Genomic DNA, 55,505 nt, shown 5'->3' with positions numbered 1-55,505 from the left:
GCGGCGACCTTTGGCGCTTGCTTCGAAATGACGCGCTGCAGCTCACCATTCTGGTCGGCCAAGTCGGCAGCAAGCCGGAGGGCATCGGGAAGGGTTTGCGGAATTGTGACGACGTGTCGCGACACGTTTTCGAGTTCAGCCAAACGTGTCACGACACGGTGGCGAAGTGGGATGCTGTACCCAGTGAGCAGGGTTTCGGTCAGGACACGATCAAGGCAGAATTCGGCTGTGTAGCAACGGCCATCCTTCTCTTCGTGGAGATGGCGCAAATCTGCGCCATCAGCTACCAGGGCTTTGCGCATCACGCGGATATCGCGAATGACATCCTTGTGCTGCTTCCCGGTCAGTTCAGCAATCTCGCGGCTCGACATGGTGACCTTATTGCTTGGAGCGACGATCGTGTTCATAATGGCCCCACAGTGTTTTAAAAGTTGTTGAAAGAGCCGGGCTGCAACCCGGCTTTTTTGTGCCTGTTAGAAATTGGCGGTAAAGGTGTCGGGCACCCCGTGGTAGCTTTTTGTTTCCAAACAAAAAGATCACGGAGACCAGTGATGTCAGAAGATCTGTTGGTAAGCCCAGTAACCGGATGGGAAGTGCGAACCGTCGAGGTCATGCAAGCGCTCCTGCTTCAGTTCCGTTTTGTATCGACGCCTTTCCAAGGTCCCGGTGAAACACAGACAACTCCCCTGCTTGTAGTGACTTCCGAACAGGCGCGAGAGCTGATTGAACTGTTGAAATCAGTGCTTGATAAGGTTGAGAGCTTCGCCATCTCGTCTTCATCAGGTCTGAAGCACTAAGGATCAAAAGGGTGCTGAATGCGGGTGCCCTTCCCTCTGCTAAAACGGACTTCGCGTCTTTCATCTCAAGCCACCTTCACCGACTGTTCCATCACATCCAGCTCGTGACGCACGTGATCGATTTCTTTGCGGATCGCTTGTTTCTCGATCTGGGTGACGCACCCGTCATCGAGTGCGCCGTGTATAGCCAAGGTCAGATCGGCGATTTCCTTCCCGACGTGCATCATTGACGCGGTCAGCGCCTGCGGTGCCGGTGCGACTTTCTTCACCAGTTCGAAACCGAACTGCTCAGCCAGGGCCGCGAGCGGCCGCATATCTCCGGTGTGAAGCAGGATCCCGAACAGGTGCTCGATGGTCAGGTGATGGGCATCGTTGTCAGGGTTGGCGCGCTGCAGCAGGCTCACGTGGGGAACGCCCATCTGGCCGGCCAGCACCTTCGCTTCGTTGTCGAGGACCGCGCTCTGGCAAGCCCGCAGGAATTCGTCCATTCGTAAAACCTCTGTTTTGTTTCAGTGGTTGCACGTCACGACGCCCAGCAAAATGAGTCATCGCCGGGCAGTCAGGCGGCAAGCGTTGGAGATGCCTTGAACTTGCCCTTTGAAAGGACTTCGATCTGGTATTGCCTGGACACCGGGATGGTGTCGCCCCACATGGTCACGGCGCTCGGCTTGATACCCAGGGCTTCCGCCAATTTCTTTTTGTTGCCGAAGAACTCGGCGACTTGTCGGGTTTTCATTTCGCTTCCTCGTTGGAGCATGCGTGAATTTCAGCATGCTTAAGTTAGGAAGGTCAAGAAATCCTTCAGCAAACTGCATACTTAAATTCAGCTAGCTTAATATTGGGTCCATGGAAAGACACGAACGTATCGCCAAAGCCATCGCGGCCAGCGGCAAAAAGAAGGGCGAAATTGCCACTGCTTGCGGGGTCGCGAATTCGGCCGTGACGCAATGGATCTCGGGCGAAAGCAAAAGCTTGAGGCCTGAAAATCTGTACGCCCTAGCGAAAGCCACCGGGTTTCGAGCGGAATGGTTGGCGATTGGCGAGGGTCCGGAAAAGGAATCCAGCGAAGAATCGAACGTTATCCGAATTGCTCAGCCCGCCATGTACCGATACCCAGTCATCAGTTGGGTTTCCGCCGGATCTTGGGAAGAGGCTGTGCAGCCATACCCTGACGGATTCTCAGATCGGTATGAGATGTCCGACTATGACTCCAAGGGGCCAGCGTTTTGGCTTGAGGTCAAAGGAGACTCGATGACTGCGCCGACTGGCACCAGCGTCCCCGAGGGGATGATGATCCTGGTAGACACAGAGGCGGATGTGAAGCCTGGCAAACTGGTCATCGCCAAGCTACCAGCGAGCAATGAAGCAACATTCAAGAAGCTCGTCGAGGATGGGGGTATCCGCTACCTGAAGCCCCTGAACCCAGCTTATAAGATGGTCGAATTGGATAAAGACTGCCGCATAATCGGCGTGGCGGTTCGGATGACCGGAAAGCTGTAGCCCCCCTCCCCGCTACTGAGCCCGCCACGCGCGGGCTTTTTCATGTCCGCACGGCAGAGGAGTACAAATGTACTCCATCGATATTGCCGTCTTCCTACGAATGAAATACTGTTTATCCATACAGTTAATCCAAGGAGGCTGACATGAACCAGAGCTCAACCATTATTGCTTTCACCCCCAAGTCCTATGAGCAGGTAGGCCGCCGCATCCAGACCAAAGTTTCAGATCCCCAGGTCCAGAAACATCAGGCGGTAACGATCACCAGGCGCGACGATGAATCCCCCGAAGCCTGGGAGCGAGTCCTCCAAGAGCTTGAGGAAACTCACGGCATAACCATTGAGCGTCTGGACCTGAATTGTGTCCGCATTGGCTGGAAGCGCTACATCGATTGTTGAAGGAAGCCCGCGGGATGCGGGTTTTTTTACGCTTGTGAATTTCAGCATTCTTAATTTGTTTTTTCAGAATGCTTGACTCGTTAATTTCAGCTTGCTTAAATAAATCCCAAGCCAAGCAACAACGGCCAGCAGCGAAAGCCGCGCCGCTCTTTAACAACCAGAAGACAGACCCTGATTGCGATCAGGGAACAACAACGCAACACAGCCTGCCTCCGTGTCCGGTAACTCGGCACGCAAGGTTTGCTGAGAAGTACGGAAAAGCATCACTTCTGCACCTTGGCGACAGGGTGCAGCGGGATGTAACCCAACCCAGAGGAATCAACATGTTCGGCAAACTGTTTGGAAAGAAATCGGGCGAAGCGCGCCAGGCCCTGGCCGTGATGACCAATCGCGACCTGATGCAGGCTTCGGTCTACGGCGTCTTCTACGTCGCTTCCGCTGATGGCGACATCGAGAAGGAAGAGCTGGAGAAGATCGAGAAGCTGATCAACAACTCCCCCGCCCTGAAAGGCTTCGGCGCCGAACTGAGCAACACCATCGACCGCGCCAAGGCCGACTTCAACGACGGCGGCCCGCGCATAATCCGGCAGAACGCCGAGAAGGAACTGAAGGACCTGGCCCACAGCGTGGACGACGCGGCTACCGTCCTGAACTTCATGCTCACCGTGGCCGAGGCCGACGGCGAGATCAAAGACGCCGAGATGGTGGTGCTGGAGAAGGCCGCCAAGATCATGAACCTCAACCTCAAAGACTACCTGTAGCCATGTTCAGCAGGCTCAGCACCAGAGTGCGCTCGCTGGCCGCGTACGGGCTGGCCGGCGGGATCGTCTTCGTCGATTCAGCCAGTCGCATCCTTTCAATGGTCGGTGACCTGGTCCTGGTCACGTTGCTGCTGATTGTTCTGCTGGCCGGCAAGGCGAAGGACAAACCGTAGGCATCACTTCTGCCCATTCAATGAGTGGGCAGCGGGATGACAACGTGAGGAATGAACAAATGCGGACAGCTGTTTGCAAAGCCATTTACTGGCTGATCGAACCACTACTCGACCTGCTGGATGAGCGGAACGCAAAACTCGCTACCCAGCAGGCGGATCAATCCAAATTAGCGGCCGATGGGGAACGAAGGGATCGGCATTGACGGGCTCAGCACAACCTTCGGAAACACCCCGTAAATGTGGCCGCATGAAGCGCAGTGAGCAACCTCAAACCATGCGTCGCCTCCCTTGCTGTGCTGAACGCTTTTCTGGCTGACGATTTGGTTTAAGCCAACAACACTGCAGCCAGGGCATTTTGGTTCAGCGAGTAGTTTATCCATTTACATTACCTCAACAGTCGTAGGGACTTGAGAGGCTAGCACGGCCCGGCGTGGGTAAACATCCGGGCACCATCATGTTGATCAACCAGCGCCACGTCAGCCTGACGTTAATTGCCCGAGCGCCTGGTACTCCCCAGCACCAGGCCGCATCGGAGATCGCTCGGCTGACTGCCCCGAGATAGCAGGGTGGCCACCTTTACCCGAGCCAGAGCGGATTTTGTCGCGGCGTAGACGGTTTACTCGCCAGCCAGATTCGAGCGATCTCCGATGCGGATGATTCTGCACCGCGCAACGCGGCCCCCCGCAGTCAACCAACTACCGAGGAATGCTCGGCAGTTCAACTAAGCACGGAGGATTTGCAGCCATGTAACCGACCGATCGAAGACCGCCCAACAGCGGCACCAACTCCACATAGGGAGGCCTCTGTGGAGCACAACGAAAGCCCGGGAATCCTCGGGCTTTTTTTCGCCCGCGTTTATCCGTCAGCACTCCCCGCTGCGCCCAACGGCAAACAGCAGGCGGCATTAGTGCTGACGAATAACCGCAACCCAAAGGAAGGAATCGTGATGAACCAGACCATTCGCCAAAAACAAGCGGTCCTGCAGGTGTTGCGGGAACGCGTATCGATGTCCACCTCGGAGATGTTCCAGATGATTGGTCGCGAAGAGCCAGCCAGGCCGCCCCGCTTCAACGTTATCCCGCTGGGCGGCAACAAGTTCGATGTGATCGAGCATGACACCGGGCTCTCCCGTGGCGCCCGTAACGGTCATGACACAGCCTGCGGTTACGCCAAGCAACTGGAGCAGAACGCCGACTTCTTCGACGAGGTCCGGGTAACTACCAGGCGCTTCGGGCGCACCCTACTCCGCTGGACGATCGGCTGCGCTGTTGCCCTGGCCGTCTTTGCCTACTACGGAGCGCAGCAATGATCGGCGTCCCAATGCCCAACCCGCGTGACTCGATCATCGCCGACCTGAACCAGCAGATGGATCGGTTCTTCGGCTCCGGCGGGGAGGTCCAGCAGATCGCCAGCGGCGTCAGCGCGGAAATGGTCGGCTACGGCGCCTCCTCCCACCAAGACCGCCTCAAGGCTGAACGCGCCAAGCTGGCACCCCGCGTCAAAGCCCTGGCCGATGCCGGCAAAACCCTCGCCTTCACCGCCGCAGAGCTGAAGATGCGGCCAGCCCGCGTCAAGCTCATCGCGCACGAGAACGGGTTCGCGTTTTCCTCATGAGGCGGATCAACAACCAGGTACGCCAGCGCCTTCGCCAGTCGCAATTCAACCTCCCACCCAGCGGCCTGCAGGCCATTCCGGAGAAACAGCCATGTCCACCCCAACCGATACCGCAGAGTTCCTCGAAGAGCTGAACGGCGGAGCCTTCGCCAGCCAGATTGGCCACGCCCTTTCCGAAGTGGCGTCCGGGGTCGTCGACCACGGCAAGGCCGGCAAGCTGGTCATCACCCTCGACTTCAGCCAGATCGGCGAATCCAGCCAGGTGAAGATCAAGCACAAGCTCGACTACAAGGTGCCGACCAAGCGCGGTACCCGCAGCGAGAACACCAGCCTGGATACGCCGATGCACGTCGGCTCAGGCGGGAAGATCACCCTCTTCGCGGAGAAGCACGACCAGCTCTTCAGCCGCGAACAAGCCCCCATCACCCCTCGCACTTAACCGCTCGACCATCAAGGAACTGAAAAATGTCTCTGACCAAAGAAGCGATCCAGCTCATCACCGATACCGCGCTCGAAGCGAGCGGCAAAACGCTGGCTACCCAAACACCGGCCATCGTGCTGCCTGAAGGCTGCCAAGTTGTCACTCTGGAGAAATGGCAGGCCGGTCGCAGCCGTTTCCGTGGCATCTACTCCACCCACTCGCTGGCCGACTTCAGCGCATACGTCGCCGACCGGGCGATCGCCACGGCCAAAGGCTTCATCGACCAGGACGAGATGACGTGCACCCTGCTGTTCAACCTGGGCACTGACGCAGAACCGGGCCACGCGGATGACCGCGCTGTGCTGAAGCTCAAGGCGTCGGCCGGCTACAAGGCAGCTCAAGCCATCGGCGGCCGGGCAATGACGCAGAAAGATTTGAGCGACTGGATCGAGGACTGGCACCAGTATCTGACCCCGGTGGATGACGAGGGCAAGGCGATTCCCGTGGCCAGGGCCATCGCCGCCGTGCGCACTATCACGGTGAAGGCGACCAGCGAATCCGAAAACACTGTCGGCGATACCAGCGCCAGCCGCAGTGCTATGGATCAGATCGAAGCCCGCAGCAAAGAAACACTGCCGGCCGCTCTGCTGTTCAGCACTATCCCGTTCGAGGGCCTGACCGAGCAGCAAATCAATCTGCGGATTTCGGTCATCACCAGCGGCACGGTGCCGGCGCTGAAGTTACGCTGGGTGGGTGAAGAGGTTCAGCGAGAAGACATCGCCCAAGAATTCAAGACTGTCCTTCAAGAAAAAATCGGCACCAATGCGTCTCTATCCCTCGGCGCGTTCGATCCAAAATAAGCGATTCAGGCCGGGAAACCGGCCTACCTCAGCACCGTAATGAAGAAAGAAGATGGTTAACTACTTCCATTGAGAATCATCGAGATTTCTGACCATTTTAAAACTTTGAAACGCTGGCCTCACTTTGTACACCTCTACGTTATTTTTGATGTCGCCGAGCGCTTGATACACCTTCGCTCGACTCAAATTACTATTAAACCCTACCAACACTTCAGCGAGACTAACTGTATCGTCGAAGTACTTGAAATACCGACCATCCTCCTCTTTATCCAACGAGACGAATGCTCTGGCTTCTTCTTCATATGACCAATGCGAGTACTTGGTATATAGAAGCCTTTCCCCCCACAACATTTCGCCCTCGGGGTCTACAGGAAAAATAAAATCGTCAGGCCTTGTCTCGACATAATGCACGTCTTTCAGCAGATCTGCGCTCACGTCAAAGCCAAGACACACTCCAGTATGCCTATCTCCGTAGTGAGCCCATTGCACTGGACTGTGGTTCGACTTGCTAAAACACAGCATTCCGTACTCTTTATCGAACTCACGCTTAACTAAAGTAAAGAGATCTCTGACGCCTCTGTTAGAAACATTAGCCCCTAACAGTTCAAACGGATCATTTACGCCCAACAAAGTTGAAATTTTAATCCTTCTTTTCTCTATGTTTTGAATTCCGTAATCGGCGTTCAAAAAATGGTAGACCCGAATCTTCGTTGTATTACTCACACCCACCCCTCCCACGATGTCGCTTTCTGGAATAATCCCATGACCACAGCCCAGAAGAAACACCCCTTCGATTTCAAAACGCAATACGGACTCGGCTTCAACACTCAGGACGATGAGATCGTTGTCGACTTCTTCTGCGGTGGTGGCGGCGCCGGTACCGGGCTGGAGATTGGCCTGGGCCGTGCGGTGAACGTGGCGAAGAACCACAGCCCCCAGGCGATCAGCATGCACACCGTGAACCACCCGGGCGCCGTGCACTACACCACCGACGTGTTCGAGGGTGATCCGGATACCGAGTGCGGCGGCAAGGCCGTGGGCTGGTTCCACATGTCTCCGGACTGCACACACCACAGCCAGGCCGCCGGGGGCCAGCCGCGTAAGCGTGAGATCCGAAACCTGTCGTGGATCGGCCTGAAGTGGGCCGGCAAGAAGAAGCCCCGGGTGATCAGCCTGGAGAACGTGAAGCAGATCCTGCAGTGGGGCCGGCTGATCGCCAAGCGCGACAAGGCCACTGGCCGGGTGGTGAAACTCGGAGGCGATGTGGCAGCACCTGGTGAGGTAGTGCCGGTGGGCCAGCAGTTCCTGATCCCTGACCCGAAGCAACGCGGCCGGACCTGGCGCCGGTTCGTGGCCCTGCTGGAAGGCATGGGCTATGCCGTGGAGTGGAAGGTTATCAAGGCGTGCGACTTCGGCGCGCCAACCAGTCGCGAGCGCCTGTTCATGATCGCCCGTTGCGACGGCCAGTCAATCGTGTGGCCGGAGCCAACCCACGCGAAGCACCCGGTCAAGGGCCAGCAGAAGTGGAGAACCGCAGCCGACTGCATCGACTTCAGCGACCTGGGCAAAAGCATCTTCGGCCGCAAGAAGGACTTGGCCCCGGCCACACTGCGCCGAGTCGCCAAGGGCATGAAGAAATTCGTCATCGACAACCCCGCGCCGTTCATTGTGCCGATTGCCAACTGGTCCGGTGAGGCAGTTCAATCGGCCGACGAGCCACTGCGCACCATCACCTCCTACCCAAAAGGCGGCGCGTTCTCGGTGGTCAGCCCGGTCATTGCCCCGGCAACCCATCAGGGCAGCGACCGTATCAATGACCCGCTCGACCCTCTGCCGACGGTGACCTGCGCGAACCGGGGGGAGCTCACCCTGATCAGTCCGCTGATGGTGGGTGCAGGTGGGCCGGAGTACTCCGGAAAGCCGGTGAGCGTCGACCATCCAGCTGGCACGCTGATGACTCAAAACCACCGTGCGATCGCAGCCGCGCACCTGGTGAAGTTTCGATTCAACGATGCGGGCAAGGCCTTGGATGAACCTTTACCGACCATCACCAGCGGCGGTAACTACCAGCGGCCAGCCGGCGCCGCTCACGCAATGGGTGTCTCGACGGTGTTCATGGCCCAGATGAATGGTGGATTCAACACCACGGCTGCCAAGAGCATCGAGGACCCAATGACCACCGTGACCAACACCGGCAGTCAGCAGCAGCTGGTCGCGGCGAACCTGGTGCACCTGCGCGGCAACTGCGATGCCCGAGACGCCACGGACCCACTGCATACCATCAGCGCCGGCGGTACGCACCATGGTCTGGTCAGTGCGTTCATGGAGCGGGCTTTCGGGGCAAGCGTTGGCCAGGTCCTGGACGAGCCCGCGCCGACCATCACGGCGGGCGGTGGCGGTAAAAGCTCGCTGGTATCGCTCACGCTGTCGCCAGAGCATGAAGCTGGCGCCCTGCGTGTAGCCGCCTTCCTGATCAGCTATTACGGGACCGAGAACATCAGCGTCTGCGATGCGCCGGCGCCGACCATCACCACCAAGGACCGTCTGGCGATGGTCACCGTCATGGTGAAGGGCACGCCCTACGTGATCGTCGACATCTGCCTGCGGATGCTCAAGCCCGAAGAGCTGTACAAGGCCCAAGGCTTCCCCTCCGACTACATCATCAGCCACGGCGCCGACGGCAAGCCGTTCACCAAGACCCAGCAGGTGCACATGTGCGGCAACAGCGTTAGCCCGCCGCCGATGGCTGCCCTGGCTAGAGCCAATGATCCGTGGCGCTCCGCAGAACGCCAGGCAGTTGCGGCGTAGCTCAAAGCCATGGCACGGCGGCCAGCCACTCACCCACGCGCGAAAGCATCTGGCCCAGCAGCTGGACAAGAGCCTGGTACATCAAATCAGCAAAAAGTTTCTGCATGCGTGAACGCTCCGGCTCGTTGAACTCCGGATCACGTTGCGCTGGTCATCCTTCATCACCGCGTTTCGCCCTATTGGCGGGGAGAAACACTCTTATCATTCCGCCGCCCGGGCATGCCCCGGCATAGGACGCCCCATGCCCACAGAAAATAATCCGGTGCCATTCGAGCGCGAAGAGCGCTACATCGTTCTAAAGCTCAATCGCCTAGCGAAAGATGAGGCTGAGTATCTGCGCGACTGCCAGTCGAAAGCGATGGTCGAGTGCGTAGTCGTTGAGTCCGACTGGCCTGAATACCACCTTGTCTGGGCGATGATCGAGCACCGGATGGCCGGCAAGCCGGTGCCGGACTTCAATCTCTGGCGCCGCGCAGATGAATTGCAGCTGCGCCTTAACGCAGCGGATCAGCGGATTGATGAACTGACCAGGCCCCAGGTCGAGCAGTTGGCCCATATGCCGGTTGAGCGCTGCTACGACGTCCGGGCCAAGATGATCATTGCATTCAACGAAGCCAGGAAGAACGGCGGTGATTTAGATGACGCGCTCGACGCTGCATACAAGTCAGCCTTGCGCTTCTCACCAAACCCTCTGGCGGCCGAGAAGCCGGATCGTTCGCCAGAGGACTATGCCATCGAGCACGCCGAATACATGGCAAAGTCAGCCGACGACGTGCTGTCGAAGTTCCAGGCGTACGGTCTGGCTCTGCTGGAAGTTGATGAGGGCGGTGACGACGGCGAAGGTGAGCTGCTTGAGAGTATCGACTCCGCTCGCAGCGATCTGCAGGAGTCACTGGTAGATCTGCGCGGCATGGTTTATGAGTTCCGCAAGCGCTCCAGCCGCTGCAAATCCCTGTAACCCCTCCCCCTTCAAAGTCAGCCGCTATAGCCCAGTACACCGAATGAAAAGCTCAGAGAGCAGGCGGGGAATTACCGGCAACAGTTACGAGTGGGGCATTCATAAAGGCATCCCAGCACTGATAGGCGTCGTGCTGCCTTTTGGTCGCAGCTTCCCATTCAGGCCCCGAAACACACCTGGATGACACAAGCATCATCATTCCCATGGTTGCGGCGTCGAGCTCTAACAACAGTTCGTGTGATTTCATCCTGAAGTCATCAATAGATGCCATGTCAGTGCCCTGGGCGGAACACACCGCCATCGAGTAACAGTTGTCACTCGAGCGGTTGAGTGCGGCGTGGGGGAGATAGTTCATACCCATTCGACCGTAGCCACCCCCCCTTCCCTTCAAAGTCAGCCGCTATAGCGGCAAGGACGAAGTCATGCCTGAAATAAAGGAACGTCCCATCCTGTTCTCTGCGCCGATGGTGCTCGCCATTCTGGATGGCCGGAAGACGGTCACGCGTCGAGAGGTGAAGAAGCGCGCAGCCTTAGATTGCCTGGCTGCGGGGTTTGATCCGTCCTTCCTGGCTCTCCCTGGAAATGCAGATCTTTGTCCATACGGCCAGCCCGGCGATCAGCTGTGGGTGCGCGAGACCTTCGCCTTGCTCGGCAACGAGGACGGCTGCTGTATCGACTGGCAAGACAACTTGGTCAAAGGCGACGAGCGGGGTGCAGCACGGATATACCGGGCAAGCTGTCCGCCGGGCGACTACGGGCTTAATCAGATCCCAGCGAAAGCGGAATGGAAGCCAGATACTGAAGCCATGGAGTATGACGGCGCATGGCGCCCCAGCATCCACATGCCACGCTGGGCCAGCCGTATCCTGCTGGAGATCACCGACGTGCGCGTCGAGCGGTTGCAGGACATCAGCCGCGCCGATATCCGTGCGGAAGGCCTGCAGTGTCCGCCGGAGCTGGCAAGCGATGACGTTTCACCGAATTACAGAGACTGGTACCCGGGGGCTTGGAGGGAGCTGTGGGAGTCAACCGGCGGCGACTGGAACGCCAACCCTTGGGTCTGGGTCGTCGAATTCAAGCGGGTGACCCCATGATCGCCCTCGCCTGGTTCGCCTACGTGTACTGCTACAAGGGGCCGCGGTGATGAGTGCTGCAGCGAAAGTTCTCGACCCCTGCAGCGCCAGCCGAATGATGTGGTTCGACAAGGCAGACCAGCGAGCACTGTTCGGTGATATCCGCGATGAAGAGCATGTGCTGTGTGATGGCCGAGTGCTGAAAGTTGAGCCGGACGTGATCATGGACTTCCGGCAGCTGCCCTTCCCCGATGCCACCTTCAACATGGTCGTGTTCGATCCGCCGCACCTGGTGCGCGCCGGTCGCGAAAGCTGGCTGCGGCTCAAGTACGGAATCCTCACCGACGACTGGCGCGACGATCTTCGTAAAGGCTTCGCCGAGTGCTTTCGGGTACTGAGGCCTGGCCAGTTCCTGATCTTCAAATGGAACGAAACCCAGATCCGGGTCAGCGAGATCCTGACCCTCACCAATGAACAACCGCTGTTTGGCCACAAGTCCGGTAAGCGCGAAAAGACGCACTGGATCACCTTCATGAAACGCCCAGCCTAACCCCTACCCCACACAAGAGCCTGCCGGTATAAGGCGGGCGAGGAATTCACATGTCTGAAGCTCAAACTAAAACGATGTGCATCTATCACGGCAACTGCGCTGATGGCTTCGGCGCCGCCTGGGTAGTTCGGCAGGCGCTCGGCACCGATGTCGAGTTCGTCCCGGGCGTTTACGGCCAAGAGCCGCCGGACGTCACGGGTAAAAACGTGATCCTCGTCGACTTCAGCTACAAGTACGATGTTCTCGCTGAGCTCGCGAACAAGGCGAACAGCATCATCGTCCTCGACCACCATAAAAGCGCTGCTGAAGATCTGGCCCGCTTTGAGCCATTCCACGCCGGCATCGAAGAAGACACCCGGCACGATGACGGGTCACCGTTGCTTGGCTGGAAAACGGCGCACACCATGGCTAACTCGCAAAACGGCCCAGCCATAGCCTGCTGCTTCGATATGAATCGCAGCGGCGCAATGCTCGCATGGGATCACTTCTTTCCTGACCAAGAGCCTCCTCAGCTGCTCCGCCATATCGAAGACCGCGACCTCTGGCTGTTCAAGCTGGACGGTACCCGGGAGATCCAGGCCAACCTCTTTAGCTACCCGTATGACTTCGATGTCTGGGACAAGCTGATGTCTGCCGACGTTGAAACCCTTCGCTCAGACGGCGCAGCGATCGAGCGCAAGCATCACAAAGACGTAGCCGAACTGGTTGCCGTAACGAAGCGTCGCCTGGTGATCGGCGGCCACGACGTGCCGGCTGCCAGCCTGCCGTACACCCTCACCAGCGATGCGGGTCACCTAATGGCGCAGGGCGAACCATTCGCCGCCTGCTACTGGGACACACCGGACGGGCGAAGCTTCAGCCTGCGCAGTACGGACGAAGGTCTCGATGTGTCAGAGATCGCCAAGCAGTACGGCGGCGGCGGTCACCGCAACGCCTCTGGCTTCCGCGTGCCATTCGGCCACGAACTGACCTTGTAACCCATCACCACCTTCTGCCGCCACGGGCGGCATGGAGCACATACATGGTCAGATACAAGACCGTAGAGCAGTTCTCTCGGGAGTCGGGCTATACACCCGATGCTGTCAGAACCAAAATCCGCGACGGCAAATGGCCGAAGCATCTTGTTTGGCGGAAAGCGCCAGACGGCAGAATTTTAATAGACGTAGAAGGATATTACTCATGGGTCGAGATGGGGGAGGCGTCCGCGCCGCATCTGCAAGTAGTATCGAAATCACTTTCCAATACCAAGGCGTCCGGTGCCGGGAGCGTATCGCGCTCAAGCCCACCGCCGCTAACCTGAAAAAGGCCGAGCAGCATAAGTCCGCCATTGAGTATTCGATTGCGAACGGTACGTTCGATTATGCCGCAACGTTCCCAAAGTCGAAGCGGGCCGCTGGGTTCAGGCGCACTGATTCCAGGCAGACCATTGGGGACTACCTGACGGAATGGCTGGAAAGGAAAACTCCAACACTCAAATCAAGCACGGTCGCGTTCTACGAAACAACCATCCGCGCAATCCTCAAGCCAATGTTCGGCGACCTGCCCCTGAATGAGCTGTCTAAAAAAATCATCCGAGAGAAGATGTCAAACTACAAGGTCGTCAACAAAACGCTAACGAATGTGCAGAGCTGCTTCCGCTCTGCGCTTAACGATGCCGTCGAGGATGAAATCCTAGAGAGCAATCCGCTCTCCGGGTGGGCCTACAAGAATCGTGAACAGCTCAAGGAGGAAGATGACGTTGACCCGTTCACCCGAGAGGAGCAACTGGCGATACTGGCAGCAGCAAGGGGCAAAACGTGGCCACAGCTGCAGTTCTCGTTTTGGACAGGCCTTCGGCCCAGTGAGCTGATCGCTTTGGAATGGGGGGATATTGATTGGATCGCGGGGGAGATAAGGATCGTCAGGGCCAAGACGCGGGCTGCAAAAGAGCCAGAGTCGACCAAGACGTTAGCAGGAAGGCGCACCGTGAAATTGCTGGCTCCGGCGCGAGAAGCGCTGCTCAAGCAGAAGGAATTGACCTTCCTGGCAGGCGGCAGGGTGTTTCTCAATACAATCACTGGCGAGCCGTGGAAGCATGCCGGATACATTTACCGTGTCATCTGGATGCCGGCGATGAAGAAGTCTGGCGTCAGGTGGCGGCGCCCCTACCAGAGTCGCCACACCTATGCCTCCATGATGCTATCCGCAGGCGAGAATCCAATGTGGGTAGCCAAGCAACTAGGCCACAAAGACTGGACCATGATCGCCAAGATTTATGGTCGCTGGATGCCCTCCGCAGATGTAGGAGCCGGAGGGCGAGCCGAGGCACTTTTTGCCGGTAATGCCAGCGTTATGACAACATCTCCTCTAGACGACGCGGTTTAAGTCGAATCGGTCCAGGTTCATCACCTTGCTCCACGCCGCCACAAAGTCCCTGATGAAACTTTCCTCGCCATCATCGCTGCCATAGAACTCCGACAGCGCGCGCAATTGCGCGTTGGAGCCAAACACCAGGTCGACCCGGGTACCGGTCCATTTCACTGCACCACTCTTGCGGTCTCGCGCCTCGAAGGTTTCGCCGGTGCCCGAGGTCGGTGTCCATTCCACGCTCATGTCCAGCAGGTTACGGAAGAAATCGTTGCTCAACCCCCCCGGGCGCTGGGTGAAGACGCCGTGGGCTGTTTGCCCGACGTTGGTATCAAGCACGCGCAGACCGCCGATCAGCACGGTCATCTGCGGGGCGGTCAGGGTCAGCAACTGCGCCTTATCGATCAACAGCGCCTCGGCCGACACCCGATAGCGGCCCTTGAGGTAGTTGCGAAAGCCGTCGGCAATGGGTTCCAGAAAGCCGAACGACTCGACATCCGTCTGTTCCTGGCTGGCGTCCATACGGCCCGGCGTGAAGGCCACTGTCACGTTGTGGCCGGCATTTTTCGCGGCCTGCTCGATCGCGGCACTGCCGCCGAGCACGATCAGGTCGGCCAGGGAGATTTTCTTGCCACTGGCCTGGCTGTTATTGAACTCGCGCTGGACGTTTTCCAGTTTCCCCAGCACGTTGGCCAGTTGCTCGGGCTGGTTGGCTTGCCAGAACTTCTGCGGCGCCAGGCGCAGGCGTCCACCGTTGGCGCCGCCGCGTTTGTCCGAACCACGGAAGGTTGAAGCTGCCGCCCAGGCCGTCGACACCAGTTGCCCCACCGTCAGGCCCGAAGCGAGGATTTTGCCTTTGAGCACGGCGATGTCCTGATCATCGACCAGCGCATGATCCAGCGCCGGGATCGGGTCTTGCCAGAGTAACTCCTCATCAGGCAATTCCGGGCCGAGGTAGCGTGATAGCGGCCCCATGTCGCGGTGGATCAGCTTGAACCAGGCGCGGCCAAAGGCATCGGTCAGCTGTTCTGGATTCGCCAGGAAACGTCGAGATATTTCTTCGTAGACGGGATCGAAGCGCAGGGCCAGGTCCGAAGTCAGCATGGTTGGGTTGTGTCGCTTGGACGAGTCATGGGCGTCGGGAATGATCCCGGCGCCGGCACCGTCTTTCGCCGTCCACTGGTGCGCTCCGGCGGGGCTTTTGCTCGGTTCCCATTCGAAGCCGAAGAGGTTTTCCAGGTAGTTGTTGCTCCAGCGGGTCGGCGTGGTTGTCCAGGTCACTTCCAGGCCGCTGGTAATGGTGTCGGCGCCCTTGCCGCTGCCGAACGTGCTCTTCCAGCCCAGGCCCTGGGCTTCCAGGCCGGCGGCTTCCGGCTCGGCACCGACATGGTCGGCGGGGCCGGCGCCGTGGGTCTTGCCGAAAGCGTGGCCACCCGCAATCAGCGCTACGGTTTCTTCGTCGTTCATTGCCATGCGCGCGAAGGTTTCGCGAATGTCCCTGGCCGAGGCCACTGGATCAGGATTGCCTTCAGGACCTTCCGGGTTGACGTAGATCAGGCCCATTTGTACCGCGGCCAAGGGGTTTTCCAGGTTACGCCCCTGGTCGGTGCGACTCTGTTCCTCGCCATGCAGGGCGGGCTCGGCCACCAGGGGACCATCGCCGGGTGGCTGGGTGATCTGCTGATCCTTGCCATAGCGATTGTCGCCGCCCAACCATTTGCTCTCCGAACCCCAATAGACATCCTCATCAGCTTCCCAGACATCGGCGCGACCACCGGAAAAGCCGAAGGTCTTGAAGCCCATGGACTCCAGCGCCACGTTACCGGTCAGCACAATCAGGTCAGCCCAGGACAGGTTGCGCCCATACTTTTGTTTGATCGGCCACAGCAGCCGGCGCGCCTTGTCGAGGCTGACATTGTCCGGCCAACTGTTAAGCGGGGCGAACCGTTGCTGGCCGGACCCTGCTCCACCGCGCCCGTCAGCGGTGCGATAGGTGCCGGCGGCATGCCAGGCCATGCGCACGAACAGCGGCCCGTAATGGCCAAAATCGGCTGGCCACCAGTCCTGGGAGTCGGTCATCAGTGCGGTGAGGTCGCGCTTGACGGCCTCGAAGTCGAGTTGCTTGAAGGCCCGGGCGTAATCGAAGTTCGGATCCAGAGGATCGGACAGCGAGGAATGCTGGTGCAAGATGTGCAGATTGAGTTGGTTCGGCCACCAGTCGCGGTTCGTCGTGCCACCGCCAGCCGCGTGATTGAACGGGCATTTCGATTCAGTTGCCATGTCAAAGTTACCTCGGGTCGAGTTCATCCGGCTGGCGGGCCCGCCTTGTGAACGTCGATCCGGGTGGGCTGCCGTCAATGCACGATTCAGGCTAGCCCCGGGTCCCGAAGACAGCAAATAGGCGCAGTATTCCCCGATAATAGAGAGATTCTCTTATTCCAGGTGCGCGGTCGAATCAGCCTTGATCGGCCACCAGACCCTGTTCGACTGCATTGGCGATGATCTCCTGGGCCGGAACGTTGACCCAAGTATGGCCATCGATATCTCCCGCCGCTTGCAACCAGTCACCGACCATCTGATAGCCCAGCGAGTAACCCAGCCATTTGGGCTGGTCGCTGCCGCCAAAAAACCAGGCATTGTGATCGTAGTAACTGGACTCCAGCGCCTTGAGCCCAGCCGGTGCGTGCAGTAAGTGCTCGCGGGCGATGGCCTGTTCCCAGGGCTCCGGCTCGCTACCGAGCAAGTGCCGGACAAACTGCCCGGCCAGCCCCTCGCTGACCAGCGCCTCGCCCAGCGTCCAGCCATATCCCGGCCCGCCCATGCGCAAGCAGTGATGGACCTCGTGCACGATATGCCGATGCAGCGCACCGTCACGCAGGCTCGCGGGGAAATTCGGGTTATCCGGATCGAGCGTCATACTGAACATGCTGCTGCGGTAAGCCCGGCCGACCAGGCCCATTTCCGGCAGCGCTTCGCCGGGCAGGCACTGGACCAGGATATCGAGGCGCGGTGGCGCAATCAGCGTCGCAATGCTCTGGTGAGCGGCGGCAAATGCATCGCTCACCTCACTGCGCACCTCGGCCAGGCTACCGCCGGCTTCGAGCCAGTGCAGGGTCCATGCGTCCATGCCGACTTCGCCAGCATCGTCGCGTACAGGTGAAGCGGACGGCGGCAGAGTCTGCGCCATTGGATTACCTCCTTGTTGGATCGAACGGGTTTTATAGCATGGTGCCTCCTACAGGCACTATCAGCTACGTCCGACAGAGCTGTACGCAACGGCAATAGCTACTGACAAATCCCCTGTGACGCTCAGTTGTAGCAGCTCCTCAGACTGCTCATCCTCACCGCCCCTGCCTGTGTTTTTGCCTCTTGCCAAACAGTATCCAAGTGGATACATTGAGGGCCTGTGACTTACGAAATCCAGCAAACCCATACCTTCGCTGACTGGCACCACTCACTCCGCGACCTGCGCGCCAGGATCGCCATCGGCCGGCGAATAGACCGTGCCCATACCGGCAACCTGGGCGATACAAAATCCGTTGGGGAAGGCGTATCTGAGATGCGCGTGGACACAGGTGCGGGCTACCGGGTGTATTTCATCGTACGCAATCGAGTCGTCATCGTCCTGTTGGCCGGTGGTGACAAGTCCTCACAACAGACCGACATCCAACTGGCCAGAAAACTGGCAAGGGAGTTTTGAACATGAGCCAACTGCTGACGCCCTTTGATATGGCTGCATTACTCGACAGCGACGAAGCCATCAGCGAATACCTGACCCAGGTACTCGCCGACGGCGACCATGAAGAATTCCTCCGCGCGGTCGGTTACGTCGCCAAGGCCCGTGGCATGACCCACGTCGCCAAGGCCTCGGGCATGGGCCGTGAAAGCTTGTACAAAGCGTTTGCACCTGGGGCCAAGCCACGCTTCCATACCGTACTCAGGGTGATTCACGCGCTGGGTATCGATCTGTGCGCCCAACCCGGGCATCCGTCCGACACTCCGGTTCTGGTGTAACGGTGCCCGCTTGCCAACACAGCAAGCGGGGACTCGATCACTCCAACCCTTCCTCCAGCAGCGCCCTTCTCACTGCCGGCCGCTGATAAACCCGTGCATACCAGGCCTCCAGATGACGCAAGCCGTCAAAGTGAATGTCGGCCTTGTACCAGGAGCGCAGCCACTGCGCCTGCCCCCAGCCAATCAGCGCGAACAGGTAGGCGTCGGCCACGCTGAACTGCTCACCCAGCAGGTACGGACGCTCCGTTAGTTGTTGGTCAATCCAGGCAAAACGCTGGGCCAGTTTGGGCTTGACGGTGTCCACATACTTGCCCGCCAGACCGGCGTAAAGCAGTGGAATAAAGCCCTTGTGAATCTCCGACGTCAGAAAGCTCAACCATTCCTGCAGGCGATAACGCTCGAGTGTGCCCTGGACCGGGGCCAATCCGGCGTCCGGCTGCAAATCCGCCAGGTACTGCACGATCACCGGGCCTTCGCGAAAGCGTGTGCCGTCATCCAGTTCGAGGATCGGCACATAACCCAGCGGATTGACATCGTAGTAGTCGCCCCCGCCTTCCACGCGGTGCTGGCGGTGATCGACCTTGAGCAAACTGACGTCCAGTCCCAGCTCATGGATAACGATGTGGGGCGATAGCGAGCAACTGCCGGGGATGTAATAGAGCTTCATGACCCTCTCCTGAAATGTCTGAAGCGCTATTCTTGTGGATCAGGTATATAAACGGAAGAAGGCACTTTTTTATCATCTAGGTACATAAAATATACCTAAACCAAGAGGCGACGCCATGAAACATAACGTGACCGGTTGCTCGGTTGAAGAAGCCATGCGCTTGCTGGGTGGTCGTTGGCGCCTGCTGCTGGTGTCGTACCTGCTGGAGGGGCCCAAGCGCTTCAATGAACTGTGTCGGGATGTGCCAGGCATTTCCCAGCGAATGCTGACCCTCGACCTGCGTGCCCTGGAGGAAGTCGGGCTGATCAAGCGCACGGTCTACCCGACAGTGCCGGTCAAGGTCGAGTACGAGTTGACCGAAGACGGCAATCGCATGCGCCCGGTGGTCGACGTGATGCAGGAGTTTGGTGTCTGGCTCAAGCAAAGCGGGCGGGCGCGAATGCCAGAGGCGTGACGCCTATTGACCCTGAAAGGTCTGCAGATAGGCCAGCAGGTTGTCGATTTTTTCCTCGTCGCTCAAACCCCAGAAAATCATCCGGGTCCCGGGCACCACAGTCTTTGGCGCTTCAAGGTAGGCCACCAGGGTTGGTCGGTCCCAGACCAGGTTGGCTGCCTTCATCGCGTCCGAATACTGGTAGTCAACGGTGCTCGCGGAGTGGCGGCCAATCACTCCGTTGAGCTGCGGGCCAAACGAGGCACGGGCCGCTTCGCCGATCTGATGACAACCGCTGCACATGCGCTTGAACACCTTTGCCCCGGCCTCGACATCACCCGCCGCGGCGGGCAGGCTGAAAACGGCCAGGCTGAGCATCCAGGCCAAAGTGAGGGGAGCGGTGTATTTCATCGGCAGTTTCCAGATCGAGTCGGGCGCGGGCGCCATTGGAACATGCAGTCGGTGATCCGCCCAGCCTCGGCTGAGATTTCCTGGGCAACAGCCGGCCGTCCTGCTGCTCAAGGAAGAACAATCGAATTTCGTATACCCTATAAGCACCTCATTCTGAAGATTTGCCGCCGTGACCCAATCCAGACTTAACGCCCCCGACCTCGGCAACACGCCGTCGACTTCGGAGATCATCACCCGCCATCTGCGCGACGCTATCGTCGCCGGGCATTTCGCCGAAGATGAGCCGATTCGTCAGGATGACATCGCCCGCCAATTCAACGTCAGCAAGATCCCCGTGCGCGAGGCCCTCAAGCGTCTCGAAGCCGAGGGGCTGGTAATGTTCCAGCGCAACCGCGGGGCGATGGTTACGCGTATATCCGACGCCGAACTGGCGCAGATGTTCGAGGTGCGCATGCTCCTCGAAGACAAAGTGCTGCGCCTGGCCATTCCCAACATGACCGAGGCCACCTTCGCCCGTGCCGAAGCGATCTGCCAGGAATTCATCGGCGAAGACGACGTCGGACGCTGGGCCGAACTCAACTGGGAGCTGCACGCCTGTCTCTATGAGCCGGCGCAACGGCCGTTCCTGGTCAGCCTGATTCGCTCGGTCAACGACAAGCTGGAGCGCTACCTGCGCATGCAGATGAGCTTGTCCGCCGGCAAGGATCGCGCCGATCATGAACACCGGGAAATCCTTGCGGCCTGCCGCGCCGGCGATGTCGACCTGGCGGTAAAACTGCTCGACGAACACATCGCCGGCGTCTGCCAGACACTTTTCGAGCACCTGCCCCACGCCCACTGACTGTGCTGATTTCGTCATCGACGTCAGATAAATCCATCAAGCCGCCACCCCCCTCCCCGGGCCACTCTTTCGTTCACTTATCTGAACGGACGTGGCCCTCCCATGAAACGCATCACCGTGATCGACTCCCACACCGGCGGCGAACCTACCCGCCTGGTGACCGCCGGTTTTCCTGACCTGGGCACCGGCAGCATGGCCGCGCGTCGCCAACAGTTGGCCGAGCAGCACGATCAATGGCGCGCCGCCTGCGTACTCGAACCTCGCGGCAGCGATGTGCTGGTTGGTGCCCTGCTCTGCGAACCGGTGGACCCGAGCGCCTGTGCCGGGGTGATTTTCTTCAACAACACGGGTTACCTGGGCATGTGCGGCCACGGCACCATCGGTCTGGTGGCGTCGCTGGCGCACTTGGGCAAGATTGGTCCCGGCGTGCACAGCATCGAAACCCCGGTGGGCACGGTCCAGGCGACCCTGCACGAGGACCATTCGGTGAGCGTGCGTAATGTCCCGGCCTATCGTTACCGCAAGGCCGTCGAAGTGCAGGTCCCGGGCGTCGGCCAGGTGGTTGGCGATATTGCCTGGGGCGGTAACTGGTTTTTTCTGATCGCCGATCACGGCCTGCGGGTCGCCGGCGACAACCTCGACGCTCTCACCGCCTACACCTATGCCGTGCAACAGGCGCTGGAGGTGCAGGGCCTGCGCGGCGAAGACGGCGGCTTGATCGACCATATCGAACTGTTCGCCGATGACCTGCAGGCCGACAGCCGCAACTTCGTCCTGTGCCCGGGCAAGGCTTACGACCGCTCCCCGTGCGGCACCGGCACCAGTGCCAAGCTGGCGTGCCTGGCCGCCGATGACAAGCTGCAACCCGGACAGCTGTGGCGCCAGGCCAGCGTGATCGGCAGCGAGTTTGAAGGCTCCTATGAATGGCAAGGCGAACGGATCATCCCGACCATTCGCGGCCGCGCGTTCATCAGTGCCGAAGCCAGCCTGATCATCGAACAGGATGATCCGTTCGCCTGGGGTATACGCCCATGACCGAGGGCCTGGTGGCCGATGTGATCGTCATCGGTGCCGGCATCATCGGCGCCGCCTGCGCCCAGGCCATCGCCCGGCGTGGCCTGCGGGTGCTGGTGCTGGACGCTGGGCTGCACGGGGCGACGGCGGCCGGCATGGGGCATTTGCTGGTACTCGACGACAACCCGGCCGAACTGGCCCTCAGTCAATACTCCCTGCAGCGCTGGCGCGAGATGGCGCCGAAATTGCCCGACGCCTGTGCCTACCGCAGCAACGGCACGCTGTGGCTGGCGGCCAATGCCGAGGAAATGGCAGTGGCCCACAGCAAGTTCCTCAACCTGCAGGCCCAGGGTGTGGCCTGTGAACTGGTCTGCGCTAACGCCCTTCGTCAGCGCGAGCCGCAATTGCGGGAAGGTCTGGAGGGCGGTTTGCTGATCAACGGCGACGGCATTCTGTATGCGCCGGCCACCGCCCAGTGGATGCTCGCCACACCGAACATAGAGCAGCGCCGAGCAAGGGTCAGCGAAGTCGATGGCAACCGCGTGCGCCTCGAAGACGGCGAATGGCTGCGCGCCGAAGCCGTGGTACTGGCCAATGGCATCCAGGCCACCGACCTGTGCCCGGAGCTGCCGATCGAGCCGAAAAAAGGCCACCTGATGATCACCGACCGCTATCCCGGATTGGTCAAGCACACCCTGGTGGAGCTGGGGTACGTCACCAGCGCCCACAATGCCAGCGGCCCCTCGACCGCGTGCAACATCCAGCCGCGACCGACCGGGCAACTGTTCATCGGCGCGTCACGCCAGTTTGGTACCACCGATCCGGAGGTCGAAGGCTGGATGCTCGCGAAAATGCTCAAGCGCGCCGCCGAGTACATGCCCGGCCTGGCCCAGCTCAACGGCATTCGGGCCTGGACCGGCTTCCGCGCCGCCAGCCCCGACGGCCTGCCGCTGGTGGGTCAACACCCGCAGCGCAAGGGCCTGTGGCTGGCGGTCGGGCACGAAGGACTGGGCGTGACCACCGCCCCCGGCACTGCCGACCTGCTGCTCGCGCAACTGCTCAACGAAGCTGCGCCGCTGCCCACCGAGGCCTATTTACCGCAACGTTTTCTTGGGGAGCCGCTGTATGCCTGAATTGACCCTTGATGGCCGCGTCCTGCGCGTCAACGCCGGCACCAGCGTCGCCGCCGCCCTGGCCCTCGGCGGCGATGGCTGCAGCCGCACCTCGGTCAGTGGACAGCGCCGCGCACCGCTGTGCGGCATGGGCATCTGCCAGGAATGTCGGGTGACCATCGACGGCCGTCGACGCCTGGCCTGCCAGACCCTGTGCCAGGACGGCATGCACGTGGAGACCCGCCCATGATCGAGTACGCCGACCTGCTGATCATCGGTGCCGGTCCCGCAGGCCTTGCCGCTGCCCTCGCCGCCGCCCCCAGCGACGCGCGCATTGTGCTGCTCGACGACAATCCGCTGGCTGGCGGCCAGATCTGGCGCGACGGTCCCCAGGCCAGCCTGCCCGCTCAGGCCCGTCGCCTGCGCCAACGCATGGCGGCGTGCAGCAATATTCGCCATCACGCGCAGACCCGAGTCATCGCCTGTGTCGCGCCGAAACAGCTGCTGGTGGAAAGCCCCGAACAAGGCTGGCAGATCCGCTACGACAAACTGATCCTGTGTACCGGCGCCCGCGAGCTGCTGCTGCCCTTCCCTGGCTGGACCTTGCCTGGGGTCACCGGCGCCGGTGGTTTGCAGGCCTTGATCAAAGGTGGCCTGCCGGTACAGGGCGAACGCCTGGTGATCGCCGGCAGCGGCCCCCTGTTGTTGGCCAGTGCCGCCACCGCAAAAAAACACGGCGCTCAGGTCCTGCGCATCGTCGAGCAAGCCTCCCGTGGCGCGGTGGCCGGCTTCGCCGCGCAACTGCCGCGCTGGCCGGGCAAGTGCCTGCAGTCGCTGCGCCTGTTCGACCCTCACTACCGCACTGGCAGCCACGTGCTGGCGGCGCTGGGCAGCGATCGCCTCGAAGGTGTGCGCCTGCTGCAGCAAGGCAAGATCGTCGAACTGGAATGCCAGCGCCTGGCCTGCGGCTTTGGCTTGATCCCCAATATTCAGCTGGGCCAGGCCCTGGGCTACGCGCTCAATGGTCAGGCCCTGGCCGTCGATGCCTGGCAGGCCAGCAGCCTTGCCGATCACTTTGCCGCCGGTGAATGCACCGGTTTCGGTGGCAGTGAACTGGCGCTGGTGGAAGGCGCGATTGCCGGACACGCCGCTGTCGGCGATCAGCAGGCCGCGCGCCAGTTATGGTCACGGCGGGCGCGCTGGCAAGGATTCGCCGACACCCTGAACCAGGCGTTCCGCCTGAATCCCCAACTCAAGGCGCTGCCTGCAGCCGACACCCTGATCTGTCGCTGCGAAGACGTACCCTATGCCGCCCTCGCCGACCAGCAGGGCTGGCGCGCCGCCAAGCTGACCAGCCGCTGCGGCATGGGTGCCTGTCAGGGCCGGGTCTGTGGCGCAGCGTTGCACCATTTGTTCGGCTGGCAACCGGCGGCGCCGCGCCCGCCGTTCAGTCCGGCACGGATCGAAACATTGATGAGCCTGGACGAGACCCCACCCGCCTGATTCCGCCCCGGGACTTTCGGCGATCGCGGTGAGTCACTATGATCCCGAGGTCGCCAACGGACCCTGAGCGCCATGTACCCCTCACTCAACAGCTTCCAGCCCTGTGACCTGCCGACCCTGCTCGGCAGCCTGCAAGCCATCGCGCCGCTGCTCGACACCCTGGCGGACGTGGTGTTCTTCATCAAGGACTGCGAGGCACGCTACGCCTTCGTCAACCAGACCCTGGCCCGCCGCTGCGGTTTCAAGCAGCGCAGCCAACTGCTCGGTCTGACTGCCGAACAGGTGTTCCCGGAGCGTTTCGGCCCGTTGTACACCGCGCAGGATCGGCGGGTCCTCGACAGCGGTCGCGAACTGGCCGATCAACTTGAGTTGCACCTGTACTACGGCAATCAGCCGATCTGGTGCCTGACCCACAAGCTCGCCCTGCGCGATCAGCAGGGACAAATCGTCGGCCTCGCCGGCATCTCCCGCGACTTGCAAACGCCGCAGTCCAGCCACCCGGCCTATCAAAAACTGGCAGCGGTCGATGCGCATATCCGCAGCCATTTTGCCCAGCCCATCAGCCTCGCCGAACTGACCGCGATTGCTGGCTTTTCCGTGGCGCAACTGGAGCGCCACTGTAAACGGGTGTTCCAGCTCACCCCAAGGCAGATGATTCACAAGGCCCGGCTGGAAGAAGCCTCGCGCCTGCTGCTCGACAGCGACCTGCCGATCACGGAGATCGCCCTGCGCTGCGGCTACACCGATCACAGCGCCTTCAGCCGGCAGTTCCGCGCCCTCACCAGCCTGTCGCCGAGCCACTATCGCGATAACCCGCGCTGATCCGCCCAGCCGGGTGTTCCTTTAAGGGGCACCCGCGCCCCCACTGCTCCCATATGTAACACCCCTCCCAGCGCCTCCAGGCACCTCAGTCGCAAACAGCATCGACGTAGGACGTCTACGGCAAGGCCTGAAAGAAAAATCCAACTATCGACTGGAAACGGGCACGCTGCTTGCTATCTTTAATATCGTATACGAAATCCTCAATACGATATCCAACAGCATCTTCACCACCACGAGGCCTCTATGAAAAACCCAGCATTTGCCGTAGCCCTCAGCGCTGTTCTCGCTTCCACCTTTGTCGCCACCGCCCAGGCCGACAAGCTCGACGACATTATCGGTTCCGGCAAGCTGCGTTGCGCCGTGACCCTGGACTTCCCGCCCATGGGCTTCCGTGATGAAGGGAATAACCCGGCGGGCTTCGATGTGGACTACTGCCGCGATCTGGCAAAAATCCTCGGGGTCGAGGCCGAAGTGGTGGAAACCCCTTTCCCTGACCGCATCCCGGCGCTGGTCTCGGGGCGTGCCGACGTGATCGTCGCCTCCACCTCCGACACCCTGGAACGGGCCAAGACCGTCGGCCTGACCGTGCCCTACTTCGCCTTCCAGATGGTCGTGCTGACCCGCGACAACACCGGCATCAACAGCTTCGACGACATCAAGGGCAAGCCGGTCGGCAACACCAGCGGCACCTATGAAGCGATTGCCCTGGAGAAAGACGTTAAGAACTGGGGCAGCGGCAGTTTCCGCGCCTACCAGTCGCAGAACGACACCCTGCTGGCCGTCGCCCAAGGCCACATCGACGCCACCGTGGTGACCAATACCGTGGCCGCCGCCACCATTAAGTCGGGCAAATACAAGAACCTGAAAATCGCCGGCAATGCGCCGTACGTCATCGACTACGTATCGCTGGGGGCCAAGCGTAACGAGTACGGCCTGCTCAACTACCTCAACCTGTTCGTCAACCAGCAGGTGCGCACCGGGCGCTACAAGGAACTCTTCGTGAAGTGGGTCGGCACTGATATTCCGCCAACCAACCTGACCGTGCCACAGGTCTACTACTGAGGTGCCTGGCATGCCTGGGTACACTGCCATGACCGGGCGTAGCCTGGTCGCGGGCGCCGCGCAAGGCGCCCTGCTGTTCGCCGATGTCGGCTTGAGTTTCTGGGGCGGGGTCGACCCGTACAGCGGTGAGGTCATCGACCGTCACCACCCCTTGAGCGGCGAACAGTTGGCCGGACGGTTGCTGGCCATTCCCAGTGGCCGCGGCTCCTGCACCGGCAGTAGCGTGATGATGGAGCTGATCAGTAACGGTCATGCTCCGGCGGCACTGGTGCTGGCCGAGCCGGACGAAATCCTGACCCTGGGTGTGCTGGTCGCGCAGACCATTTTCCAGCGTTCCCTGCCGGTGCTGTGCATCGGCAGGGAGGCCTTCGCCGCTTTGCGCGGCAAGGCCTTTGCGCGGGTCGATGGCGCATCCCTGAGCCTGTTCGAACAACGTCCCGACGACGGCTGGCACCCCTCCGCCGAGGCGTTACCCGATGCCGGCCACGCCAGTTCCATCAATCTCAATGAGGTCGATCAGGCTCTGCTCGACGGCCAACACGGCAAAGCCGCGCAAGTGGCGATGCAGATCGTCCTGCGCATGGCCCAACTGCAAGGCGCACCGAGCCTGGTGGATATCACCCAGGCGCACATCGATGGCTGCATCTATACCGGCCCCGCGAGCCTGCGCTTTGCCGAGCAACTGGTGCAATGGGGCGCCCGGGTGCGGGTGCCGACCACCCTCAATTCAATCTCCGTCGACCAACGTCGCTGGCGTGAACTGGGCATCGATCCGGCACTCGGCGAACCGGCCAGTGCCCTGGGCGATGCCTACATGGCGATGGGTGCGCAGCTGAGTTTCACCTGTGCACCCTACTTGCTCGACACTGCACCCAAGGCCGGCGAGCAAATCGTCTGGGCCGAATCCAATGCGGTGGTCTACGCCAACAGCGTGCTCGGCGCGCGCACCCTGAAATACCCGGACTACCTCGACATCTGCATCGCCCTCACCGGTCGCGCCCCGCTGATTGGCTGTCACCTGGACGCACAACGCAAGGCCCAGGTGCAGATCGAATTGCCCGACCTTGCGCAGCTCGACGACGCTTTTTATCCGCTGCTCGGTTACCACATCGGCACGCTCACCGGCAGCCGCATTCCACTGGTGCTCGGCCTGCAACGCCACGCCCCAAGCCTGGATGACCTCAAGGCTTTCGGTGCAGCCTTCGCGACCACCTCGGCAGCGCCGCTGTTTCATATCGCCGGGGTCACGCCGGAGGCCATCGACCCGACGCAAGTGCTGCAGTCCGGCGTCGAGATCGAGGTGCAAACCATCAGCCTGCCGGACTTGCTCGGCAGTTGGCGCGAACTCAACAGCGCCCGCGAGCCGAAGGTGGACGTGGTGTCGCTGGGCAACCCGCACTTCTCGCTCACCGAGTTCGCGCAGTTGGCGCGCCTGTGCACCGGCCGGCGGATTCATCCGCGAGTGGTGCTGGCGATCACCTGTGGTCGCGCGGTGCTGGAACAGGCGGGGCAGGCCGGGCACATCGCGCCGATTGAAGCCTTCGGCGCCACCCTGGTCACCGACACCTGCTGGTGCATGCTCGGCGAGCCGGTGATTCCTCCTGCCGCCACAACCCTGATGACCAACTCGGGCAAGTACGCCCATTACGCACCCGGTCTGGTCGGACGCAAGGTGCACTTCGCCAGTCTTGCCGAATGCGTCGACGCCGCCTGCAGCGCCACGGCCAGCGGGCGCCTGCCAGCCTGGCTGCAACCCGCCACCCTCCTTGAGAACCCTGCGCATGTTTGACTACAGCTTCCAATGGCGCGCAGCCCTGCGCGCCCTGCCCGATATGCTGGCCGGGGCTCTGGTGACCTTCGAGACCGCCGCACTGTCGATGATCTTCGGGGTGCTGATCGCCCTCGCCCTGACCGTCATGCGTGAAGCGCGCAACCCGTTCCTGCGGGGCGTGGCCAACGGCTGGGTGTCGATTGCGCGCAATACGCCGTCCCTGTTCCAGATCTACATCCTGTACTTCGGCCTGGGTTCCCTGGGGCTGCACGTCAGCTCCTGGCTGGCGTTGCTGGCGGGGATCACCTTCAACAACGCCGGCTACCTCGCGGAGAACTTTCGCGGCGGTCTCAAGGCGGTACCCGACACCCAGGTGCGCGCTGCCCGCTCCCTGGGCATGAGCGCGTTCCAGGCCTATCGCCTGATCATCGTCCCGCAGCTGCTGCGGATCGTCTTCTACCCCCTGACCAACCAGATGGTCTGGGCGGTGCTGATGACCTCACTGGGGGTGATCGTCGGTCTGAACAATGACCTCACCGGCGTGACCCAGGACTACAACGTCAAGACGTTCCGTACCTTCGAGTACTTCGCGATTGCCGCCGTGCTGTATTACCTGATTGCCAAGGCGATCGTCGCAGTAGCCCGGCTGATGGCCTGGCGGCTGTTCCGTTACTGAGGACGTGCCCATGTTTACCACCAGCTTTTCCTGGAATGATCTGCTGTTCATGCTCGACGGTGCCTGGGTCACCCTGCAACTGACGTTCTGGTCGATCATCCTCGGCTCGGTCGCCGGTCTGCTCTTCGGTCTGCTGCGCGCCCTGCTGCCACGGGCCAGCCTGCCGCTGGCCTGGGTGCTGGACGTGTTCCGCAGCGTGCCGTTGCTGATCCAGTTCGTGCTGTTCAACTCGTTCAAGAGCATCGTCGGCCTCAACATCAGCGCCTTCAGCGTCGGCTGCATCGTACTCGGCGCCTACACTGCCGCGTACTTCACCGAGATCGTGCGCAGCGGCGTGCTTTCGGTGCCGTTCACCCTGCGCCGGGCCAGTCGCTCGCTGGGCCTGAGCTACCTGCAGGACCTGCGCTGGATCGTCCTGCCGATCGCCACCCGCGTGGCCTTCCCTGGCTGGCTCAATCTGGTACTCAGCGTGATGAAAGACACCGCACTGGTGATGTGGATCGGCATCGTCGAACTGCTGCGCGCCTCGCAAACCATCGTCACCCGCATTCAGGAGCCCTTACTGGTTCTGTGCATCGCGGGCCTTATCTACTACGTCATGAGCCTGGTGGTCGCTCGCCTGGGCGCTCGTCTGGAAAGAAGGTGGCAAGAAAATGATTGAGATCGACAACGTACACAAATCCTTCGGCGATCTGGAAGTGGTCAAGGGTGTCAGCCTGACGGTGAACAAGGGCGAGGTGGTGTCGATCATCGGCGGCTCCGGCTCCGGCAAATCCACCTTGCTGATGTGCATCAACGGCCTGGAACCGATCCAGAAAGGCAGCATCCGTGTCGACGGCGTCGAGGTCCACGGCCACGGCACCGACCTCAACCGTTTGCGGCAGAAGATCGGCATCGTGTTCCAGCAGTGGAACGCCTTCCCGCACCTGACCGTGCTGGAAAACGTCATGCTCGCGCCGCGCAAGGTGCTGGGTAAAAGCAAGGCCGAAGCCGAGGCGCTGGCGGTGCAGCAACTGACCCATGTCGGCCTGGGCGACAAGCTCAGGACTTTCCCCGGCAAGCTTTCCGGCGGCCAGCAACAACGCATGGCCATCGCCCGCGCCCTGGCCATGTCGCCGGATTACATGCTGTTCGACGAAGCCACCTCGGCCCTCGATCCGCAACTGGTGGGCGAAGTGCTGGACACCATGCGCATGCTCGCCGAAGACGGCATGACCATGGTCCTGGTGACCCACGAAATCCGCTTTGCCCGGGACGTCTCCGACCGCGTGGCGTTCTTTCGCAACGGCCTGGTGCATGAGATCGGCTCGCCGGATCAGGTGATTGGTAATCCGATGCAGCCGGAGACGGCGGCGTTTCTCAAGTCGGTGAAATAGCCGATGCCAGCGAAGAGACCCTGACAGACACAACACGAACAAGGAGCAAACCATGCGCTCATCCAAGATCATCCACATCGTCAGCTGCCACGCCGAAGGCGAGGTCGGTGATGTCATCGTCGGCGGCGTCGCGCCCCCGCCCGGCGCCACCCTATGGGAACAATCACGCTGGATTGCACAGGACAACACCCTGCGCAACTTCGTCCTCAACGAACCACGCGGCGGCGTGTTCCGCCACGTCAACCTGCTGGTCCCGGCCAAAGACCCACGGGCGCAGATGGGCTGGATCATCATGGAACCGGCCGACACTCCGCCGATGTCCGGCTCCAACTCGCTGTGCGTGGCCACCGTGCTGCTCGACAGCGGCATCCTGCCGATGACCGAGCCACAAACCCGACTGGTGCTGGAGGCACCCGGCGGTTTGATCGAAGCGGTTGCCGACTGCCGCGACGGCAAGGTCGAACGGGTGGAGATCAAGAACGTGCCGTCCTTCGCCGACCGCCTCGACGCCTGGATCGAAGTCGAGGGACTGGGCTCGTTGCAGGTCGACACTGCCTATGGCGGCGACAGCTTCGTGATCGCCGATGCGCAGACCCTGGGCTTTGCGATTCGTCCGGATGAAGCGGCGGATCTGGTGGCGACCGGGCTGAAAATCACCCGCGCGGCCAACGAGCAACTGGGCTTCGTGCATCCACTGAACCCCGGCTGGTCGCATATTTCGTTCTGCCAGATCGCCGCGCCCATCGTTCGCGAAAACGGCGTGGCCACAGGCGCCAATGCGGTGGTGATCCAGCCCGGCAAGATCGACCGCTCGCCCACCGGCACCGGCTGTTCGGCGCGCATGGCGGTGATGCACGCCAAGGGCCTGATGGGGGTTGACGAACGTTTTGTCGGGCGCTCGATTCTCGGCTCCGAGTTTCACTGCCGCATCGACTCGCTGACTGAAGTCGCCGGCCGCCCGGCGATCTACCCGTGCATCAGCGGCCGCGCCTGGATCACCGGGACCCATCAACAGCTGCTCGATCCGAGCGATCCCTGGCCCCAGGGCTATCGCCTGTCCGACACCTGGCCCGGCGCCTGAGCGCAAGCGCTGACCAACGGCACCTGAAACCCCTGTTTATTTTGCAAAAAGCACTATCACAGCATTGTCATTTCAAATATCGTATACGAAATACAAAACACACAACGGAGGCAACAATGAGCAAGCGCATTAACTGGAGCGGTGTATTCCCTGCGGTCACCACCCAATTCAACGATGACTTTTCGATCAACCTGGAAAAAACCCACCAGGTGATCTCCAACGTGATCCGTGACGGCGTCTCGGGCCTGGTGGTCTGCGGTTCGGTGGGGGAAAACACCTCGCTGACCGCTGAAGAAAAAATCGCCGTGACCGAAGTCGCGGTCGATGCCTCCCGCGGTCGGGTGCCGGTGATCTGCGGCGTCGCCGAATTCACCAGCGTGCAAGCGGCAAAAGTCGCCAACGCGGTGCGCAAGGTCGGTGTCGACGGCGTCATGCTGATGCCGGCGCTGGTCTACGGCTCCAAGCCGTTCGAGACCGCCGAGCACTACCGCTACGTGGCAAAGAATGCCGACGTGCCGCTGATGGTCTACAACAACCCGCCGATCTACAAAAACGACGTCACCCCGGACATCCTGATTGCCCTGGCCGACTGCGACAACGTGGTGTGCTTCAAGGACTCTTCTGGCGACACCCGGCGTTTCATCGACATTCGCAATGAAGTCGGCGACCGTTTCGTGCTGTTCGCCGGCCTCGACGACGTCGTGCTGGAAAGCCTCGCGGTGGGTGCCGAAGGCTGGGTCTCGGGGATGTCCAACGTGTTCCCGAAAGAAGGCGAAACCATCTTCCGCCTGGCCAAGGCCGGCCGTTACGCCGAAGCCATGCCGATCTACGAATGGCTGATGCCGATCCTGCACCTCGATGCCCGCGCCGACCTGGTGCAATGCATCAAGCTCTGCGAAGCCATTGCTGGTCGCGGTAGCGCACTGACCCGTCCACCGCGCCTGGCCCTGCCGGAAGCCGACCGAGTGTTCGTCGAGCAGATCATGGCCAAGGCCCTGGCCAATCGTCCGCAGTTGCCGGACGTCGGTCTCTGAGTGAGTGCCGGGCGGACCCTTGCAGGTCCGGCCCGGCTGCCTGTTTTTGCGCCCCTACAGGAAACGCCAGCATGCCCAACGCTCAACCCACAAAAAGCGCAACCAGCCCCTCGGGACTCAAACGTGTCGTCGCCGCCGCCATGGCCGGCACCGTTGCCGAGTGGTACGAATTCTTCCTCTATGGCACCGCTTCGGCACTGGTCTTCGGACAGTTGTTCTTCCGCCAGACCGACAACCCCGTCGACGGCATCATCGCCGCCTTCGCCCTGTATGCCGTGGGCTTTCTCGCTCGGCCGCTGGGTGGCCTGGTGTTCGGTCACTATGGCGACAAATTCGGCCGCAAACGCCTGCTGCAACTGAGCCTGGTGGTGGTCGGCATCACCACCTTCCTGATGGGTTGTTTGCCCGGCTTCGACCAGATCGGCTATGCCGCGCCGATATTGCTAGTGCTGCTGCGGTTGATCCAGGGCTTCGCCTTTGGCGGCGAATGGGGCGGCGCGATTCTGCTGGTGTCGGAACACTGCCCGGACAATCGTCGCGGCTTCTGGGCCAGTTGGCCACAAGCCGGGGTGCCGGCCGGTAACCTGGTGGCGACCGTGGCGCTGCTGCTGTTGTCGTCGAATCTGTCGCAAGAGGAATTTCTCGCCTGGGGCTGGCGCGTGGCGTTCTGGTTCTCGGCGGTGGTGGTACTGATCGGCTACTGGATCCGCACCAGTGTCGACGATGCGCCCATCTTCAAGGAGGCCCAGGCGCGTCAGGCGCAGACCAAGCAACAACAGTTGGGCGTGGTTGAAGTGCTGCGTCATCACTGGCGCGCGGTGTTGGTGGGGATCGGCGCGCGGTTCGCGGAAAACATTCTCTACTACACCGTGGTCACGTTCTCCATCACCTACCTCAAGCTGGTGGTGCACAAGGACACTTCGCAAATCCTGCTTCTGATGTTCGGTGCGCACCTGCTGCACTTCTTCCTGATTCCGCTGATGGGTTATCTGTCGGATCTGGTGGGACGCAAACCGGTGTACCTGGTCGGTGCCGTGCTGACCGCGTTCTGGGGTTTTGTCGGCTTCCCGATGATGGACACCGGCAACAACTGGCTGATCATGGCCGCGATTACCCTCGGTCTGGCAATTGAGTCGATGACCTATGCGCCCTACTCGGCACTGATGGCCGAGATGTTCCCGACCCACGTGCGCTACACCGCCTTATCCCTGTGCTACCAGGTCGCGCCGATCTTCGCCGGCTCGCTGGCACCGCTGATCGCCATCACCCTGCTGAACAAGTACCACAGCTCGACACCCATCGCCTGGTACTTGGTGGGCGCCGCACTGATCTCGATTGTTGCCGTCGGCCTGACCCGTGAAACCCGCGGCAAGTCGCTGCATCAGGTGGATGCCGAGGCGGCGGCGCGGATGGCCGCGCTGGAGCCTGCAAGCACCAACCCGCGTCGGGCTGATTCGTTGGCTTGATTTTCTTGATATGTCCGTTCCCCTGTGGGAGCGCTGCCATGCAGGACCACAAAATTCAACCGGAGCTTCCCCATGCCCGACATCCTCGGCCACAACTACATCGGCGGCACCCGCAGTGCCGCTGGCACCCTCGCCCTGCACAGCCACGACGCCCACACCAGTGAAGCGCTGCCGTACGTTTTCATCCAGGCCAACGCCGCTGAAGTCGATGCCGCCGCCCAGGCCGCCGCAGCCGCCTACCCGGCCTTTCGTAATCTATCGGCCAGCCGCCGCGCCGATTTCCTCGACGCCATCGCCACCCAACTCGACGCCCTGGGTGATGATTTCGTCGCGCTGGTCACCCGGGAAACGGCATTGCCCAACGCCCGCATCCAGGGCGAGCGCGCGCGCACCAGCGGCCAGATGCGCCTGTTCGCCCAGATCCTGCGCCGTGGCGATTTCTACGGCGCGCGCATCGACCGCGCCCTGCCCGAGCGACAGCCGCTGCCACGGGTCGACCTGCGCCAATACCGGATTGGCGTCGGCCCAGTCGCGGTGTTTGGCGCGAGCAACTTCCCCCTGGCCTTCTCTACCGCCGGTGGCGACACCGCCGCCGCGCTGGCCGCCGGCTGCCCGGTGGTGTTCAAGGCCCACAGCGGCCACATGGCGACTGCCGAACAGGTGGCCGATGCAATCATCCGCGCCGCGGAACAAACCGACATGCCAAAGGGCGTGTTCAACATGATCTACGGCGCCGGCGTCGGCGAGCAGTTGGTCAAGCACCCGGCGATCCAGGCCGTGGGTTTCACCGGGTCGCTCAAGGGTGGCCGTGCCCTGTGCGACATGGCAGCGGCCCGACCACAGCCGATCCCGGTATTTGCCGAGATGAGCAGCATCAACCCTGTGCTGCTGTTGCCTGAAGCCCTGCAGGTACGCGGCGAGAAAATCGCCAGTGAACTGACGGCTTCGGTGGTGCAAGGCTGCGGACAGTTCTGCACCAATCCGGGCCTGGTGATCGGCCTGCACAGCAGCGAGTTCAGTGCGTTCATCGAACAGCTCAGCGCGCGGATGGCCGAGCAGCCGGCGCAGACCATGCTCAACGCCGGGACCCTCGCCAGCTATGCCAAAGGCGTCCAGGCGTTGCACGCTCATCCGCAGATCAAACACCTGGCCGGCCGCGAGCAACAGGGCAATCAGGCACAGCCCCAGCTGTTCCAGGCCGATGTGAGCTTGTTGCTCAAAGGCGATCCGCTGTTGCAGGAAGAAGTCTTCGGCCCAACCACGGTGCTGGTGGAAGTCGCCGATCAGGCTCAATTGCTGCAAGCGCTACAAGGTTTGCACGGGCAGCTCACCGCGACCTTGATCGCTGAACCTGGCGACCTGAACGCCTACGCGATGCTGCTGCCGCTGCTGGAGCAGAAGGTCGGTCGGATCCTGTTCAACGGCTATCCCACTGGCGTCGAAGTGTGCGACGCCATGGTCCATGGCGGCCCCTACCCGGCCACCTCCGACGCCCGTGGCTCCTCGGTCGGGACCCTGGCGATCGAGCGGTTCCTGCGTCCGGTGTGCTACCAGAACTGCGCGGATGAGTTGTTGCCCGAGGCACTGCAGAATGCCAATCCGTTGGGCATCGAGCGGTTGGTAGATGGGCGCAAAGGGCGTGTGGCTATCAACCTCTAACGGCTTTCCACAAAACCTGTGGGAGCGAGCCTGCTCGCGAAAACGTCAGCACATTCAACCCTTCCGTTGACTGATGCACCGCTTTCGCGAGCAGGCTCGCTCCCACAAGAGCAACCGAGATTCAAACAGGGTTTTTCACCCCAACATCGCCCTCAAATCGTTATAAAGCGCCTCTGGAATCTGCACCCCCTCCTCCAAACTGCGAACTCGCGCCTGGTAGCGCCGTTGCGATGGCAGCCGCGCGCCCTGCCCTTCAATGCCCGCGAACAGCAACTCAGCCCGAGCCAAATGCTGTTCCGTGGCATCGCCGAGAAAGCGCCGTGGATCCAGGGCAATAATCAACTCGCCATGGTACGGCGATGACTTGCTACCGGCGTCATAAGCCAGCGACTCGGCGCTGGTCAGGTCGCCGATTAAGGGTCCTGCGATCAGTTCAACCATGGCCGCCAATGCCGAGCCCTTGTGCCCGCCGAAGGTCAGCATCGCCCCAGTATCGAGAACCACATTGGCGTCGGTGCTCGGCTGGCCCTCGGCGTCCACGCCCCAGCCTTCGGGGATCGCCTTGCCGGCGCGCCGATGCAGTTCGATGTCGCCACGGGCAATGGCGCTGGTGGCGAAGTCGAAGACAAAGGGGTCTTTGCCGGCACGTGGCCAACCGAAGGCAATCGGGTTGGTGCCGAACACCGGCTGGCTGCCGCCGGCAGGCGCTACCCAGGCGTGGCTGGGGTTGCAGGCCAGGGCCACCAGGCCCGCCGCCGTCAGTTGCTCGATCTCTACCCAGAGTGCGGAGAAATGCACGCATCGATTGATCGCCAGCGCCGCAATGCCGTTGGCCCGGGTCTTTTCCTCCAGCAGCGGCAAGCCGGCCTGGAACGCCAGTTGCGAGAATCCACCGCCGGCATCGACCCGCACAATCGACGGCGCCTGGTCGATCACCTTCGGCTCGGCATCGGCCGAGACTTTGCCGGCACGCAGTGAATTCACGCAGCCAAGAATCCGGTACAGTCCATGGGACGCGCAGCCATCGCGCTCGCCAGCAATCACCGTGGCGGTCACCGCCGCAGCGTGAGCAGGATTGAAACCGTTATGCAGCAGAATCGATTCGGCCAGCTCGCGAGCTTCAGCCAGGGACAGTCGGATCATAGTCAGCTCCTTGAACAGACCGTCCAGCCTCGCCCATTGCCACCCGCAAGGCTTGATCGGTTTAGCTCAAGTCGATGACGAATTCAGCACAGTCAACGGATCAGGTCGATCAACTGCTCACGCTGCGCCCCGGTCAACATCGGGCCGAACCCGGCACCTGCGTTGTCGCTCATGGCTCGCGGCCGATGGGTACCGGGAATCACGCAGGTCACCGCCGAATGGGACAGCACGAATTTCAATGCCAGTTGCGCCCATGTGCTGACCTGCACCTGCCCGGCCCAGCCCGGCAGCGGCTTGCCGTTTAGCCGCTCCAGCAGGTCACCACCACCAAACGGCCGATTGCAGATCACCGCCACGCCGCGCTCGCGACACAGCGGCAACAGGCGTTTCTCTGCAGTCCGATCATCGAGGGCGTAGTTGATTTGCAGGAAGTCCAGGCGCTCGGTCTTGAGCAGCGCTTCGATCTCGTCGTAGGCCGAGGCGCTGTAATGACTAACACCGATGTAGCGAATGCGTCCGGCGGCCTGCCACTCACGCAAAGTCGGCAGGTGGCTTTGCCAGTCCAGCAGGTTGTGGACTTGCATCAGGTCGATGTGCTCGGTTCGCAGGCGCTGGAACGATTGTTCCATTTGCGCGATGCCCTGCTCGCGGCCACGGGTCCAGACCTTGGTGGCCAGGAATGCCGGCGAACGTGGCTCATGAATCGACAGCAGCTCACCACTGGTCTGTTCGGCGTGACCGTACATCGGTGAGCTGTCGATCAGGGTGCCGCCCTTGGCGAACAGCGCTTCGAGCACCTCAGCCAAGGGTCGATAGCCGGGGTCGGCGCGCTCGACATCAAACCCGCGATAAGTGCCCAGACCGATGATAGGCAACGGCTCGCCGCTGCTGGGAATGGCGCGGGTCAGCATGGGCATGCCTCCTGGTCCGGTCGCTGGAGTGACGTGGCGGGCTGTTTCTCTTCCTTAAAGTAGTTGAATGTTGCGGCCGCTGACGAATTTCAGCGGCCGCAATGGCTTGGCACTCAAGCCTTGCTGAGCAAGACTCGGGTTACCCGCCGTTCTTCGACCTCGACCACTTTGAGGGTCCAGCCCGCCCAAGTCAGGGTGTCGCCAATCATTGGCAGACGATCCAGCAGGCTCATCACCAGCCCGGCCAGGGTCTGATAATCATCAGTGGCCTTGGCCTGGAAACCGGTGTGCTGGCGAACCTGATTGAGGTTCAGCGCACCGCTGACCAGGAAGCCGTCGTCCTGGGTGACGATGTTCGGCCCCTCGATTTCGCTGGCATCGGGCAGCTCACCGGCGATCGATTCGAGGATGTCAGTCATGGTCAGGATGCCGATGAAGTCACCGAATTCGTTGACCACAAAGGCGATGTGCGTCGACTCCTTGCGCATCTGCTCCAGGGCGTTGAGGATCGAGAAGCTTTCCAGCAGGTTGATTGCCTTACGGGCCATGGCCTCCAAGTCCGGCTGGTGACCGGCCAGCAACTCTTTCAACAATTCCTTCTTGTGCACGAAGCCCAGCGGCTCGTCGACGCGCCCCTCGCGGATCAGCGGCAAGCGCGAGTACGACGAGTGCATCAGCGTGGTGCGGATGTCCTCGGCGCTGTCACCCAGGTCAATGTGATCGACCTCGGCACGCGGGGTCATGACGCTGCGGATCGGCCGTTCAGCCAACTGCAGCACGCCGCTGATCATGATCCGTTCGCGACGGTCGAACACCTGCGCTGGCTCATCACCTTCAAGCATGTCGGCGATTTCCTCGCCCACTTCATCGGCGCTGATGCTGCGCCCACCCATCAGGCGCAACACCGCATGTGCAGTGCGCTCACGCATCGGTCGATGGCCCTGCAGGCTCTTCTTGCGACGCGAACGGGCCAACTGGTTGAACAGCTCGATCAGGATCGAGAAGCCAATGGCGGCGTACAGGTAGCCCTTGGGAATATGGAAACCCAGGCCCTCGGCCGTCAGGCTGAAACCGATCATCATCAGGAAGCCCAGACACAGCATGATCACGGTCGGGTGGCTGTTGACGAAACGGGTCAGCGGCTTGCTGGCGATGATCATCAGGCCGATGGAGAACACCACCGCAATCATCATCACCGACAGGTGCTCAACCATGCCCACCGCGGTAATCACCGCGTCCAGCGAGAACACCGCATCAAGCACGACGATCTGCGCGACGATCGGCCAGAACATGGCGTAGGCCGCATTGCCCGAACGCACGGCGACATGGCCTTCGAGGCGTTCGTGCAACTCCATGGTGGCCTTGAACAACAGGAACACACCACCGAACAGCATGATCAGGTCGCGACCGGAGAACACCTTGTCGAACACTTCGATCAACGGCTCGGTGAGGGTCACCATCCACGAGATACTGGCCAGCAGGCCCAGACGCATCAATAACGCCAGGGACAGGCCGATCACCCGGGCACGGTCACGCTGATGGGGCGGCAACTTGTCGGCGAGAATGGCGATAAACACCAGGTTGTCGATACCGAGCACCAACTCCAGCACGATCAGGGTCAACAGGCCAAGCCAGGCCGTGGGATCCGCAATCCATTCCATAGGGATTATTTGCTCTCTCGAATCAGGTTGAACGATTGACGCGCACGACAATGCGACGCCCTGCTACGCAACGTAGGGACGGTCTTCGTCTGGATAAAGGGGGGTATGTGCGAGCGGCACAGATTCAACGTGAGCGGGTCAGGCCTGTGGGCTATGACCGGGAAAGGCAGATTGAGCGGGTGAAACGCGGGACTGGGAGGCTCCAGGAGGGTGTTCATACGGACCTTTGATTTATTTCGGCCCATGATCCTACAGTGCTATCAGTCGTGTCTGACAGCAGAGTTATTACAAGATTTGACAGCCGGCCCCTCGCGCAAGGTGCCGGCCAGGCGCTGGTTATACCGGGGAGATGGTGGCCAGCGCGCCGATCAGGACGGTCAACACCAGAAATCCACCGAGGAACATCGACATCTTGAGCATGTGGCCTCCACACAATTGATCGCAGGTTGCCCGTGCAGTGTGAGGCTTGGGCTGTGTTGAAAACAGCGGCAGGTGCGCTGGAAAAAAGCGTATCAGATGCGGCCGGGGCGCAGGTCTGACGGCCGCAATCCGATCACCAGCGCCAACACCATCAACCCCGCCGCCAGCGCAAACGTCCAGTGCAACCCGGTGGCTAGCGCGGTCGGCGCGGCCGTGATCAGTTCGCGGGTGCCGGCGCCCAGGGCAAAGACGCTGCCCATCACCGCCGTCCCGCTGATCAACCCCAGATTGCGCGACAGGCTGAGCAAGCCGGCCACCACGCCGCGCTGCTGCGCATCAATCGCGCCCATGATTCGGCTGTTATTCGCGGCCTGGAACAGTGCATAGCTGGCGGTCAGCAGCAAGATCGGTGCAAGGTAGCCGATAATTCCGGCTTCCAGCGGCAACAAGGCCAGCAGGCTCGAAGCGCAGGCCATGCCGAGCAATCCGGCGCGAGTCATGGTTGCTGCGCCACGGCGATCTACCAGGCGTCCCGCTGGCGCCCCGCAGAGCGCCGCGACGCACGGCCCTGCCGATAACGCCAGGCCGACCGCCAGTGGACCGAGGCCCAGGCCCTGGCTGAGGTAGAACGGACCGACCACCAGCGTTGACATGATCACGGTCGACACCAACAGCGTCATGCCCAGACCGGCACTGAGTGGGCCGCTGCGCAGCAGTTGCAAGCGGATCAGCGGCGCCTTGGCCTGCGCCTGGCGCCAGATAAACAGCGCAGTCCCCACTGCCGCTGGCAACAACAGAGTGCCCTGCCCCCAGGTTATGGCCAGCGAGAAACAGCCCAGTGTCAGCGCCAACAGCAGGGTTCCGGGCAGGTCGAAGCCCGTCGACGTTCGCGGCCCATCGACCGGCAAGTAACGCCACACCAGCAGGGCATTGAGCAACCCCAGCGGCAGATTGATCAGGAATATCGCCTGCCAGCCCACACTGGCAATCAACACCCCGCCCAATGATGGCCCCAGCGTTGTCCCCAGCGCCGACATCGACCCCAGCAGGCCCATGGCACGGCCGCGCCGCGTCTCAGGCACCGCATCGCCGACCAGCGCCATGCCCAGCGCCAGCATGATCGCCGCGCCCAGCCCCTGGATCGCCCGCCCGGCCAGCAGCCAGCCAAGATTCGGCGCCAGGCCGCAGAGCAACGAGGCGGCACTGAACAGACCAATGCCGATCAACAGCAGGCGCCGCCGACCCATGAGATCGCCCAGACGACCAACGCCGACGATCAGCGCGGTGATGCTCAGCAGGTAGGTCAGGACCACCCATTGCACCTGAGTGAAGGAAGCGTCGAATGTGCGGGCCAGCACCGGCAATCCGGCGTTGGCGATGCTGGTGTCGAGGGACGGCAGTAACGTCGAGAGTCCGAGGCTGACAAGGATCCAGCGGCTGGAGGGTGTCAGTCGCGCGACTTCAGCGGGATGCACTGAATTGATGCTGTTCATGCCAGAAGACTCCACAAAGACGTTCAACCACAGCCTATGCCCGGCACTCATCAGGCGGAAGACGCAGCAGTTGCACTAGATAGCTGCATACAACGCCATGTCACTCGTAAGCGTGCTACCGTTGCGTAATGTCCACTCCCGACCTGAACCTGCTGTTCACCCTCGATGCCCTGCTCGCCGAAGGCAGTGTCGCGCGCGCTGCCCAGCGCTTGCACCTGAGCCCCTCGGCCATGAGTCGGGCGTTGGCACGTCTGCGCAAGGTCACCGGCGACCCACTGCTGGTGCGCGCCGGTCGCGGTCTGGTGCCGACGCCTCGGGCCATCGAGCTGCGCGAACGGGTGCAACGACTGGTGGACGAAGCACAAAGCCTGCTGCGGCCTGTCGAGCAACTGGACCTCAGTCAGTTGGTACGCACCTTCACCCTGCGCACCAGCGACGGCTTCGTCGAAAATTTCGGCCCGGCGCTGATCCAGCGTCTGCGTCAGGAAGCGCCCGGCGTGCGCCTGTATTTCCTGCAAAAGCTGAACAAGGACAGCGCGCCGTTGCGCGATGGCAGCGTCGACCTCGACACCGGCGTGGTCGTTCCCGCGACCCGCCCGGAACTGCACAGCCGCATCCTGTTCGAGGATCGCTTCGTCGGCGTGGTGCGCAACGGCCACCCCCTGAGCCAGGGCGAAATCACTGCCGAACGCTACATCAACGGCCAACACATTCAGGTCTCCCGGCGGGGACTGGCCACCGGCCTGCTGGACGAGACATTCAACCAGCAGGGCTGGCAGCGCGAGGTGGTGAGTCTGGTCAGCGGATTTTCCGCGGCGCTGGCGCTGACCCGCGATACGGACCTGATCGCCACATTGCCCGAGCGCCACACCCGACACCTGCGCAATGATTGCTTCAGCTTCGCCCTGCCCCTGCCGACCCCGACCATTCAGCTGTCGATGATCTGGCACCCACGGATGGACGCCGATCCGGCGCATCGCTGGTTGCGCGCCTGCCTGCGGCAAGTCTGCAACGAGGTGCTCGGCCTCTAGAGCAGCACCCCGAGCCAGGCCGACAGCAGCAACAACAACGCCAGGCCATGGTTCATGCGCTTGAACGCTGCGGGCGAACTGAGCACTCGGGCGCTGCCCACGCCGAGCAGTGCCCAGACCGTCATGCACGGCAGGCAGACCATCAGGAACAGCGCCGACAACAGCAGCAGGCGCGCTGTCTGCTCACCGTCGCCAGCGAACACACTGGCCACCGCCACCGCCATCATCCACACCTTGGGATTGATCACCTGCAGCCCCGCGCCCGCCAACACACTCATGCCCCGGTCCGGCGTGTCGCCTGCATCCAGAGACGGCGGCGGACTGCGAAAAATCTGCCAGGCCAGCCAACTCAACCAGAGCACCCCGGCCCAGGTCATTGCCTGCTGCACTCTGGGGAAACGCAACAGGGTTTCCCCCAAGCCCAACCCGACCACCAGCACCACCAGCGCCGCCGAGACGCAGGCGCCGAGAATCAACGGCAGCGTCGCCCCCAGGCCGCGTCGGGCGCTGTGGCTGAGCACGAGGATATTGGTCGGGCCGGGGGTGATCGAGGCAACGAAGGCAAACAGCAGAAATGGCAACAGTGACAGCATGGCAGGGACTCCTTGAACAGACAGGGGTCCATGGTCACCGCCGGCGGCGCTTCAGTCTGGAAGGTTTGAGCAGCGCTTGCGGTAATCCGCCGGGGTCAGCCGATAGGCTCGGCGGAACCAGCGCCCCAGGTGGCTCTGATCGGCAAACCCCAGGGCACTGGCGACCTGCGCCGGGGTTTCGCCACGGGCCAGCCACAGGCGCGCCTTGGCCAGGCGAAGCTGGATCAGGTAGGCATGGGGCGCCAGGCCGAAGGCGGCCTTGAATGCACGGCTGAGGCGGAAACGATCGACCCCGCAGACCTGTGCCAGTTGATCGAGGCCGATGTCTTCAAAGGCATGGGCCTGCAAGTAATCGCGTGCCACCTGCGCCACCCGAGGCAAACGCGGGTCGACCGGCAGGCGCTGGCGCCAGTCGAGATGCCGGGTCAGCGCGCTCAACAGGTTGTCGGTGGCGCTCTGGCGGACGATGCGCAGGTCGCCCTCATGCAGCGCCTGGAACGCCTGAGTAATGGCGCCCGCCAGTGGCGGGTCCTGGCTCAGGGTGTCGGCGAAGCCCAACTGCGCGCTGGCCGGCGCATGCTCGAACAAGCTGCGCAGTTCGCGCTCCAGCCAATCCGGATCGAAATACAGCATCGAGTAGGTGAAGCCTTCCTCGGTCGGCGCATGGCCGTCGTGGATCTCCCCAGGCTCGAGCATGAACACCTTGCCCGGCGTACTCAGATGCTTCATCCGCCGGCAGTTGAACTGCTGCACGCCCTGCTCGGTGACGCCCACCAGGAAGCTGTCGTGCCAGTGCGGGTCGTAAGCGTGGCCTTGGAAATGGGCACGGATCGACTCGATCCCGGTATCGGCATCTTGCGACAGTTCGATCCAGTGCTGATCGTTCACGGTAATGCCACCCCAGGTCCTGCGCGGCCAATGCGCCTGGCCAACTGTGCCTGATTTGTGCGGTGGCGTTTAGAACATTTGTGCAGCGCCTTGGGCCGCCCACTGATGTGGCGGCCTGGCGCGCGGAGTTACTTGTCGGACTTGATGCTGGTCCAGACCCGGGTCCGCACGCGCTCGATTTTCTGCGGCAGCGGCTGCACCACGTACAGTTTTTTCAGCGCCTCGGGAGTCGGAGTCAGGTTCGGATTGCCGGTGATTTCTTTGTTGATCAGCGGCAGCGAGTCCTTGTTGGCATTCGGGTAGCCGAGGAAGTCGCTGATCGGCGCGATGACTTTAGGATCTAGTAAATTGTTAAGAAATTCATGGGCTTCAGAGACGTTCTTCGCGCTCTTTGGTATGGCAAAAGTGTCAAACCAGATCGGTGCACCTTCCTTCGGCAGCCGGTAGTCCACCACCACGCCGTTGCCGGCCTCCTTGGCCCGATTGCCGAACTGATAGAAGCTGCCCGAGTAACCGATGGCGACGCAGATATCGCCGTTGGCGATGTCGGTCATGTACTTGGCCGAGTTGAAATAGGTCACGTACGGGCGAACCTTGAGCATCAACTCCTTGGCTTTTTCATAGTCGTCCGGGTTCTGGCTGTTGGGGTCCAGGCCCAGGTAATGCAGGGCCAGCGGCAGGATTTCGGTGGGTGAGTCGAGCATCGCTACGCCGCAGGCCTTGAGCTTTTCCATGTTCTCGGGCTTGAACACCAGGTCCCAGCTGTCCACCGGGGCATTCTCACCCAGCGCCGCCTTGACCTTGGCCGGGTTGAAGCCGATCAGCACGGTGCCGACCATGTAGGGCACGCCGTACTGGTTGCCGGGGTCATTCTTGGCCAACAGCTTGAGCAGTTCCGGGTCCTGGTGCTGCCAGTTCGGCAGCTTGGATTTGTCGAGCTTCTGGAACACCCCGGCCTTGATCTGGGTCTCGAGGAACTGGTTCGACGGCACCACCAGGTCATAGCCGGAGTTGCCGGTGAGCAGCTTGGCCTCCAGCGACTCGTTGGTATCGAAGGTGTCCCAGGTGACCTTGATCCCGCTCTGTTTGGCGAAGTCCTTAGGCACCGAGGGCAGGATGTAATCCGCCCAGTTGTACACCCTCAACTCCCGTTGTTCGGCTTGCACGGCGCTGGCCAGCAGCGTCAGCCCACAGAATGTGGCGCCCAGAATGCGTTTGATCGTGACCATGAATGGCTTCCCCAAGTGCGGCGTCAGTTCGACGGTTTTTATGTTCTATGAACGGCAGCGGGTTAAACGATAGCCAAGGGCCGGGCATACGGTTTGTTGTTGTCACGCGTGCGCATGCTCGAATCGGCCACTTGGGTCTGATTCTTGCCGAGGCTGGCACGGGAACACAGTGGGGGGTTGGCCAAAAGGGGATCGAAATGGCCATTATTGTTGGCCGGATGGGTGGTTGTGGGTTGGGCCTGCAGGGCCCCCGCATCGAGGTGAAAAAAGCCTGGAGCGCCGCGCCCCTTCAGATAGAGCCTGTAGGAGCGAGCCTGCTCGCGATGGGGCATCAGCCACACCGCATCAACTTCATCGCCAGCAGGCAGGCTCCTACAGGATTAGTGTGGCGCGCGGGGAATGGTCTTGAGCAGGTCGTCCGGGCTGATATAACCAACCACGCTGCCGGGCTGCGGCAGGTCGAGGATATGGCCCTTGATCTTGCCCACCACGTGCATTTCGCAGGGTTTGCAGTCGAACTTGAGGGTCAGCACTTCGTCGCCGTGGATCAGTTGCATCGGCGCGACCTTGGTCTTGACGCCGGTGACGCCCTTGGCCTGTTTCGGGCACAGGTTGAAGGAGAAACGCAGGCAATGCTTGGTGATCATCACCGGTACTTCGCCAGTTTCCTCGTGGGCCTCGAACGCCGCGTCAATCAGCTTGACCCCGTGACGATGGTAGAAATCCCGGGCCTTCTGGTTGTAGACGTTGGCCAGGAACGACAGGTGCGACTCCGGGTACACCGGTGGCGGCGAGGTCTCGGCCTTGCGTCCACCCCGTGGATGGGCAGCAACACGGGCGGCGGTCAGCGCCTCGATGACCTCGCGGCGCAACGCCTTGAGCTGCGAGTTGGGCACGAAGAACGCCGTCGGCGCATCGAGTTTGACGTCGGTGGCGTGGTACTCGGTGGTGCCCAACTGGCCCAGCAGGTCGCGCAGTTGGTCCAGCGCCTGCTCCGGCTTGTTGGCGGCGCCAAACGGCCCTTCCAAAGCGACGCTGGCACGGATGCCCTCTTCGCTGGTGGCGGTCAGTTCCAGACGCTCTTCACGCAGGCGTGCCACCCACTCCAGGCCGATACGTCGCTCGGCGGAGGTCTTGAGCAGGGCTTGCTGCCAGTTGTGGTCGAGGTTGCGGCTCAGCGGATGGTTCGGTCGCAGGTTGTGCAGGCCGACCGGCATCTCGTTAGGCTCGACCCGATAGCGATAACGCTTTTCGCCGTCATCGAGGAATTCGCCACGGGCTTCGGCGATGTTGGCGCGGAACCCCACCACTTCGCGCTTGACCAGCACATTGAGGCCGTCACCATTGGACAGCGGCTCGTGGGTCACCACCTGCATGTCGCGCTTGCCGACTTTCTCCACCACACCCACCGGCAGGCCGGTGAAGGTCGGGGTGTCGAAGGCGCCGATGTCGATCTTGCGGTCGCTGACGAAATAGTCGGTGCTGCCACGGTGGAAGGTCTTTTCCGGGTCCGGCAGGAAAAAGTGCGCGGTGCGGCCGCTGGACGCGCGGGCCAGGTCCGGGCGGTCTTCGAGCACGTCGTCGAGGCGCTGGCGGTAGTAGGCGGTGATGTTCTTCACATAGCCCATGTCCTTGTAGCGCCCTTCGATCTTGAACGAACGCACGCCGGCCTCGACCAGGGCGCGGATGTTGGCGCTCTGGTTGTTGTCCTTCATCGACAGCAGGTGTTTCTCGAACGCGACGACACGCCCCTGGTCATCCTTGAGGGTGTAAGGCAGGCGGCAGGCCTGGGAGCAATCGCCACGGTTGGCGCTGCGGCCGTTTTGCGCGTGGGAGATGTTGCACTGGCCGGAGAAGGCCACGCACAGGGCGCCGTGGATGAAAAACTCGATGGCGGCATCGGTTTCGTCGGCGATCGTACGGATTTCTTGCAGGTTCAGCTCGCGGGCCAATACCAACTGCGAGAAACCGGCCTGGTCGAGGAACTTGGCCCGGGCCAGGGTGCGGATGTCGGTCTGGGTGCTGGCGTGCAGTTCGATCGGCGGAATGTCCAGCTCCATCACACCCAGGTCCTGGACGATCAGCGCATCGACGCCGGCATCGTACAACTGGTGGATCAGCTTGCGCGCCGGCTCCAGTTCGTTGTCGTGGAGGATGGTGTTGATGGTGGTGAAGACCCGGGCGTGATAACGACGGGCGAACTCCACCAACTGGGCGATATCGCTGACTTCGTTGCAGGCGTTGTGACGCGCGCCGAAGCTCGGGCCGCCGATGTACACGGCGTCGGCGCCATGCAAAATGGCCTCGCGGGCGATGCTGACATCGCGGGCAGGGCTGAGCAATTCCAGGTGATGCTTGGGCAAGGACATATTTTTTTAGTCAGGCTGTCACGGTCGAATCGCGCATTGTACCGGTGAATCGCCTGGCCGGCACCCGTACGCTGCCCGGTGGTGTGAACCGGGCGCGAATGGGTTTTCCTCAAACCTTGGGTTGATGACTGGTCACGCAATGAATCCCGCCGCCACCGGCGCTGATTGCGTCGATATTCAGCTGGACGATTTCGCGGTCCGGGTACAGCTCGGACAGCAGGTCATAGGCCGCGGTATCAGCCTTTTTGTCGCCAAACTCGGGGGCGATCACCGCGCCGTTGATGACAAAATAGTTGATGTAGCCAGCGGCGAAGTCCGGGTTGTTTTTGCTGAAGCGACTGTTGCGCGGCTTGAGCGGCGGCGAAACGGTGTGCACCTGCAGCTTGCGGCCATCGGCGTCGGTGGCCTGCTTGAGAATCTCCAGGTGGGCCAGGGTGACCTTGCGGTCGTATGAGTCGGGATCGGTGTCGAGGTTGGCGATCACCACCCCGGGGGCGACGAAACGCGCATAGAAATCGACGTGGGCATCGGTGATGTCCTTGCCCTTGATCCCCGGCAACCAGATGATCTTGCGCAAGCCCAGGCGTTCTTTCAGTTCCTGCTCGACTTCGGCCTTGCTCCAGTCCGGGTTGCGGTTGCGGTTGATCCAGCTGCTTTCGGTCATGATCCCGGTGCCGTGACCATCGACCTCGATACCACCGCCCTCGCCCACCAGCTCGGTCCTCAGGTAACGCGCACCGACCGTATCGCTGACCAGTCGCGGCACTTGCGCATCGTCGTCATGCTGCTGCTTGTTACCCCAGCCGTTGAAGTTGAAATCCACCGCCCCCAGCCCGCCCTGGCCGTCGACGACAAAGTTGGCGCCGATATCGCGCATCCAGATGTCGTCCAGTTCGCTGATGACGTAGGTGACGTTGTGGCTGCCGCAATGTTCTTCGGCCAGCTCCCGTTCACGTTTACGGCAGAACACGGTCAGCGGTTCATAGTCGGCGATGGCCCGGGCGATCCGTCCGAGGGCCGCTTGCACGTCGCCGGTGAAATCTTCCCAGATCGCGTCCTGGGCGCCAAAGGCGATGAACGCCTGCTGGTGGCGCTCGCCTTCGTCGGGCATGTACCACTTACGCCCTGTAGCGGCCAGCACCGAGCGTGGCGCCAGACCGAGGCCGCTGGCCGCCATGGCGCCGAGCCCGGCAACGACCGAGACCTGTTTGATGAAGTGTCGACGCGTCGGCATCTGTTGTTCCCTTGACTGTTGATCGATGTTCACTGGCCGGTGGCCGTCTTGAATTTGGTCCAGGTGCGCATGCGCGCGCGCATGTCGGCCTGGGGGATGTCCTGGCCAGGAATCAGCCGCCCATAGGTGGCCTCATCGAGGTAGATATCCGGGTTGTTGCGCATGCTTGCATCGACTTGGGGGCGGGCCTTGGCGCTGGACGTCGGGTAGCCGGTGAAGTTACTGATGGCCGCCATGTTTTCCGGGCGCATCACGAAGTTGATAAAGGTATAGGCGTATTCCGGGTGTTTCGCGTCCACCGGGATGGCCATGGTGTCCATCCACACCGTGGTGCCTTCGCGCGGCACTCGGTACTGGAAGTGCACCGGTTTGCCGGCGCTGTCTGCGGTGCGCTGGGCCTGGGTCATGTCGCCGCTGTAACCCAGGGACAGGCACAGGTTGCCGTTGACCAGGTCGGTGACCGGCTGCGACTGAAACTTGCGCACGTACGGCCGCAACTTGCCCAGCAGCTCACTGGCCGCGGCCAGGTCCTCGCGCTTGCCACTGCGCGGCTCACGGCCCAGGTAGTGGAGGACCACGGCCAGCACTTCGTCCGGCGAGTCGATGATCGAGATCCCACAATCGGCGAACTGTTTGGCCAGCTCCGGTTTGAACAACATGTCCAGACTGTTGACCGGCGCGTCGGGCATGCGCTGCTTGATCTGCTCGGCGTTGTAGGTCAGGCCGATGGTGCCCCAGGTGTAGGGCACGGTGGCCTGGTTCGAATGCACGTAATGGCTGCGCAGCTTCTGCAAGCCCGGCTCGATGTCGTTGAGCGCGGTGAGTTTGGCCGGATCCAGGGGCATCAGACTGCCGGCGCGCATCAGCCGCTCGGCCACGGTGTCACCGGGGAAGATCAGGTCATAGCCGCTGTTGCCGGCGAGCATCTTGGCTTCCAGGGTCTCGCTGCCGTCCATCACGTCGTAGATCACCTTGATCCCGGTTTCGCTGGTGAAGCGGCTCAGGGTGTCCTCGGCAAAATAGTCGGCCCAGTTGTACAGGCGCAGGGTTTTCTCATCGGCGTGCAAGGTCGGTGCAGCGGCGATCAGGGCCGCCAGCAATAGCGTGTGGGTCATGCGCATATCAAACCCCCTGGGTGTTCCAGCGTGCGTTGAGTTGACGACCGTCGTGACTGAGTAGCGCGCCATACATTTCCGGTCGGCGGTCGCGGTAGATGCCCCAGCTCAGGCGTTCTTCGCGCATCGCCGCGAGGTCCAGGCTGTGCAACAGCACGCCGGTGCTGTCGCGGTCGGCGCCGACGAGCAGCTTGCCCTTGTGGTTGCAGATGAATGACGAGCCGTAGAACCTCATCTGCAGGCCGGCATCGCTGGTCGCCACTTCATTGCCGACCCGGTTCGACGCCACCACCGGCAAGAGGTTCGCCGCCGCATGGCCGCGCATGGTCATCTGCCAGTGATCGCGGGAATCGAGGTCGGCGCAACCCGGTTCCGAGCCGATGGCCGTGGGAAACAGCAACACCTCGGCGCCCAGCAGGGCCAGGCAACGGGCGGTCTCGGGAAACCACTGGTCCCAGCAGATGCCCACGCCCAGGCGTCCGAACGCGGTGTCCCAGACCCGAAAGCCGGTGTCGCCGGGACTGAAGTATTCCTTCTCCTGGTAGCCGATGGCGTTGGGGATATGGGTCTTGCGATAGACCCCCAGCAGGCGGCCATCGGCATCGGCCACGCTTAATGAATTGAAATAGGCGTTGCCGGCCTTCTCGAACCAGCTCAACGGCAGCACCACGCCCAACTCTTTGGCCAAAGCCGCGAAGCGCTGCAGGATCGGGCTGTCGCCGTACTCCTGGGCCAGGGCCAGGTGTTGATGGCGCTGTTCGATGCAGAAGTACGGGGTGGCGAACAGCTCCTGCAGCAGGATCACCTGGGCGCCCTTGGCCGCAGCCTCGCGCACCAGCTGTTCGGCCTGGTCGAGGTTGTGTTGCAGGTCCCAGGAACACGGCATCTGGGTGGTAGCGATGGTCAACAGGCTCATGGCATCAACCCTCCAGTGGCCAGGCTGGCTGTTGCTGGGTAATGCAATGCACCCCGCCGCCGCCATGGGCCAGATGGTTGATCCGCACCGGGACGATTTCGCGACCCGGGAAGGCCTGGGCCAGTACCTCGGCTGCCGCATTATCGGCTTCGATACCGTAGGCCGGCATGATGATTGCGCCGTTGGCGATGTAGAAGTTGGTGTAGGAGGCGCAGAACACTTCGGCCTCGGTGTCCACCGCTTCGCTGGCTTCATACAGTTCGATCAATTCAAACGAGCGGCCCTTGGCATCCCGGGCCAGTTGCAGGGCGCGGCGGTTTTCGCGCACCACTTCGGCGTACACCGAGCTTTTGTCGCGGGTCGCATCCACCAGCAACACGCCGGGACGAGCGAAGGCGCAGACGCCATCGACATGGCCGTCGGTCATGTCGCCGGTGACATAGTCCGGATCGCCCGGCAGCCAGATGGTCTTGGTCACGCCCAGCAGACGACTGAAGATTTCTTCGATTTCGGCCTTGCTCACGCCGGGGTTGCGATTGGGGTTGAGCAGCACCGATTCAGTGGTGATCAGCGTGCCTTCGCCATCAACGTGAATCGCCCCGCCTTCGTTGCTCAGCGCAGTGCCGAAGCACTCCAGGCCCAATTGATTGAGGGCGTGACGGGCGAGGCTTTCGTCGAGGTCGTGGGCCGACTTGCCGCCCCAGGCGTTGAAGCGCCAACTGACCCCGGCCAGACCCAGTTGCGGGTGGCAGACGAAGCTCGGGCCGGAGTCGCGGCACCAGCTGTCGTTGACGGCCAGTTCGATCAGCTCGATGTTCGGCCCGCACAGGGCCTTGGCCCGGGTCACCGCCGAGGGATCAACGACCATTTTCACCGGTTCAAAACGGGCAATCGCATTGGCGACGCGAGCGAAATCTTCCTGCACCTGGCTCAGGGTCACGCCCCAACCCGACTCCCACAAGGCCTGATTGTGCGGCCAGACCATCCAGGTCGCGGCGTGTGGAGCCCACTCGGCGGGCATCATCCAGGCGCTGTTGTGATTGTTGTTGTGCTGCATGACAAGTACCTTTGAGTTAAGTCATTGTGTTCAATGAAAAGAGTCTGCTGGGTGCTGACATGCATGCTACGGCGCTAAAAACCGGCAAACAAACGATGGATTTAGTAGCAAAGTGATTAGAGGAACTTATCAATATGCTCAAGCACTGGCCGCCGCTCAGCTCCCTGCGCGGCTTCGAAGCCGCTGCCCGCCTCGGCAGTTTCCACAAGGCCGCCGCCGAGCTGAGCCTGACCCAGTCGGCCATCAGTCAGCAGATTCGCAGCCTCGAGGCCTACCTCGAACAACCGCTGTTTATCCGCAGCGGACGCGCGGTGTACCTGACCGATGCCGGCCACGACCTGCTGAGCACCACCCAGGCCCTGCTGCAGCAACTGGCGGTGGGCATCCGCCGCCTGGGCCAATACCAGAAACCCAACCAACTGGTGCTCAACACCACCCCGGCCTTCGCCCGCCACTGGCTGCTGCCGCGCCTCGGCGATTTCCGCCGTCAGCATCCGGAAGTCGATCTGTGGATTTTCAGCACCGATGAAGTGCCCGAGATGATTAGCCAGACCATCGACCTCGCCGTGCGCGATGACATCAGCTCCCAGGCCGAATGCAGCTTCAAAGTGCTGCACCACGACCGCCTTTACCCGGCCTGCCACCCCAGCGTGCTGGCCCAACCTCGTGAGCAGCGCACCACCCTGCACGGCGAGCGGGAGATGGATTGGAACCACTGGGCGGTGGAAGCCGGCGTCGACGTCGGCCAACAGGAACAGGGCCTCAACTTCTCCGACCCCGGCCTGCTGCTGGACGCCGCCTGCAGCGGTTTGGGCATCGCTCTGGTCAGCCAGTTATTGAGCCGCCAGGCGCGGGACAGCGGGCTGTTGCAGCCGCTGGTCGATCAAACCATCCGCGGCCCGAACTGGGCGCTGCTGACCCATCGCGACAGTGAGAGCAATCCGCTGGCGAGGAGTTTCAGTGAGTGGTTGGTGGAGAACCTGTAGGAGCCAGCTTGCTGGCGAAGGACGTCAACGATGACGCGCGCTGGGCGAATAACTTGCCCACTACCCACAGAGCGGATCACCCGCCCTGTGGGCCGAGAAACCAACTATCGTCTTGATTGAGCGCAACGCACGTGCGCTCATCCCTGTCAGTCTGCGGATGACCGACGATGACCAAAGACGCGAAAATCCCCCAGGACCTCGCCACTGCGCCAGCACCTGCGCGCCATGGCCTGTGGCACCGCTGGTTCAGCGGCCGGGCGCAGAAGCTCAGCCACTCGACCCAGTTCGTCATCGCGGCAACCGTGATCCTCGGCCTGACCATGTTCTTCGTCGGCAAGCTGGTCAGCGAACGCATCGAAAATGCCGCGGTGCAGAGCGCCGCCGAGGCCGGTGCGCAGTACATGGACACCTTCCTCGAACCCTACGTGCAGGACATGACCGATGACAACCTGCTGTCGCCGGAAAGCATCCAGGCCCTGGACCGCGTGACCCAGAGCCGGGCCATGAAACAGCACATCGCCTCGATCAAGATCTGGCGCGCCGACGGCACGGTGGTCTACAGCACCAACAAAGCCATCACCAATCACAAATTCGCACCCGATGAAATTACCGAGGCGCTCAAGGGCAAAGTGGTCACCGACCTGGAAGGGCTGACCCAGGATGAGAACGAGTACGAGCGCAAACTGGAGATGCCGCTCTATGAGATCTACGCACCGCTGCGCGATTCCAACTCGATGAAAGTCATCGCCGTCGGCGAATTCTATGAAAAAGCCAGCAGCCTCAAGCGCGAGATCAATCGCGTGCGTCAGCAAGTCTGGGCGGTGGTCGGCGCCGCAACCCTGGCGATGCTGACCCTGCTGTTTTTCATCGTCCGCCGCGGCGACAAGATCATCCAGCGCCAGCAAGTGGCCCTGCAGGCGCGATTGCAGGAGCAAACCCGCCTGCACGCCAGCAATGCCGAACTCCAGCATAAAGTGGCGACGGCGACCCAGGAGTTCTCCCGGGTCAACGAACTCACCTTGCGCCGCATCGGGGCCGACCTGCACGACGGCCCGGCGCAACTGCTGACCTTGATCCTGATCCGCCTCGATGATCTGGCGGAAAACTGCTCGGCGGTCGACCAGGAATCCATGGAAACCATTCGCGGCGCCGCCACCGACGCCCTGCGCGAGGTCCGTGACCTGTCACGCGGCCTGGCGCTCCCGGAAATCAACGACCTGAGCCTGGTGCAAGAGTTGCAACTGGTGGCGCAACGGCACGAGCAACGCACCGGCACCGGCGTCAAACTGATCCTGGGGCCGCTGCCTAAAGTCGCTCCACTGCCGCTCAAGCTGTGCCTGTACCGTTTCGTCCAGGAAACCCTGAACAACGCCTTTCGCCATGCCAATGGCGAAGGCCAGGTGATTCAGGCGCGTTACGTCAACGGCGTGCTGGACATCAGCGTGCACGACAGTGGTCCGGGCATGATGGAGGACGCGATGCAGCCGAGGACGGCCGGCCGCACCCGCCTGGGTCTCGCCGGCTTGCGGTATCGAGTGGAGTCCCTGGGAGGCCTGTTCAACATCGATTCCGGCGCCTCGGGCACCTCGGTCAGTGCCCAGTTCAGGCTCTAGTTGCGGGTATCGGCACCCAGGTGCAGCCGTCCGATCGCTTCGTGTTCCCAGTAGCGGCGCAGGGCGGTAACGGCCTCTACGCGATTGCGCGCGTTGAGTTTCTGCATCACGCAGGACATGTGGTGCTTGACGGTTTTCTCACTGATCGCCAGGTTGTCCGCCACCTCTCGATTGGTCAGCCCCTTGGCTACTTCGCGGATGACCTCCTCTTCCCGTGGCGTCAGGTCGAACTTCTGCACGTCCGCTTCATGCTTCTTGATATGGCTCAGCAGCTTGTCGGCCAACTCGGGGGTGACGAAGGTCTCGCCCTTGGCCACCGAGCGGATCGCCTGCACCAGCTGCGGACCACTGATGCCTTTCAGCACATAGCCACGCGCCCCGGCCTCCAGCGCCAGGAACGCATCGTTTTCCGACTCGGAAACCGTCAGCATCAGCACCTTGATATCCGTAAGCTCGGTCGCAATGAAGCGCACCGCGGCAAACACGTCGCCGGGCATATTGACATCCATCAGCATCACATCCGGACGCTCGCGCTGGGCAATATCCATCGCGTCCTGGGCACTGGCACCCTGCTCCACCACCTGCAGGTCCGCACGTTTTTTCAGGGTATTGGCCACGCCCTCACGCAACATCGGATGATCGTCGACGATACCGATGCGAATGGATGGACTCATGAGGCGCTCCCGATTGAACTCGAACACCCATTGATTAATAGCAGGGAACCCGCAATGACGCCGGGCACCCGTCGGATCCCGCGCCCGGGTTTCAGATCAACAAGTCTTCGTAGAAGGCGCCGTAGGGCAACTGCGGATGGGCGATCTGGATTTCCAGAATCCACAGCCCGGTGTTCGGGTATTGGCCGAAATCACCCAGGTCACCGCCGCGATAAATGGCATGGGGGAAATCACTGACGCGATGGCCCTTGATGTCCAGATTGAGGCTCCAGCCCATGGCCTCGGCCTGCTCGTGGGCATAGCGATACAGCGCCACGCCATCGACTCGCTCTTCACGCCACCGCCGCTCAACCCGCCGGAACAGCTCTCGGGCCGCTTCGGCACAGGCGATCATGTGTGGATCATTGCCGGTGGTGAACGTCTGCCCAGCATCGCCTTCATGGCCCTGCCAAACCACGCCCATGTCGATAAAAAAGATGTCGTCCGTGCCCAGCACCGGATCGCCCTCCGAGCGCTGCTTGAACGTCTTCAGGGTGTTGGCGCCAAAGCGGATCAGCAGCGGATGCCAGATCCGGTCCATGCCCAGCTCGCCAAGGATCTGCTTGCCCAGCGCCACCGCCTCCGACTCGTGCATGCCCGGGACAATCCCGCAGGCAATCTGCTCGATGGCCTTCCAGGTCATCTGTTGCGCATGGCGCATCGACTCCAGCACGTAACGCTCACCGACGGCTTCTTTGTTGCTCAGGGCTGCTGTCACGGGTCATTCCTTTGAGTAGGGAGTTTCGCTGTATAGTTTTGTATATTGCGATAGGTGTAGGGAAAGGTCTAGTCGTGCTCAAAATCCTGTAGGAGCAGTCGGTCGACGCTAGTTTTTTGTGAGCAGCCAAGATGGCTGGGTCTATGACACCCACCTCAAAGACACCCAATCTCAAGAGTTGCAGGCCACGAGATCTTCGAGCACCGAACTGAGTGAA

General features: G+C 61.7%; 58 protein-coding genes and 1 pseudogene (1 of these 59 running past the window's edge). 36 read left to right on the top strand and 23 right to left on the bottom strand.

Annotation, left to right across the window (positions count from 1 at the left end):
• On the bottom strand, window positions 1–407 hold the 5' portion of the coding sequence (locus NR126_RS23405; protein ID WP_372827227.1) for a phage antirepressor KilAC domain-containing protein. 298 nt of this gene lie to the left of the window's left edge; only the first 407 of its 705 coding nucleotides appear in the window; it begins with the start codon at window positions 405–407; the stop codon falls past the left edge of the window.
• Window positions 408–551: 144 nt separating this feature from the next.
• Here NR126_RS23405 and NR126_RS23400 point away from each other — a divergent pair, with 144 nt between their 5' ends.
• Window positions 552–797 (top strand): hypothetical protein, encoded by a 246-nt coding sequence (locus NR126_RS23400; protein ID WP_256831690.1) that lies wholly within the window; start codon window positions 552–554, stop codon window positions 795–797.
• 65 nt (window positions 798–862) lie between these two features.
• On the opposite strand, the gene NR126_RS23395 is transcribed toward NR126_RS23400, so the two are convergent.
• Both NR126_RS23395 and NR126_RS23390 read right to left on the bottom strand, forming a co-directional pair.
• Window positions 863–1,285, bottom strand: a complete 423-nt coding sequence (locus NR126_RS23395; protein WP_256831689.1) for a phage regulatory CII family protein — start codon at window positions 1,283–1,285, stop codon at window positions 863–865.
• 71 nt (window positions 1,286–1,356) lie between these two features.
• Window positions 1,357–1,533 (bottom strand): Cro/CI family transcriptional regulator, encoded by a 177-nt coding sequence (locus NR126_RS23390; protein WP_256831688.1) that lies wholly within the window; start codon window positions 1,531–1,533, stop codon window positions 1,357–1,359.
• Between the two features lie 110 nt (window positions 1,534–1,643).
• Here NR126_RS23390 and NR126_RS23385 point away from each other — a divergent pair, with 110 nt between their 5' ends.
• From NR126_RS23385 to NR126_RS23350, 8 genes are all read left to right on the top strand, one after another.
• Window positions 1,644–2,297 carry a LexA family transcriptional regulator gene (locus tag NR126_RS23385; RefSeq protein ID WP_256831687.1) on the top strand — a complete coding sequence of 218 codons (654 nt, stop codon included), beginning with the start codon at window positions 1,644–1,646 and terminating at the stop codon, window positions 2,295–2,297.
• Between the two features lie 143 nt (window positions 2,298–2,440).
• Window positions 2,441–2,692, top strand: a complete 252-nt coding sequence (locus NR126_RS23380; RefSeq protein ID WP_256831686.1) for a DUF1654 domain-containing protein — start codon at window positions 2,441–2,443, stop codon at window positions 2,690–2,692.
• A 323-nt stretch (window positions 2,693–3,015) separates the two neighbouring features.
• Window positions 3,016–3,453 (top strand): tellurite resistance TerB family protein, encoded by a 438-nt coding sequence (locus NR126_RS23375; RefSeq protein ID WP_256831685.1) that lies wholly within the window; start codon window positions 3,016–3,018, stop codon window positions 3,451–3,453.
• 2 nt (window positions 3,454–3,455) lie between these two features.
• On the top strand, window positions 3,456–3,626 hold the full coding sequence (locus NR126_RS23370) for a hypothetical protein (RefSeq protein ID WP_256831684.1): 171 nt from the start codon (window positions 3,456–3,458) through the stop codon (window positions 3,624–3,626).
• An 805-nt stretch (window positions 3,627–4,431) separates the two neighbouring features.
• Window positions 4,432–4,935, top strand: a complete 504-nt coding sequence (locus NR126_RS23365; RefSeq protein WP_256831683.1) for a hypothetical protein — start codon at window positions 4,432–4,434, stop codon at window positions 4,933–4,935.
• Window positions 4,932–5,240 (top strand): hypothetical protein, encoded by a 309-nt coding sequence (locus tag NR126_RS23360; RefSeq protein WP_256831681.1) that lies wholly within the window; start codon window positions 4,932–4,934, stop codon window positions 5,238–5,240. The genes NR126_RS23365 and NR126_RS23360 overlap by 4 nt, the downstream gene beginning before the upstream one ends.
• A gap of 91 nt (window positions 5,241–5,331) precedes the next feature.
• Entirely contained in the window at window positions 5,332–5,679 is a 348-nt protein-coding gene (locus NR126_RS23355; protein ID WP_256831680.1) for a hypothetical protein, read from the top strand.
• Between the two features lie 26 nt (window positions 5,680–5,705).
• Window positions 5,706–6,521, top strand: a complete 816-nt coding sequence (locus NR126_RS23350) for a DUF2303 family protein (RefSeq protein ID WP_256831678.1) — start codon at window positions 5,706–5,708, stop codon at window positions 6,519–6,521.
• A gap of 60 nt (window positions 6,522–6,581) precedes the next feature.
• Here NR126_RS23350 and NR126_RS23345 read toward each other — a convergent pair whose 3' ends face one another.
• Window positions 6,582–7,328 carry a DUF2971 domain-containing protein gene (locus NR126_RS23345; RefSeq protein ID WP_256831677.1) on the bottom strand — a complete coding sequence of 249 codons (747 nt, stop codon included), beginning with the start codon at window positions 7,326–7,328 and terminating at the stop codon, window positions 6,582–6,584.
• Between NR126_RS23345 and NR126_RS23340 the strand changes: the two genes are divergently transcribed.
• From NR126_RS23340 to NR126_RS23310, 6 genes are all read left to right on the top strand, one after another.
• A complete protein-coding gene (locus NR126_RS23340) occupies window positions 7,284–9,329 on the top strand; it encodes a DNA cytosine methyltransferase (RefSeq protein WP_256831675.1) in 2,046 nt (681 codons plus the stop codon). The two genes, NR126_RS23345 and NR126_RS23340, sit on opposite strands and share 45 nt — an antisense overlap.
• A gap of 241 nt (window positions 9,330–9,570) precedes the next feature.
• The gene (locus tag NR126_RS23335) at window positions 9,571–10,287 is read left to right on the top strand and encodes a hypothetical protein (protein WP_256831673.1); all 717 of its coding nucleotides are present in this window, start codon (window positions 9,571–9,573) and stop codon (window positions 10,285–10,287) included.
• A gap of 422 nt (window positions 10,288–10,709) precedes the next feature.
• Window positions 10,710–11,381 carry a morphogenetic protein gene (locus tag NR126_RS23325; RefSeq protein ID WP_256831671.1) on the top strand — a complete coding sequence of 224 codons (672 nt, stop codon included), beginning with the start codon at window positions 10,710–10,712 and terminating at the stop codon, window positions 11,379–11,381.
• A gap of 49 nt (window positions 11,382–11,430) precedes the next feature.
• Entirely contained in the window at window positions 11,431–11,910 is a 480-nt protein-coding gene (locus NR126_RS23320; RefSeq protein ID WP_256831670.1) for a class I SAM-dependent methyltransferase, read from the top strand.
• A gap of 50 nt (window positions 11,911–11,960) precedes the next feature.
• Entirely contained in the window at window positions 11,961–12,887 is a 927-nt protein-coding gene (locus tag NR126_RS23315; protein ID WP_256831668.1) for a DHHA1 domain-containing protein, read from the top strand.
• Between the two features lie 202 nt (window positions 12,888–13,089).
• Window positions 13,090–14,274, top strand: a complete 1,185-nt coding sequence (locus tag NR126_RS23310) for a site-specific integrase (protein WP_256831667.1) — start codon at window positions 13,090–13,092, stop codon at window positions 14,272–14,274.
• Here NR126_RS23310 and katG read toward each other — a convergent pair.
• Window positions 14,257–16,536 (bottom strand): catalase/peroxidase HPI, encoded by a 2,280-nt coding sequence (katG, locus tag NR126_RS23305; RefSeq protein ID WP_256831664.1) that lies wholly within the window; start codon window positions 16,534–16,536, stop codon window positions 14,257–14,259. The genes NR126_RS23310 and katG overlap by 18 nt on opposite strands.
• 175 nt (window positions 16,537–16,711) lie before the next feature.
• The gene (locus tag NR126_RS23300) at window positions 16,712–17,443 is read right to left on the bottom strand and encodes a DUF2268 domain-containing putative Zn-dependent protease (RefSeq protein WP_256350797.1); all 732 of its coding nucleotides are present in this window, start codon (window positions 17,441–17,443) and stop codon (window positions 16,712–16,714) included.
• A gap of 219 nt (window positions 17,444–17,662) precedes the next feature.
• On the opposite strand from NR126_RS23300, the gene NR126_RS23295 reads away from it, so the two are divergent.
• Window positions 17,663–17,956, top strand: a complete 294-nt coding sequence (locus tag NR126_RS23295; protein ID WP_027618164.1) for a type II toxin-antitoxin system RelE/ParE family toxin — start codon at window positions 17,663–17,665, stop codon at window positions 17,954–17,956.
• A 2-nt stretch (window positions 17,957–17,958) separates the two neighbouring features.
• Entirely contained in the window at window positions 17,959–18,270 is a 312-nt protein-coding gene (locus tag NR126_RS23290; protein ID WP_027618163.1) for an addiction module antidote protein, read from the top strand.
• Between the two features lie 37 nt (window positions 18,271–18,307).
• Here NR126_RS23290 and gstA read toward each other — a convergent pair whose 3' ends face one another.
• Window positions 18,308–18,937, bottom strand: coding sequence for a glutathione transferase GstA (gstA, locus tag NR126_RS23285; RefSeq protein ID WP_256831663.1), 630 nt, complete (start codon window positions 18,935–18,937; stop codon window positions 18,308–18,310).
• A 115-nt stretch (window positions 18,938–19,052) separates the two neighbouring features.
• Between gstA and NR126_RS23280 the strand changes: the two genes are divergently transcribed.
• Window positions 19,053–19,391 (top strand): helix-turn-helix domain-containing protein, encoded by a 339-nt coding sequence (locus NR126_RS23280; RefSeq protein WP_256831662.1) that lies wholly within the window; start codon window positions 19,053–19,055, stop codon window positions 19,389–19,391.
• A gap of 3 nt (window positions 19,392–19,394) precedes the next feature.
• Here the strand turns inward: NR126_RS23280 and NR126_RS23275 are convergent, their stop codons facing one another.
• Complete coding sequence (locus NR126_RS23275; RefSeq protein ID WP_027618160.1) at window positions 19,395–19,781, bottom strand: cytochrome c family protein; 387 nt, start codon at window positions 19,779–19,781, stop codon at window positions 19,395–19,397.
• A 169-nt stretch (window positions 19,782–19,950) separates the two neighbouring features.
• On the opposite strand from NR126_RS23275, the gene NR126_RS23270 reads away from it, so the two are divergent.
• The 15 genes from NR126_RS23270 (at window position 19,951) to NR126_RS23200 (ending at window position 35,198) form a co-directional block, all read left to right on the top strand.
• Window positions 19,951–20,622: a GntR family transcriptional regulator gene (locus NR126_RS23270; protein ID WP_027618159.1), complete on the top strand. Its 672-nt coding sequence runs from the start codon at window positions 19,951–19,953 to the stop codon at window positions 20,620–20,622.
• A 102-nt stretch (window positions 20,623–20,724) separates the two neighbouring features.
• Window positions 20,725–21,657 carry a 4-hydroxyproline epimerase gene (locus NR126_RS23265; protein WP_027618158.1) on the top strand — a complete coding sequence of 311 codons (933 nt, stop codon included), beginning with the start codon at window positions 20,725–20,727 and terminating at the stop codon, window positions 21,655–21,657.
• Window positions 21,654–22,769: an FAD-binding oxidoreductase gene (locus NR126_RS23260; RefSeq protein WP_027618157.1), complete on the top strand. Its 1,116-nt coding sequence runs from the start codon at window positions 21,654–21,656 to the stop codon at window positions 22,767–22,769. The genes NR126_RS23265 and NR126_RS23260 overlap by 4 nt, the downstream gene beginning before the upstream one ends.
• On the top strand, window positions 22,762–22,998 hold the full coding sequence (locus NR126_RS23255; RefSeq protein WP_027618156.1) for a (2Fe-2S)-binding protein: 237 nt from the start codon (window positions 22,762–22,764) through the stop codon (window positions 22,996–22,998). Before NR126_RS23260 ends, NR126_RS23255 begins: the two co-directional genes overlap by 8 nt.
• On the top strand, window positions 22,995–24,251 hold the full coding sequence (locus NR126_RS23250) for an FAD/NAD(P)-binding oxidoreductase (RefSeq protein WP_256831661.1): 1,257 nt from the start codon (window positions 22,995–22,997) through the stop codon (window positions 24,249–24,251). Before NR126_RS23255 ends, NR126_RS23250 begins: the two co-directional genes overlap by 4 nt.
• A 72-nt stretch (window positions 24,252–24,323) precedes the next feature.
• A complete protein-coding gene (locus tag NR126_RS23245) occupies window positions 24,324–25,073 on the top strand; it encodes an AraC family transcriptional regulator (protein ID WP_105755497.1) in 750 nt (249 codons plus the stop codon).
• A gap of 243 nt (window positions 25,074–25,316) precedes the next feature.
• Window positions 25,317–26,135 (top strand): transporter substrate-binding domain-containing protein, encoded by an 819-nt coding sequence (locus NR126_RS23240; protein ID WP_027618153.1) that lies wholly within the window; start codon window positions 25,317–25,319, stop codon window positions 26,133–26,135.
• Window positions 26,136–26,145: 10 nt separating this feature from the next.
• Entirely contained in the window at window positions 26,146–27,924 is a 1,779-nt protein-coding gene (locus tag NR126_RS23235; RefSeq protein ID WP_256831660.1) for an aconitase X, read from the top strand.
• Window positions 27,917–28,582 carry an amino acid ABC transporter permease gene (locus tag NR126_RS23230; RefSeq protein ID WP_027618151.1) on the top strand — a complete coding sequence of 222 codons (666 nt, stop codon included), beginning with the start codon at window positions 27,917–27,919 and terminating at the stop codon, window positions 28,580–28,582. Before NR126_RS23235 ends, NR126_RS23230 begins: the two co-directional genes overlap by 8 nt.
• Window positions 28,583–28,592: 10 nt before the next feature.
• Window positions 28,593–29,243, top strand: coding sequence for an amino acid ABC transporter permease (locus tag NR126_RS23225; protein WP_027618150.1), 651 nt, complete (start codon window positions 28,593–28,595; stop codon window positions 29,241–29,243).
• The gene (locus NR126_RS23220; RefSeq protein ID WP_027618149.1) at window positions 29,236–29,958 is read left to right on the top strand and encodes an amino acid ABC transporter ATP-binding protein; all 723 of its coding nucleotides are present in this window, start codon (window positions 29,236–29,238) and stop codon (window positions 29,956–29,958) included. Before NR126_RS23225 ends, NR126_RS23220 begins: the two co-directional genes overlap by 8 nt.
• Before the next feature lie 52 nt (window positions 29,959–30,010).
• Window positions 30,011–31,039 (top strand): proline racemase family protein, encoded by a 1,029-nt coding sequence (locus NR126_RS23215; RefSeq protein ID WP_105755494.1) that lies wholly within the window; start codon window positions 30,011–30,013, stop codon window positions 31,037–31,039.
• 116 nt (window positions 31,040–31,155) lie between these two features.
• Window positions 31,156–32,073 carry a dihydrodipicolinate synthase family protein gene (locus NR126_RS23210; protein WP_027618147.1) on the top strand — a complete coding sequence of 306 codons (918 nt, stop codon included), beginning with the start codon at window positions 31,156–31,158 and terminating at the stop codon, window positions 32,071–32,073.
• Window positions 32,074–32,144: 71 nt separating this feature from the next.
• Window positions 32,145–33,539 carry a fosfomycin efflux MFS transporter AbaF gene (abaF, locus tag NR126_RS23205; protein ID WP_105755493.1) on the top strand — a complete coding sequence of 465 codons (1,395 nt, stop codon included), beginning with the start codon at window positions 32,145–32,147 and terminating at the stop codon, window positions 33,537–33,539.
• Window positions 33,540–33,611: 72 nt separating this feature from the next.
• Entirely contained in the window at window positions 33,612–35,198 is a 1,587-nt protein-coding gene (locus NR126_RS23200) for an aldehyde dehydrogenase (NADP(+)) (RefSeq protein WP_256831659.1), read from the top strand.
• 135 nt (window positions 35,199–35,333) lie between these two features.
• Here NR126_RS23200 and NR126_RS23195 read toward each other — a convergent pair whose 3' ends face one another.
• The 4 genes and pseudogenes from NR126_RS23195 to NR126_RS23180 form a co-directional block, all read right to left on the bottom strand.
• Window positions 35,334–36,341 carry an Ldh family oxidoreductase gene (locus NR126_RS23195; RefSeq protein ID WP_027618144.1) on the bottom strand — a complete coding sequence of 336 codons (1,008 nt, stop codon included), beginning with the start codon at window positions 36,339–36,341 and terminating at the stop codon, window positions 35,334–35,336.
• 92 nt (window positions 36,342–36,433) lie between these two features.
• Window positions 36,434–37,264, bottom strand: a pseudogene (locus NR126_RS23190) (aldo/keto reductase); the annotation flags it as partial.
• A 101-nt stretch (window positions 37,265–37,365) separates the two neighbouring features.
• Entirely contained in the window at window positions 37,366–38,913 is a 1,548-nt protein-coding gene (locus tag NR126_RS23185) for a TerC family protein (protein WP_027618142.1), read from the bottom strand.
• A gap of 512 nt (window positions 38,914–39,425) precedes the next feature.
• Window positions 39,426–40,826 carry an MFS transporter gene (locus NR126_RS23180; RefSeq protein ID WP_256831658.1) on the bottom strand — a complete coding sequence of 467 codons (1,401 nt, stop codon included), beginning with the start codon at window positions 40,824–40,826 and terminating at the stop codon, window positions 39,426–39,428.
• Window positions 40,827–40,954: 128 nt separating this feature from the next.
• Here NR126_RS23180 and NR126_RS23175 point away from each other — a divergent pair, with 128 nt between their 5' ends.
• Entirely contained in the window at window positions 40,955–41,857 is a 903-nt protein-coding gene (locus NR126_RS23175; protein ID WP_256831657.1) for a LysR family transcriptional regulator, read from the top strand.
• Here the strand turns inward: NR126_RS23175 and NR126_RS23170 are convergent.
• From NR126_RS23170 to NR126_RS23130, 9 genes are all read right to left on the bottom strand, one after another.
• Window positions 41,854–42,450: a LysE family translocator gene (locus tag NR126_RS23170; RefSeq protein ID WP_027618139.1), complete on the bottom strand. Its 597-nt coding sequence runs from the start codon at window positions 42,448–42,450 to the stop codon at window positions 41,854–41,856. The genes NR126_RS23175 and NR126_RS23170 overlap by 4 nt on opposite strands.
• A 51-nt stretch (window positions 42,451–42,501) precedes the next feature.
• Window positions 42,502–43,338, bottom strand: coding sequence for an AraC family transcriptional regulator (locus tag NR126_RS23165; RefSeq protein ID WP_105755487.1), 837 nt, complete (start codon window positions 43,336–43,338; stop codon window positions 42,502–42,504).
• Window positions 43,339–43,466: 128 nt separating this feature from the next.
• The gene (locus NR126_RS23160) at window positions 43,467–44,567 is read right to left on the bottom strand and encodes a polyamine ABC transporter substrate-binding protein (RefSeq protein ID WP_027618137.1); all 1,101 of its coding nucleotides are present in this window, start codon (window positions 44,565–44,567) and stop codon (window positions 43,467–43,469) included.
• Window positions 44,568–44,629: 62 nt separating this feature from the next.
• Entirely contained in the window at window positions 44,630–44,899 is a 270-nt protein-coding gene (locus tag NR126_RS23155) for a hypothetical protein (protein ID WP_256831656.1), read from the bottom strand.
• 48 nt (window positions 44,900–44,947) lie between these two features.
• Entirely contained in the window at window positions 44,948–46,936 is a 1,989-nt protein-coding gene (locus NR126_RS23150; RefSeq protein ID WP_256831655.1) for a U32 family peptidase, read from the bottom strand.
• A 109-nt stretch (window positions 46,937–47,045) separates the two neighbouring features.
• Window positions 47,046–48,170: an agmatine/peptidylarginine deiminase gene (locus NR126_RS23145; RefSeq protein ID WP_027618134.1), complete on the bottom strand. Its 1,125-nt coding sequence runs from the start codon at window positions 48,168–48,170 to the stop codon at window positions 47,046–47,048.
• 29 nt (window positions 48,171–48,199) lie between these two features.
• A complete protein-coding gene (locus NR126_RS23140) occupies window positions 48,200–49,291 on the bottom strand; it encodes an extracellular solute-binding protein (RefSeq protein ID WP_256831654.1) in 1,092 nt (363 codons plus the stop codon).
• Window position 49,292: 1 nt separating this feature from the next.
• On the bottom strand, window positions 49,293–50,201 hold the full coding sequence (aguB, locus tag NR126_RS23135) for an N-carbamoylputrescine amidase (RefSeq protein ID WP_105755482.1): 909 nt from the start codon (window positions 50,199–50,201) through the stop codon (window positions 49,293–49,295).
• 4 nt (window positions 50,202–50,205) lie between these two features.
• Window positions 50,206–51,258: an agmatine/peptidylarginine deiminase gene (locus tag NR126_RS23130; RefSeq protein ID WP_256831653.1), complete on the bottom strand. Its 1,053-nt coding sequence runs from the start codon at window positions 51,256–51,258 to the stop codon at window positions 50,206–50,208.
• Window positions 51,259–51,392: 134 nt separating this feature from the next.
• Here NR126_RS23130 and NR126_RS23125 point away from each other — a divergent pair, with 134 nt between their 5' ends.
• Together NR126_RS23125 and NR126_RS23120 are read left to right on the top strand one after the other, a co-directional pair.
• Complete coding sequence (locus NR126_RS23125) at window positions 51,393–52,244, top strand: LysR substrate-binding domain-containing protein (protein ID WP_256831652.1); 852 nt, start codon at window positions 51,393–51,395, stop codon at window positions 52,242–52,244.
• 167 nt (window positions 52,245–52,411) lie between these two features.
• Window positions 52,412–53,857: a sensor histidine kinase gene (locus NR126_RS23120; RefSeq protein ID WP_256831651.1), complete on the top strand. Its 1,446-nt coding sequence runs from the start codon at window positions 52,412–52,414 to the stop codon at window positions 53,855–53,857.
• Here NR126_RS23120 and NR126_RS23115 read toward each other — a convergent pair.
• Together NR126_RS23115 and NR126_RS23110 are read right to left on the bottom strand one after the other, a co-directional pair.
• On the bottom strand, window positions 53,854–54,531 hold the full coding sequence (locus NR126_RS23115) for a response regulator transcription factor (protein WP_027618128.1): 678 nt from the start codon (window positions 54,529–54,531) through the stop codon (window positions 53,854–53,856). The two genes, NR126_RS23120 and NR126_RS23115, sit on opposite strands and share 4 nt — an antisense overlap.
• Window positions 54,532–54,622: 91 nt before the next feature.
• Window positions 54,623–55,288: a M24 family metallopeptidase gene (locus NR126_RS23110; protein ID WP_256831650.1), complete on the bottom strand. Its 666-nt coding sequence runs from the start codon at window positions 55,286–55,288 to the stop codon at window positions 54,623–54,625.
• Window positions 55,289–55,505: the final 217 nt, after the last annotated feature.

This window comes from Pseudomonas sp. Pse1 (assembly GCF_024519635.1).
Taxonomy (GTDB): domain Bacteria; phylum Pseudomonadota; class Gammaproteobacteria; order Pseudomonadales; family Pseudomonadaceae; genus Aquipseudomonas.
The sequence above is the reverse complement of the archived record's forward strand: the minus strand, read 5'-3'. Positions and strand labels throughout refer to the sequence as shown.

Excerpts from the sequence above, each read along its gene's own strand:
- abaF (WP_105755493.1), top strand. The coding sequence starts at position 32,145 with ATGCCCAACGCTCAACCCACAAAAAGCGCAACCAGCCCCTCGGGACTC.
- NR126_RS23395 (WP_256831689.1), bottom strand. The coding sequence starts at position 1,285 with ATGGACGAATTCCTGCGGGCTTGCCAGAGCGCGGTCCTCGACAACGAA.
- NR126_RS23230 (WP_027618151.1), top strand. The coding sequence starts at position 27,917 with ATGTTTGACTACAGCTTCCAATGGCGCGCAGCCCTGCGCGCCCTGCCC.
- NR126_RS23175 (WP_256831657.1), top strand. The coding sequence starts at position 40,955 with ATGTCCACTCCCGACCTGAACCTGCTGTTCACCCTCGATGCCCTGCTC.
- NR126_RS23210 (WP_027618147.1), top strand. The coding sequence starts at position 31,156 with ATGAGCAAGCGCATTAACTGGAGCGGTGTATTCCCTGCGGTCACCACC.
- gstA (WP_256831663.1), bottom strand. The coding sequence starts at position 18,937 with ATGAAGCTCTATTACATCCCCGGCAGTTGCTCGCTATCGCCCCACATC.
- NR126_RS23255 (WP_027618156.1), top strand. The coding sequence starts at position 22,762 with ATGCCTGAATTGACCCTTGATGGCCGCGTCCTGCGCGTCAACGCCGGC.
- NR126_RS23290 (WP_027618163.1), top strand. The coding sequence starts at position 17,959 with ATGAGCCAACTGCTGACGCCCTTTGATATGGCTGCATTACTCGACAGC.
- NR126_RS23145 (WP_027618134.1), bottom strand. The coding sequence starts at position 48,170 with ATGCCGACGCGTCGACACTTCATCAAACAGGTCTCGGTCGTTGCCGGG.
- NR126_RS23260 (WP_027618157.1), top strand. The coding sequence starts at position 21,654 with ATGACCGAGGGCCTGGTGGCCGATGTGATCGTCATCGGTGCCGGCATC.
- NR126_RS23325 (WP_256831671.1), top strand. The coding sequence starts at position 10,710 with ATGCCTGAAATAAAGGAACGTCCCATCCTGTTCTCTGCGCCGATGGTG.
- NR126_RS23155 (WP_256831656.1), bottom strand. The coding sequence starts at position 44,899 with ATGCCCCATCGCGAGCAGGCTCGCTCCTACAGGCTCTATCTGAAGGGG.
- NR126_RS23150 (WP_256831655.1), bottom strand. The coding sequence starts at position 46,936 with ATGTCCTTGCCCAAGCATCACCTGGAATTGCTCAGCCCTGCCCGCGAT.
- NR126_RS23335 (WP_256831673.1), top strand. The coding sequence starts at position 9,571 with ATGCCCACAGAAAATAATCCGGTGCCATTCGAGCGCGAAGAGCGCTAC.
- NR126_RS23250 (WP_256831661.1), top strand. The coding sequence starts at position 22,995 with ATGATCGAGTACGCCGACCTGCTGATCATCGGTGCCGGTCCCGCAGGC.
- NR126_RS23310 (WP_256831667.1), top strand. The coding sequence starts at position 13,090 with ATGGGTCGAGATGGGGGAGGCGTCCGCGCCGCATCTGCAAGTAGTATC.
- NR126_RS23350 (WP_256831678.1), top strand. The coding sequence starts at position 5,706 with ATGTCTCTGACCAAAGAAGCGATCCAGCTCATCACCGATACCGCGCTC.
- katG (WP_256831664.1), bottom strand. The coding sequence starts at position 16,536 with ATGGCAACTGAATCGAAATGCCCGTTCAATCACGCGGCTGGCGGTGGC.
- NR126_RS23180 (WP_256831658.1), bottom strand. The coding sequence starts at position 40,826 with ATGAACAGCATCAATTCAGTGCATCCCGCTGAAGTCGCGCGACTGACA.
- NR126_RS23380 (WP_256831686.1), top strand. The coding sequence starts at position 2,441 with ATGAACCAGAGCTCAACCATTATTGCTTTCACCCCCAAGTCCTATGAG.
- NR126_RS23115 (WP_027618128.1), bottom strand. The coding sequence starts at position 54,531 with ATGAGTCCATCCATTCGCATCGGTATCGTCGACGATCATCCGATGTTG.
- NR126_RS23240 (WP_027618153.1), top strand. The coding sequence starts at position 25,317 with ATGAAAAACCCAGCATTTGCCGTAGCCCTCAGCGCTGTTCTCGCTTCC.
- NR126_RS23385 (WP_256831687.1), top strand. The coding sequence starts at position 1,644 with ATGGAAAGACACGAACGTATCGCCAAAGCCATCGCGGCCAGCGGCAAA.
- NR126_RS23315 (WP_256831668.1), top strand. The coding sequence starts at position 11,961 with ATGTCTGAAGCTCAAACTAAAACGATGTGCATCTATCACGGCAACTGC.
- NR126_RS23235 (WP_256831660.1), top strand. The coding sequence starts at position 26,146 with ATGCCTGGGTACACTGCCATGACCGGGCGTAGCCTGGTCGCGGGCGCC.
- NR126_RS23130 (WP_256831653.1), bottom strand. The coding sequence starts at position 51,258 with ATGCAGCACAACAACAATCACAACAGCGCCTGGATGATGCCCGCCGAG.
- NR126_RS23320 (WP_256831670.1), top strand. The coding sequence starts at position 11,431 with ATGAGTGCTGCAGCGAAAGTTCTCGACCCCTGCAGCGCCAGCCGAATG.
- aguB (WP_105755482.1), bottom strand. The coding sequence starts at position 50,201 with ATGAGCCTGTTGACCATCGCTACCACCCAGATGCCGTGTTCCTGGGAC.
- NR126_RS23200 (WP_256831659.1), top strand. The coding sequence starts at position 33,612 with ATGCCCGACATCCTCGGCCACAACTACATCGGCGGCACCCGCAGTGCC.
- NR126_RS23160 (WP_027618137.1), bottom strand. The coding sequence starts at position 44,567 with ATGGTCACGATCAAACGCATTCTGGGCGCCACATTCTGTGGGCTGACG.
- NR126_RS23400 (WP_256831690.1), top strand. The coding sequence starts at position 552 with ATGTCAGAAGATCTGTTGGTAAGCCCAGTAACCGGATGGGAAGTGCGA.
- NR126_RS23215 (WP_105755494.1), top strand. The coding sequence starts at position 30,011 with ATGCGCTCATCCAAGATCATCCACATCGTCAGCTGCCACGCCGAAGGC.
- NR126_RS23300 (WP_256350797.1), bottom strand. The coding sequence starts at position 17,443 with ATGGCGCAGACTCTGCCGCCGTCCGCTTCACCTGTACGCGACGATGCT.
- NR126_RS23170 (WP_027618139.1), bottom strand. The coding sequence starts at position 42,450 with ATGCTGTCACTGTTGCCATTTCTGCTGTTTGCCTTCGTTGCCTCGATC.
- NR126_RS23220 (WP_027618149.1), top strand. The coding sequence starts at position 29,236 with ATGATTGAGATCGACAACGTACACAAATCCTTCGGCGATCTGGAAGTG.
- NR126_RS23185 (WP_027618142.1), bottom strand. The coding sequence starts at position 38,913 with ATGGAATGGATTGCGGATCCCACGGCCTGGCTTGGCCTGTTGACCCTG.
- NR126_RS23390 (WP_256831688.1), bottom strand. The coding sequence starts at position 1,533 with ATGAAAACCCGACAAGTCGCCGAGTTCTTCGGCAACAAAAAGAAATTG.
- NR126_RS23195 (WP_027618144.1), bottom strand. The coding sequence starts at position 36,341 with ATGATCCGACTGTCCCTGGCTGAAGCTCGCGAGCTGGCCGAATCGATT.
- NR126_RS23340 (WP_256831675.1), top strand. The coding sequence starts at position 7,284 with ATGACCACAGCCCAGAAGAAACACCCCTTCGATTTCAAAACGCAATAC.
- NR126_RS23140 (WP_256831654.1), bottom strand. The coding sequence starts at position 49,291 with ATGCGCATGACCCACACGCTATTGCTGGCGGCCCTGATCGCCGCTGCA.
- NR126_RS23245 (WP_105755497.1), top strand. The coding sequence starts at position 24,324 with ATGTACCCCTCACTCAACAGCTTCCAGCCCTGTGACCTGCCGACCCTG.
- NR126_RS23370 (WP_256831684.1), top strand. The coding sequence starts at position 3,456 with ATGTTCAGCAGGCTCAGCACCAGAGTGCGCTCGCTGGCCGCGTACGGG.
- NR126_RS23125 (WP_256831652.1), top strand. The coding sequence starts at position 51,393 with ATGCTCAAGCACTGGCCGCCGCTCAGCTCCCTGCGCGGCTTCGAAGCC.
- NR126_RS23120 (WP_256831651.1), top strand. The coding sequence starts at position 52,412 with ATGACCAAAGACGCGAAAATCCCCCAGGACCTCGCCACTGCGCCAGCA.
- NR126_RS23355 (WP_256831680.1), top strand. The coding sequence starts at position 5,332 with ATGTCCACCCCAACCGATACCGCAGAGTTCCTCGAAGAGCTGAACGGC.
- NR126_RS23275 (WP_027618160.1), bottom strand. The coding sequence starts at position 19,781 with ATGAAATACACCGCTCCCCTCACTTTGGCCTGGATGCTCAGCCTGGCC.
- NR126_RS23280 (WP_256831662.1), top strand. The coding sequence starts at position 19,053 with ATGAAACATAACGTGACCGGTTGCTCGGTTGAAGAAGCCATGCGCTTG.
- NR126_RS23265 (WP_027618158.1), top strand. The coding sequence starts at position 20,725 with ATGAAACGCATCACCGTGATCGACTCCCACACCGGCGGCGAACCTACC.
- NR126_RS23360 (WP_256831681.1), top strand. The coding sequence starts at position 4,932 with ATGATCGGCGTCCCAATGCCCAACCCGCGTGACTCGATCATCGCCGAC.
- NR126_RS23375 (WP_256831685.1), top strand. The coding sequence starts at position 3,016 with ATGTTCGGCAAACTGTTTGGAAAGAAATCGGGCGAAGCGCGCCAGGCC.
- NR126_RS23225 (WP_027618150.1), top strand. The coding sequence starts at position 28,593 with ATGTTTACCACCAGCTTTTCCTGGAATGATCTGCTGTTCATGCTCGAC.